The sequence below is a fragment of the Mesoterricola sediminis genome, from assembly GCF_030295425.1.
GTDB lineage: Bacteria > Acidobacteriota > Holophagae > Holophagales > Holophagaceae > Mesoterricola > Mesoterricola sediminis.
Genome location: NZ_AP027081.1, coordinates 4,360,001 through 4,414,771, shown reverse-complemented (window position 1 = coordinate 4,414,771; position 54,771 = coordinate 4,360,001). Strand labels below are relative to the sequence as shown.

At 70.8% G+C, this 54,771-nt stretch carries 54 protein-coding genes (2 of these 54 only partly in view); 14 read left to right on the top strand and 40 right to left on the bottom strand.

The features are described from left to right. The 5 genes in view from R2J75_RS19255 to R2J75_RS19235 are tightly spaced (at most 27 nt apart) and all read right to left on the bottom strand, a layout consistent with a single transcriptional unit that may run on beyond the window. A protein-coding gene (locus tag R2J75_RS19255; RefSeq protein ID WP_316410816.1) for a tetratricopeptide repeat protein crosses the window boundary here: on the bottom strand, window positions 1-728 show its 5' end (the start). It extends 1,159 nt beyond the left edge of the window; 728 of the gene's 1,887 nt are visible here — the first part of the coding sequence; it begins with the start codon at window positions 726-728; its stop codon lies beyond the left edge, outside the window. Between the two features lie 3 nt (window positions 729-731). Further along, window positions 732-1,307: an FHA domain-containing protein gene (locus R2J75_RS19250; RefSeq protein ID WP_243346695.1), complete on the bottom strand. Its 576-nt coding sequence runs from the start codon at window positions 1,305-1,307 to the stop codon at window positions 732-734. Between the two features lie 27 nt (window positions 1,308-1,334). After that, the gene (locus tag R2J75_RS19245) at window positions 1,335-2,015 is read right to left on the bottom strand and encodes a LolA family protein (protein ID WP_243333366.1); all 681 of its coding nucleotides are present in this window, start codon (window positions 2,013-2,015) and stop codon (window positions 1,335-1,337) included. After that, complete coding sequence (locus R2J75_RS19240; RefSeq protein ID WP_243333367.1) at window positions 2,015-3,073, bottom strand: hypothetical protein; 1,059 nt, start codon at window positions 3,071-3,073, stop codon at window positions 2,015-2,017. Before R2J75_RS19240 ends, R2J75_RS19245 begins: the two co-directional genes overlap by 1 nt. Before the next feature lie 15 nt (window positions 3,074-3,088). Further along, a complete protein-coding gene (locus R2J75_RS19235; protein ID WP_243333370.1) occupies window positions 3,089-3,868 on the bottom strand; it encodes an MBL fold metallo-hydrolase in 780 nt (259 codons plus the stop codon). Between the two features lie 64 nt (window positions 3,869-3,932). Between R2J75_RS19235 and R2J75_RS19230 the strand changes: the two genes are divergently transcribed. The 4 genes from R2J75_RS19230 to R2J75_RS19215 all read left to right on the top strand — a co-directional run bounded on the left by R2J75_RS19230 (window position 3,933) and on the right by R2J75_RS19215 (window position 7,513). After that, the gene (locus tag R2J75_RS19230) at window positions 3,933-4,832 is read left to right on the top strand and encodes a MurR/RpiR family transcriptional regulator (protein ID WP_243333372.1); all 900 of its coding nucleotides are present in this window, start codon (window positions 3,933-3,935) and stop codon (window positions 4,830-4,832) included. A 4-nt stretch (window positions 4,833-4,836) separates the two neighbouring features. Further along, window positions 4,837-5,346 carry a molybdopterin-guanine dinucleotide biosynthesis protein B gene (gene mobB, locus R2J75_RS19225; RefSeq protein WP_243333374.1) on the top strand — a complete coding sequence of 170 codons (510 nt, stop codon included), beginning with the start codon at window positions 4,837-4,839 and terminating at the stop codon, window positions 5,344-5,346. 115 nt (window positions 5,347-5,461) lie between these two features. Then, the gene (nrfH, locus tag R2J75_RS19220) at window positions 5,462-5,968 is read left to right on the top strand and encodes a cytochrome c nitrite reductase small subunit (RefSeq protein ID WP_243333377.1); all 507 of its coding nucleotides are present in this window, start codon (window positions 5,462-5,464) and stop codon (window positions 5,966-5,968) included. A 33-nt stretch (window positions 5,969-6,001) separates the two neighbouring features. Next, a complete protein-coding gene (locus R2J75_RS19215; protein WP_243333378.1) occupies window positions 6,002-7,513 on the top strand; it encodes an ammonia-forming cytochrome c nitrite reductase subunit c552 in 1,512 nt (503 codons plus the stop codon). Between the two features lie 86 nt (window positions 7,514-7,599). Here the strand turns inward: R2J75_RS19215 and R2J75_RS19210 are convergent, their stop codons facing one another. The 23 genes from R2J75_RS19210 to fsa all read right to left on the bottom strand — a co-directional run bounded on the left by R2J75_RS19210 (window position 7,600) and on the right by fsa (window position 35,184). Next, window positions 7,600-8,676, bottom strand: coding sequence for an XdhC family protein (locus R2J75_RS19210; protein ID WP_243333380.1), 1,077 nt, complete (start codon window positions 8,674-8,676; stop codon window positions 7,600-7,602). A gap of 7 nt (window positions 8,677-8,683) precedes the next feature. Beyond that, window positions 8,684-10,015 carry a putative aminohydrolase SsnA gene (gene ssnA / locus R2J75_RS19205; RefSeq protein WP_243333382.1) on the bottom strand — a complete coding sequence of 444 codons (1,332 nt, stop codon included), beginning with the start codon at window positions 10,013-10,015 and terminating at the stop codon, window positions 8,684-8,686. Window positions 10,016-10,162: 147 nt separating this feature from the next. After that, a complete protein-coding gene (locus R2J75_RS19200) occupies window positions 10,163-11,620 on the bottom strand; it encodes a pyridoxal-phosphate dependent enzyme (protein ID WP_243333384.1) in 1,458 nt (485 codons plus the stop codon). A 15-nt stretch (window positions 11,621-11,635) separates the two neighbouring features. After that, a complete protein-coding gene (ygeW, locus tag R2J75_RS19195) occupies window positions 11,636-12,847 on the bottom strand; it encodes a knotted carbamoyltransferase YgeW (RefSeq protein WP_243346694.1) in 1,212 nt (403 codons plus the stop codon). A 16-nt stretch (window positions 12,848-12,863) separates the two neighbouring features. Beyond that, window positions 12,864-14,225, bottom strand: coding sequence for a dihydroorotase (locus R2J75_RS19190; protein WP_243333387.1), 1,362 nt, complete (start codon window positions 14,223-14,225; stop codon window positions 12,864-12,866). Further along, complete coding sequence (thrC, locus tag R2J75_RS19185; protein ID WP_243333390.1) at window positions 14,222-15,436, bottom strand: threonine synthase; 1,215 nt, start codon at window positions 15,434-15,436, stop codon at window positions 14,222-14,224. The genes R2J75_RS19190 and thrC overlap by 4 nt, the downstream gene beginning before the upstream one ends. Window positions 15,437-15,488: 52 nt before the next feature. Beyond that, window positions 15,489-16,382 carry a hypothetical protein gene (locus R2J75_RS19180; protein ID WP_243333392.1) on the bottom strand — a complete coding sequence of 298 codons (894 nt, stop codon included), beginning with the start codon at window positions 16,380-16,382 and terminating at the stop codon, window positions 15,489-15,491. 100 nt (window positions 16,383-16,482) lie between these two features. After that, window positions 16,483-17,880, bottom strand: coding sequence for a nucleobase:cation symporter-2 family protein (locus R2J75_RS19175; protein WP_243333398.1), 1,398 nt, complete (start codon window positions 17,878-17,880; stop codon window positions 16,483-16,485). A gap of 131 nt (window positions 17,881-18,011) precedes the next feature. After that, the gene (gene ygfK, locus R2J75_RS19170) at window positions 18,012-21,293 is read right to left on the bottom strand and encodes a putative selenate reductase subunit YgfK (protein WP_316410815.1); all 3,282 of its coding nucleotides are present in this window, start codon (window positions 21,291-21,293) and stop codon (window positions 18,012-18,014) included. A 39-nt stretch (window positions 21,294-21,332) separates the two neighbouring features. Continuing rightward, window positions 21,333-22,883, bottom strand: coding sequence for a M20/M25/M40 family metallo-hydrolase (locus R2J75_RS19165; RefSeq protein WP_243333400.1), 1,551 nt, complete (start codon window positions 22,881-22,883; stop codon window positions 21,333-21,335). 215 nt (window positions 22,884-23,098) lie between these two features. Then, a complete protein-coding gene (locus R2J75_RS19160) occupies window positions 23,099-23,893 on the bottom strand; it encodes a CPBP family glutamic-type intramembrane protease (protein WP_243333402.1) in 795 nt (264 codons plus the stop codon). Window positions 23,894-23,942: 49 nt separating this feature from the next. Further along, on the bottom strand, window positions 23,943-25,481 hold the full coding sequence (locus R2J75_RS19155) for an acyl-CoA carboxylase subunit beta (protein WP_243333403.1): 1,539 nt from the start codon (window positions 25,479-25,481) through the stop codon (window positions 23,943-23,945). Continuing rightward, on the bottom strand, window positions 25,481-25,717 hold the full coding sequence (locus tag R2J75_RS19150) for a hypothetical protein (RefSeq protein ID WP_243333404.1): 237 nt from the start codon (window positions 25,715-25,717) through the stop codon (window positions 25,481-25,483). The genes R2J75_RS19155 and R2J75_RS19150 overlap by 1 nt, the downstream gene beginning before the upstream one ends. An 81-nt stretch (window positions 25,718-25,798) precedes the next feature. After that, entirely contained in the window at window positions 25,799-26,281 is a 483-nt protein-coding gene (locus tag R2J75_RS19145) for a DinB family protein (protein ID WP_316410814.1), read from the bottom strand. Between the two features lie 61 nt (window positions 26,282-26,342). Beyond that, entirely contained in the window at window positions 26,343-26,936 is a 594-nt protein-coding gene (gene yedF, locus R2J75_RS19140) for a sulfurtransferase-like selenium metabolism protein YedF (protein WP_243333409.1), read from the bottom strand. Continuing rightward, a complete protein-coding gene (locus R2J75_RS19135) occupies window positions 26,920-27,165 on the bottom strand; it encodes a DUF3343 domain-containing protein (RefSeq protein WP_243333411.1) in 246 nt (81 codons plus the stop codon). The genes yedF and R2J75_RS19135 overlap by 17 nt, the downstream gene beginning before the upstream one ends. A 2-nt stretch (window positions 27,166-27,167) precedes the next feature. After that, window positions 27,168-28,187: a selenide, water dikinase SelD gene (gene selD, locus R2J75_RS19130; protein ID WP_316410813.1), complete on the bottom strand. Its 1,020-nt coding sequence runs from the start codon at window positions 28,185-28,187 to the stop codon at window positions 27,168-27,170. Next, entirely contained in the window at window positions 28,184-29,302 is a 1,119-nt protein-coding gene (locus tag R2J75_RS19125; RefSeq protein ID WP_243346687.1) for an aminotransferase class V-fold PLP-dependent enzyme, read from the bottom strand. The genes selD and R2J75_RS19125 overlap by 4 nt, the downstream gene beginning before the upstream one ends. Then, a complete protein-coding gene (gene yqeB / locus R2J75_RS19120) occupies window positions 29,299-30,096 on the bottom strand; it encodes a selenium-dependent molybdenum cofactor biosynthesis protein YqeB (RefSeq protein ID WP_316410812.1) in 798 nt (265 codons plus the stop codon). Before yqeB ends, R2J75_RS19125 begins: the two co-directional genes overlap by 4 nt. Continuing rightward, window positions 30,093-30,848 (bottom strand): selenium cofactor biosynthesis protein YqeC, encoded by a 756-nt coding sequence (gene yqeC / locus R2J75_RS19115; RefSeq protein ID WP_243333418.1) that lies wholly within the window; start codon window positions 30,846-30,848, stop codon window positions 30,093-30,095. The genes yqeB and yqeC overlap by 4 nt, the downstream gene beginning before the upstream one ends. Then, the gene (locus tag R2J75_RS19110) at window positions 30,845-31,885 is read right to left on the bottom strand and encodes an XdhC family protein (RefSeq protein ID WP_243333420.1); all 1,041 of its coding nucleotides are present in this window, start codon (window positions 31,883-31,885) and stop codon (window positions 30,845-30,847) included. The genes yqeC and R2J75_RS19110 overlap by 4 nt, the downstream gene beginning before the upstream one ends. Beyond that, window positions 31,882-34,446, bottom strand: coding sequence for a selenium-dependent xanthine dehydrogenase (xdh, locus tag R2J75_RS19105; RefSeq protein WP_316410811.1), 2,565 nt, complete (start codon window positions 34,444-34,446; stop codon window positions 31,882-31,884). The genes R2J75_RS19110 and xdh overlap by 4 nt, the downstream gene beginning before the upstream one ends. A 90-nt stretch (window positions 34,447-34,536) precedes the next feature. Continuing rightward, window positions 34,537-35,184, bottom strand: a complete 648-nt coding sequence (gene fsa, locus R2J75_RS19100; protein ID WP_243333433.1) for a fructose-6-phosphate aldolase — start codon at window positions 35,182-35,184, stop codon at window positions 34,537-34,539. A gap of 161 nt (window positions 35,185-35,345) precedes the next feature. On the opposite strand from fsa, the gene thyX reads away from it, so the two are divergent. The 3 genes from thyX to R2J75_RS19085 all read left to right on the top strand — a co-directional run bounded on the left by thyX (window position 35,346) and on the right by R2J75_RS19085 (window position 39,117). Then, window positions 35,346-37,265 (top strand): FAD-dependent thymidylate synthase, encoded by a 1,920-nt coding sequence (thyX, locus tag R2J75_RS19095; protein WP_316410810.1) that lies wholly within the window; start codon window positions 35,346-35,348, stop codon window positions 37,263-37,265. Beyond that, window positions 37,262-38,470 carry an aminotransferase class V-fold PLP-dependent enzyme gene (locus R2J75_RS19090; protein WP_316410809.1) on the top strand — a complete coding sequence of 403 codons (1,209 nt, stop codon included), beginning with the start codon at window positions 37,262-37,264 and terminating at the stop codon, window positions 38,468-38,470. The genes thyX and R2J75_RS19090 overlap by 4 nt, the downstream gene beginning before the upstream one ends. A 134-nt stretch (window positions 38,471-38,604) precedes the next feature. Then, window positions 38,605-39,117, top strand: a complete 513-nt coding sequence (locus tag R2J75_RS19085) for a DUF192 domain-containing protein (RefSeq protein ID WP_243333444.1) — start codon at window positions 38,605-38,607, stop codon at window positions 39,115-39,117. A 21-nt stretch (window positions 39,118-39,138) separates the two neighbouring features. Here R2J75_RS19085 and R2J75_RS19080 read toward each other — a convergent pair whose 3' ends face one another. The 3 genes from R2J75_RS19080 to pssA form a co-directional block, all read right to left on the bottom strand. Beyond that, complete coding sequence (locus R2J75_RS19080; protein WP_316410808.1) at window positions 39,139-39,516, bottom strand: GxxExxY protein; 378 nt, start codon at window positions 39,514-39,516, stop codon at window positions 39,139-39,141. 136 nt (window positions 39,517-39,652) lie between these two features. After that, window positions 39,653-40,406 (bottom strand): IS5 family transposase gene (locus R2J75_RS19075; RefSeq protein ID WP_394365864.1). Its coding sequence is split into 2 segments (ribosomal slippage): window positions 39,653-40,070 and window positions 40,069-40,406, totalling 756 coding nucleotides; the frame shifts between segments, so codons are not numbered across the junction. An 88-nt stretch (window positions 40,407-40,494) separates the two neighbouring features. Next, window positions 40,495-41,343: a CDP-diacylglycerol--serine O-phosphatidyltransferase gene (pssA, locus tag R2J75_RS19070; RefSeq protein ID WP_243335755.1), complete on the bottom strand. Its 849-nt coding sequence runs from the start codon at window positions 41,341-41,343 to the stop codon at window positions 40,495-40,497. Window positions 41,344-41,417: 74 nt separating this feature from the next. Here pssA and R2J75_RS19065 point away from each other — a divergent pair, with 74 nt between their 5' ends. From R2J75_RS19065 to mnmG, 3 genes are read left to right on the top strand one after another with little or no spacing between them, the layout of a single operon-like run. Next, a complete protein-coding gene (locus tag R2J75_RS19065) occupies window positions 41,418-41,804 on the top strand; it encodes a hypothetical protein (RefSeq protein WP_243335757.1) in 387 nt (128 codons plus the stop codon). After that, window positions 41,797-42,006 carry a YtxH domain-containing protein gene (locus R2J75_RS19060; protein ID WP_316410807.1) on the top strand — a complete coding sequence of 70 codons (210 nt, stop codon included), beginning with the start codon at window positions 41,797-41,799 and terminating at the stop codon, window positions 42,004-42,006. Before R2J75_RS19065 ends, R2J75_RS19060 begins: the two co-directional genes overlap by 8 nt. Before the next feature lie 30 nt (window positions 42,007-42,036). Continuing rightward, entirely contained in the window at window positions 42,037-43,914 is a 1,878-nt protein-coding gene (gene mnmG / locus R2J75_RS19055; RefSeq protein WP_243335762.1) for a tRNA uridine-5-carboxymethylaminomethyl(34) synthesis enzyme MnmG, read from the top strand. 6 nt (window positions 43,915-43,920) lie between these two features. Here mnmG and galU read toward each other — a convergent pair whose 3' ends face one another. From galU to R2J75_RS19040, 3 genes are read right to left on the bottom strand one after another with little or no spacing between them, the layout of a single operon-like run. Then, window positions 43,921-44,799, bottom strand: a complete 879-nt coding sequence (galU, locus tag R2J75_RS19050) for a UTP--glucose-1-phosphate uridylyltransferase GalU (protein ID WP_243347522.1) — start codon at window positions 44,797-44,799, stop codon at window positions 43,921-43,923. Between the two features lie 6 nt (window positions 44,800-44,805). Continuing rightward, the gene (locus R2J75_RS19045; RefSeq protein ID WP_243335766.1) at window positions 44,806-46,404 is read right to left on the bottom strand and encodes a sensor histidine kinase; all 1,599 of its coding nucleotides are present in this window, start codon (window positions 46,402-46,404) and stop codon (window positions 44,806-44,808) included. Then, on the bottom strand, window positions 46,401-47,306 hold the full coding sequence (locus R2J75_RS19040; RefSeq protein WP_316410806.1) for a CHAD domain-containing protein: 906 nt from the start codon (window positions 47,304-47,306) through the stop codon (window positions 46,401-46,403). Before R2J75_RS19040 ends, R2J75_RS19045 begins: the two co-directional genes overlap by 4 nt. Before the next feature lie 95 nt (window positions 47,307-47,401). Here R2J75_RS19040 and uvrA point away from each other — a divergent pair, with 95 nt between their 5' ends. After that, a complete protein-coding gene (gene uvrA / locus R2J75_RS19035; protein WP_243335769.1) occupies window positions 47,402-50,233 on the top strand; it encodes an excinuclease ABC subunit UvrA in 2,832 nt (943 codons plus the stop codon). Between the two features lie 67 nt (window positions 50,234-50,300). On the opposite strand, the gene R2J75_RS19030 is transcribed toward uvrA, so the two are convergent. From R2J75_RS19030 to R2J75_RS19010, 5 genes are read right to left on the bottom strand one after another with little or no spacing between them, the layout of a single operon-like run. Continuing rightward, entirely contained in the window at window positions 50,301-50,486 is a 186-nt protein-coding gene (locus R2J75_RS19030) for a hypothetical protein (RefSeq protein WP_243335771.1), read from the bottom strand. Between the two features lie 20 nt (window positions 50,487-50,506). Next, entirely contained in the window at window positions 50,507-50,689 is a 183-nt protein-coding gene (locus R2J75_RS19025; RefSeq protein WP_243335773.1) for a putative motility protein, read from the bottom strand. A 20-nt stretch (window positions 50,690-50,709) separates the two neighbouring features. After that, the gene (gene csrA / locus R2J75_RS19020) at window positions 50,710-50,979 is read right to left on the bottom strand and encodes a carbon storage regulator CsrA (protein WP_243335775.1); all 270 of its coding nucleotides are present in this window, start codon (window positions 50,977-50,979) and stop codon (window positions 50,710-50,712) included. 14 nt (window positions 50,980-50,993) lie between these two features. Next, window positions 50,994-51,776 (bottom strand): flagellar assembly protein FliW, encoded by a 783-nt coding sequence (gene fliW, locus R2J75_RS19015; protein ID WP_243335777.1) that lies wholly within the window; start codon window positions 51,774-51,776, stop codon window positions 50,994-50,996. A 45-nt stretch (window positions 51,777-51,821) separates the two neighbouring features. Next, complete coding sequence (locus R2J75_RS19010) at window positions 51,822-52,709, bottom strand: ribonuclease D (protein WP_243335780.1); 888 nt, start codon at window positions 52,707-52,709, stop codon at window positions 51,822-51,824. Between the two features lie 54 nt (window positions 52,710-52,763). On the opposite strand from R2J75_RS19010, the gene R2J75_RS19005 reads away from it, so the two are divergent. Further along, entirely contained in the window at window positions 52,764-53,033 is a 270-nt protein-coding gene (locus tag R2J75_RS19005; RefSeq protein WP_243335782.1) for a TMEM165/GDT1 family protein, read from the top strand. Here the strand turns inward: R2J75_RS19005 and R2J75_RS19000 are convergent. Then, window positions 53,030-53,743, bottom strand: a complete 714-nt coding sequence (locus R2J75_RS19000; protein WP_243335785.1) for an RsmE family RNA methyltransferase — start codon at window positions 53,741-53,743, stop codon at window positions 53,030-53,032. The two genes, R2J75_RS19005 and R2J75_RS19000, sit on opposite strands and share 4 nt — an antisense overlap. 38 nt (window positions 53,744-53,781) lie before the next feature. Between R2J75_RS19000 and R2J75_RS18995 the strand changes: the two genes are divergently transcribed. Continuing rightward, window positions 53,782-54,732, top strand: a complete 951-nt coding sequence (locus tag R2J75_RS18995; protein ID WP_243335786.1) for a TerC family protein — start codon at window positions 53,782-53,784, stop codon at window positions 54,730-54,732. Next, window positions 54,729-54,771, top strand: the beginning of a protein-coding gene (locus R2J75_RS18990; RefSeq protein WP_243335788.1) for a bifunctional riboflavin kinase/FAD synthetase. 914 nt of this gene lie beyond the right edge of the window; the window shows 43 of its 957 coding nt (coding positions 1-43); its start codon is at window positions 54,729-54,731; the stop codon falls past the right edge of the window. The genes R2J75_RS18995 and R2J75_RS18990 overlap by 4 nt, the downstream gene beginning before the upstream one ends.

Below are 54,771 nucleotides of genomic sequence, written 5' to 3'. Positions count from 1 at the left end.
CCCTCCCGCACGAGGCGCTCGGCCTCGTCCGCGCCGGTCCGGGAGCCGGCCTCCGGCGCCGGGGAGGCCGAAGGACCCTCGGCGGCCCCGGCCAGGGGGGGGAGGCCCAGGTCCCGGCGGGCCCCGTTGATGTAGGTGCGGACGAGGGCGTTGCCGGGATCGGCCTCCAGGGCCCGCTCCCACTTGGCGAGGGCGTCCTCGGTCTGGCCCATGTCGTAGAGGGTGCAGCCGTCCCGGACCAGGCGGTCCGCGTCCGGCGCCTCGGCGGGGGCCTCGGGGGGGGCGGCCCGGAGCTCCAGCTCCCGGCGCGCGCCGTCGATGTAGCCGCGGGCCAGGGCGTTTTCCGGATCCTGCTTGAGGGCGAGCTCCCAGGTGGCGATGGCGCGCTCGGGCTTGCCGGCGTCGTACAGGGCGCAGCCCGCCTCCAGGAGGCTGTTCACCTCCGTGGGCGGGGGGGTGTGGGTCTGGCGGTCGGGGGCACCCGGCTCAGGGGCGCCCGGCCTAGGGGCGCCCGGCACAGGGGCGCCCGGCAAAGGGGGCGCCTCCAGGCCGTCCTGGGTCGCCCGGGCGTCGAAGTGGGCCTTGACCCGGTAGAGGCCGGAGCGGGCGGCCTGGCAGGTGGGGTCCTTCTTCAGGATGGCCTGCCAGATCTGGCCGGCCTTCACGACGTCACCGGCCTGGAAGAGCGCCTCCGCCTGGGTCAGGTAGGGATCGTAGGGACTGCCCATGGCTCAGTCCAGGCCGAGGGCGTTGGTGTCCCGGACCAGGAGCATGAAGGTGCTCCGGCCGCAGGAGAATTCCTGGCGATCGGAGAGCTTGACGGGCTCGGTGATGGGGGTGGTGTCCAGGAAGGTGCCGTTGGTGCTTCCCAGGTCGGAGAGCCAGACCGTGCCGTCCGGATGGATTTCCACCCGGGCGTGCCGGCGGGAGATCTCCGGGTCGTTGATGACCACGTCCCCCTCCTCCCGCCCGATGACCGTGATGGGCCCCTCCAGCACTTTCACGGTGGAGGCCAGGGGCCCGGTGAGGAAGGCGAGGCTGTAGCGCATGCCCGGCGGCATGCCGTCGTGCTTCAGGTTGGCCAGGGAGAGCATGGCGTCCCGTCCCTTGCGCCGGCTCGTTTCGGTGGCCTTGGGCGGCGGCGGGGGCGGCGGCGGCGCGAGGGGCGCCGGGGCCGCCAGGGCGGGGTTCCGGACCTCGAAGGTGTGGCCGCACTTGGGGCATCGGAAGCGCTTGGAAGGGGCTCCCATGAACCGCTCGTCCCCGTACTGGAAGCGGGATTCGCAGGATGGACAGGTGACGATCATGCGTGCCTCGTTGCAGCCGCCTTCATTCTACTTCCTTCTGGTTGCAAAAAAGCTGAACTCGTTGCGGACCGGGACGCCGGCCGGGACCTTGAAGCCGGTGACCTGGGCGGGGACGGGCTGGTTGAGGCCGAGGGGGCCCAGTTCCAGGAGCCAGCTGTCGCCGCTGCGCTCCACCCAGTTCATCTGCCGGGGCAGCCAGGTCTCCCGGTCCACCCAGATCTGGAGGACCTGCATGCGCTTCTTGACGGAGAGGCTCCGGGGCTCGAGGGTCAGGAGCCAGGTGCCCGCGGGCTCCCGGGTCTCGCCGACGCTGATGCGGAAGTAGTCCGACAGGTAGCTGAGGCGCTGGCCCAGGCCCAGGAAGCGGCGGTTGGTGTTCTTGATGAGGCCGATCTTCATGACCTCCGCCGCCCCTTCCCCGGGGCTGTAGGAGACGAGGGCCTTGGGGGTGATGTGGATGACCAGGTCCTCGGGCGGGGCGAAGGCGAAGTGGACGAAGTCCGACTCCTGGAGCCAGAGGGTCCCCTTGGTCACGGTGGGCGTCTTCAGGAGGGCCCGCCGGATGGTGAGGGTGAACGGGGCCTGGAGGGTGGAGACCTTGGCCTGGGCGGCGTCGAAGCGCTCCACCACTTCCTTGAGGGGGGGCTGGGCGGACATGGCCAGGGCGGCGAGGGCCGCCAGGGCGGCCGCGCGGAACCGGGTGACCATCAGTTCACCATCGCGGCGAGGCCCTTGAGGGGCCGGTCGGGGCCCGCCTGGAACCCGAAGGAGAGCAGGAGGGAAGGCATGCGGAGGTCCAGGGTGCCGCCGACGCGGGTGACGGAGGCGTCCCCGATCTCCCGGCGCTCGCCGCCCACCCGGAAGGTGACCGAGGCGCTGACCTGGTAGCGGAGGGAGGCGGCGGCGGTCCGCTGCTTCTGGGGGAAGGGCATGCGGGCCGTGCGGTTGAGGTCGCTTTCCAGGGTCAGCAGCGTGCTGGGGCCCAGGTCGAGCTGGAGGGCCGCCCGGAACTGGGGCTTCATGTCCACGTCCCACAGGCGCTTGCGGTTGAGCTGGTCCACCATCACCCCCAGGCGGAGGCCCTCGGCCAGGTCCCGGGTGAACCCGGCGTCCAGGGCCCAGTTGGTGGCCTTCACCGAGGCGGGGTTGGCGGACATGACCAGGTCGTCGGCGCGGAGGGTGTAGGGGAAGGTCCCCCCCTGGGCCAGCAGGGGGGCGATGCCGCCCAGCTGCCACTGCTCGGCCCGGAAACTGAAACCGGCCGCGGTGCCCCCGGCGAGGGAGCCGCCGCCGACGTGGATGCGGTTCACGATGGCGCGCCGCCCGTCCAGGACGGTGGTGTTGGCCGCGAGGCCGGCGCCCAGGTTGGTCAGGTCCACGGCGGCGAAGCTGCTGCGGAACTCCTCCCGGGTGAAGCCGAAGCCGGCCGCGTCCCGGGCCATGGCGAGGCCGTAGGCGCGGGTGCGCAGGGCCCAGGGGTTGTCGGCCAGGCGCCGGAGGGCCCCGTCCACCACCGTGGGATCGGTGGCCAGGGTGTCCCCGAGGATGGCCTTGTTGTCCGAGGCCCGCTGGTCCCCGTCGACCCACGAGAGGTGCCAGCCCGGGGCCGCCCGGTCGTACCGGGCCGGGTTGCCCAGGGGGCTCAGGCCGTCCGAGAAGACCCGGGAGCCGCCGAAGGCGGTCCCGTCGTTGAAGAGGGGGGTCTGGGCCGCCAGGGGAAGGGAAAGGGCCACGAAGGCCAGACGGGAGGGCTTCAGGAGGTTCATGGATCCATCCTCGTCCTAAACGGCGGGGTCCGCAACCTGGAGGGGAACGGTTTGGCTGGCCACCAGGAGGCGGGTGCCGCTGCCCGCCAGGACCGCCTCGGCGGCGAGCCGGGCCAGGTCCGGCAGGTTGTTGTGTTCACTCAGATGGGCGAGCACCACCGTGCGCAGGGCGGGGGCGTTCACCCGGGCCAGCAGGTCGGCCATGGCCTCGTTGCTGAGGTGGCCGACGCGGCTGAGGATCCGGGCCTTCAGGGCGGGGGGGTAGTCCCCCTCCCGGAGCATCACCACGTCGTGGTTGGCCTCCAGGACGAGCAGGTCCAGGTCCCGGCAGTGGTCCTCCACCAGGGCCGTGGGGTGCCCCAGGTCCGTCACCACGGCGGCCCGCAGGCCGTCCGCGGAGACCCGGTAGGCCACCGAATCGGCCGCGTCGTGGGGGGTCGTGAAGGGGAGCACCTCGAAACCGTTCCATCGCTCGGGCGAACCGGCGCGCAGGGGGATCCGGCGGCTGGGGGGGATCTCCACCCCCGTCGCGGCCTCCACGGCCGCCAAGGTGTCCGGCGTGCCCATGAACAGCCAGGGGGTCCGTCTCAGGAGGACGGGCACCGCCCCGATGTGGTCCGAGTGCTCGTGGGTGAGGGCCACGGCCACCTCGGCCCCCTCCTCCAGCCCCACCGCGGCCATGCGCAGGCGGATCTGCTTGAGGGAGATGCCGGCGTCCACCAGGAGGGTCGACCCGGGGCGGGAGAAGACATGGCAGTTCCCCTTGGAGCCGGAGGCGAGGGCGGCGTACATCATGGGGACAGGATACCCGGCGCCGGGCCCCTGCCCCCCGCCCCTGGTGCTACACTTTTCATCACCCATGAACGCCCAAACGTCCGATACCCCCATCCAGGCGCGCCTCGCGGAGGCGTACCGCGACCTTCCGGACGCCATGCGCCGCATCGCGGACGTGCTCATGTCCGATCACCTCCTGGGCGCCCTCTGGGGCATCGAGTCCATGGCGCACCGGGCGAACGTGAGCGTCGGAACCGTCGTCCGGTTCGCCAAGCGCCTGGACTACAAGGGCTTCAGCGAGTTCCGCGACGCCCTCCGCGCGGCCTGCCACGCCCGCAGCGGCGACACGGACCTGGAGATGATGGAGGCCCCCACCGACGTCTTCGGCACCCTGGCCGAAGTGACCCGGCGGGACGGGGAGAACCTCAACCGGCTCATCCAGATGGTGGACCACGGCACCCTCGAGGAGGCGGTGGCCCTCATCACCCAGTCCCGCCACCGGGTGATCCTGGGCCGGGGCGTCTCCCACGTGATGAGCCTGATCCTGGCCTTCTACCTCACCCAGGCCGGCCTGCCCTGCATCGGGGCCATCCCCTCCGACTTCTCCAACCAGGTCGCCAACCTGGGGGAACACGACCTGCTGATCGTCCTCAGCTTCGCGCCCTACAGCCGCGAGACGGTGGACGCCGCCGTCTTCGCCAAGGAGTCCGGGGTGCCGGTCCTCGCCTTCTCCGAGCGCGCGGATTCGCCCCTGGCGCCCTACGCGGACATCCACATCCCCGTGCCCAGCGAGGACCTGCTCTTCAGCTGCAGCATGACAACGTTCGCGGCGCTGGCCCATGCCTTCGCCATCGTCGCGGCCAGCCAGGACCACACCGGCACCCTGCACCGCCTCAAGGCGGCGGACAAGGTGGCCCAGCCCCTCTTCGTGGACCACTGGCTGCCCATGCGCCCCGGCGCGGTGAAAGGTGGACGGAAGGGGTGAGGCCATGCGGATCATGGGCATCGTGGGCTGGAGCGGCAGCGGCAAGACGAGCCTGGTGACCGCCCTCCTCCCGGTCCTGCGCCGCCGCGGGCTCCAGGTCTCCACCATGAAGCACACCCACCACCGGTTCGACCTGGACACCGAGGGCAAGGACTCCTGGAAGCACCGGGAGGCCGGGGCCTCCGAGGTGCTCGTCGTGGCCGCCCACCGGTGGGTCCTCATGCACGAGAACCGGGAGGCGCCCGAACCCTCCATCGAATCGCTCATCGAGCGCATGACGCCCGTGGACCTGCTCCTGATCGAGGGCTTCAAGACCCATCCCCACCCCAAGATCGAGGTGCACCGGCGGTCCGAAGGGAAGCCCCTGCTGGTCGGCGGCGACCCCCACATCGTGGCCGTGGCGTCGGACGAGGCCCTCCCGGACCTGCCGGTGCCCCGCCTGGACCTGGACGATCCGGAGGCCGTGGCGGACTTCATCCTCGCCTGGAACCCCGGGCAACCAATTTATAAATAAACAGTTAGATTCTTTTCGAGAAAAGTTTCACGTCTTGATTTCCGTCAAGGAAGATTCTAGGCTTCGCGTGCAGCCTAGTTGCATAGCCGTATTTAGGACGGATTCGGAGGAAGCCATGGCAGGAGGACTTGGCGGTCGGCAGGTGAAGCCCCGCGGCGCGCTCTGGGCCCTGGGCATCGCCATCCCGATCCTCGTCGGCGCGTTCCTGGGTTCGGGGCTCTTCACCTTCGTCTCGGCCCACGGCACCTCGTACCTCTCCAACGACCCCGCCGTCTGCGTGAACTGCCACGTGATGCGCGAGCAGTACGAGGGCTGGCTGCACAGCTCCCACCACGCCGCCGCGGTCTGCAACGACTGCCACCTGCCCCACGAGAGCGCCATCGGCAAGCTCTACGTGAAGGCCAGCAACGGCTACCACCACAGCCGCGCCTTCACCCTCATGGACTTCCACGATCCGATCCAGATCAAGCCCGGCAACGCGGAGGTGCTGGAAGCCAACTGCATCCGCTGCCACGCCGCGCTCGTCAACGACATCACCGCCCACGGGGGGCTTTCCGCGGAGCCCCGCGGGGGCCTCTACGGCTGCGTGAAATGCCACCCCGGCGTGGGCCACGGACGCTAGCCCCAGATCCCAGATCCCTTCTCGAGGCCACCCATGAACGATCCCAAGCCCCCCCTCCACACCCGCCCGGTGTTCCGCCTAGGCCTCATCGCCGCGGCCGCGGCGGTCGGGACGATCCTCGTCCTGGCCCTGAACGCGAGCGTCACCCGCCACAAGATGGAGGCCCTCCAGACTTCCGTGCGCCTCGTCGACCTGGACGAGAAGACGCTGGACCCCGCGCTCTGGGGCAAGAACTTCCCCCGCCAGTACGACGGCTACCTCCGCACCTCGGAGCGCTACGGCACCAAGTACGGCGGCGGCGGCAGCGAGGCCCTCCCGCCCGAAAAGATCGTGGAGGACCCGCGCCTGCCGGTGATCTTCGACGGCTACGCCTTCGCCATCGACTACCGCAACCGGCGGGGCCACGCCTTCATGCTGGACGACCAGCGCGCCACCAAGCGCGTCACCGAGCGTCCCCAGAGCGGCGCCTGCCTCCATTGCCACGGCGCCACGACCATCCCCTACCGCGAGGCGGGCCTCAAGGCCGGCGCGGCGGGCTCCCTGGACGATCCCTTCCTCAGCGAGAAGGGCCAGGCCCAGCTCATGGCCGGCTTCGAGGCCGTGTGCAAGCTGCCCTACGCCGAGGCCACCAAGCTCGTGAAGCACCCCGTCGTCTGCGCCGACTGCCACGATCCCAAGACCATGCAGCTCCGCGTGACCAAGCCCGGCTTCCTGCGCGGCATCGTCGCCCTGGCCAAGTCCGATTCCCCCGTGCCGCACCTGCCCTCCGTGGAGAAGTGGCGCAAGGGCGACCGCAAGGAGGCCTACGACCCGAACCGGGACGCCACCCGGCAGGAGATGCGGTCCTTCGTGTGCGGCCAGTGCCACGTCGAGTACTACTGCGGCCCCAAGACCACCCTCTTCTTCCCCTGGGACCGCGGCCTCAAGGTCGAGGAGATCGAGGCCACCTACGACAACTACAAGTTCGCCGACGGCCACCGGTTCTTCGACTGGAAGCACGCCCGGACCGGCGCCGAGGTCCTCAAGGCCCAGCACCCCGAATTCGAGATCTGGAGCCAGGGCGTCCATGCCCGTTCCGGCGTCTCCTGCGCGGACTGCCACATGCCCTACCAGCGCGAGGGCGCCCTCAAGATCAGCGACCACCGGGTGGCCAGCCCCCTCCTCAACGTGAACCGCGCCTGCCAGACCTGCCACCGCTTCCCCGAGGGCGAGCTGAAGGCCCGCGTGGAGGCCATCCAGGACCGCACCCACACCCTCATGCTGCGGGCCGAGGACGCCGTCGTCGCCCTCATCAACGACCTCCAGAAGGCCCGGGCCGAAGGCTATGACGAGGCCCAGCTCAAGGACGTCTTCGAGTACCAGCGCAAGGCGCAGTGGCGCTCCGACTTCATCAACGCCGAGAACTCCATGGGCTTCCACGCCCCGCAGGAGGTGGCCCGCATCCTGGGCGAGGCCATCGACTTCGCCCGCCAGGGCCAGCTGGCCCTCCGCGAGCTGAAGGACAAGGTCAGGCCGGCGCCGGTGAAGGTGGCCGCCCGGAAGTAGGCGCTCCGGATCGCCCCGTCGGGGCTGCGGGACGGTGCATGCGGCGCGCGGGATGCGCGCCTCATGCACCGTCTTCCTGTCCGGCCTCACCCGTGGATGGGCAGCTTCCGGTCCCGCAGGGGGCCGCCCTTCCGGCCCGACAGCACGGCCTGGGCCTCGGCGATCATGGAGAGGGCGATGGCCTCGGGGGATTCCGCGCCCAGGTCCAGGCCCGCCGGGAAGTGGAGGGCGGCCAGGCCGGAGGCGGGCAGGGGCCCCCGCTCCGCCTCCAGCTCCTGGAGGAGGCGCTCCGAGCGCCGGCGGTTGCCCTGGAGCCCCAGGTAGCCCAGCGGCGCGCGGAGGAGGGCGTCCAGGGCGGCCTTGTCCTCCTCGAAGACGTGGCTCACCACCAGGGCCCCGGTGCGGGCGTCGAAGGGGACGCGGGCCAGGACGTCCCCCGCCCGGCCCACGAGGATGCGGTCCGCCTCCGGGAAGCGGGCCGCGGTGGCGAGGGCGGGCCGGTGATCCGCCAGGCCCAGGTACCAGCCCAGGTTCCGGGCGATCCGGAAGAGGGGCCGGGCGTGGTCCCCGGCGCCCACGATCCAGAGGGCGGTGGGGGGGAGCACCGGTTCCAGGAGGGCCCGGACCCCCTCGGCCTCGAAGTCGGCGGGCTCCCCCGACGCCTCCACGGCCCGCAGGGCCTCCGCCAGGGCGGCCGGGGCCTGGGTCTCGTCCTCCGTCAGGATGAACCGGTCCCCGGGGCCGGCGAAGGCGCCGGCCTCCGCGGCCCAGACCGTGGCCAGGGCGCCCCGGCCGCGGGTCTCCATGAGGTCCAGGCACCAGGTCATCCACCAGGGGAGGCGGCCCGGCTCCAGGGGTTCCATCAGCACGTCCGCGCGGCCCTGGCAGCCCATGCCCGTGCCCCAGACCAGGTCCAGGTCACTGCCCATGTCGTAGGTGGCCAGGGCGGGGACGCCGGCCGCCAGGACCCGCTCGACGCGCTCCAGGACATCCGTCTCCAGGCAGCCGGCGCTGATGCCGCCGGCGCGGACCCCTCCGGGGGCGTGCACCATGCGGGCCCCGGGCTTGCGGTACGAGCTGCCCCGGGCCCGGACGAGGGTCGACAGCGCCGCCGGCCCCTCCAGGGACCGGATGGCGGCGGCGAGCTCCCGCAGGCCTTTCACGGGCGCCTCAGAACCGGTCCCAGAGCGCGTCGGCCAGCTCCCGGCTGCGGGCCGCGAGCCGCGCCTCGTCCAGGCCGTTCACCAGGACCTTGCGCTCCATGAGGATCCGGCCTCCGCACACCGTGGTGTCCACCGCGGCCTGGGAGAGGCCGAAGATCAGGTGGCCAAGGACGGTGTTCCCGTCCAGGCGCGTGGGGGGATGGTAGTCGACGAGGATGACGTCCGCGGCCGCGCCCTCCTCCAGGGTGCCCAGGGGGAAGCCCCAGAGGCGGGTGGCCAGCTCGGGGTTCCGCGCGAAGAGGGTGCCCGCGATCTCCATGAAGGCGCAGGAGGGGTTGTCCTGGCGCAGGTGCTGGGCCCACAAGGCGACCCGGATCTCCTCGAGCATGCCGACCGTCATCGCGTCGGTGCCCAGGCCGACCCGCACGCCCCGGGCGCACATGCCGAGGACGTCGGCGATGCCCACGGCGTTGTTGAGGTTGGACTGGGGATTGTGGGCCACGAAGGTGCCGGCGGCGGCCAGCAGCTCCTGGTCGGCGGGGGTGGCGTGGACGCAGTGGGCGGCGATGGAGTCCGGCCCGAGGAGGCCGTGGGCGTGGAGCCGCGCGACGGGCGTGAGGCCGTGGCGCTCCAGGTTGGCGGCCACGTCGGAGGCGGCCTCGGCCACGTGCACGTGGAAGCCCGTGCCCACCTCCCGGCCCAGGGCCGCGGCGCGGTCCAGGGTGGCGTCCTCGAGGGTGAAGGCGGCGTGGAGGCCGAACAGGGCGCGGAGCTGGGGATCGCGCTCGGACGCGCAGCGGCGCGCGAAGGCGGCGTTCTCCTGCAGGCCCTCCTCGGAAATGGCGGCCCCGTCCCGGTCCGACACCTCGTAGCAGAGGCAGGCGCGGACGCCGGCGCGCTTCACGGCGGCGGCGATGCGGTCCAGGGAACCCGTGACGGCGAAGGGGCTCGCGTGGTGGTCCACCAGGGTCGTGGTGCCCTTGCGGACGGCGTCGGCCAGGATGACCTCGGCGCTGACCTCCACGTCGTCCAGGCCCAGCTTGCGGTCCAGCCGCCACCACAGGTTGTCCAGGACCTCCTGGAAGTTCCGGCTGGGGGCGGCCTTGCCCAGCCCCCGGACCAGGGTGGAGTAGAAGTGCATGTGGGCGTTCACGAGGCCGGGCATGACCACCTGGCCCGTCGCGTCGAGCACCTTGTCGAAGGGCCCGGCGATGGCGCCCTTGGGCGCGAGGGTGCGGATGACACCGTCTTCGATGAGCAGGGCCTGGCCTTCGAGCACCCGGCAGGGGGAGCCGAACGTGAGGATCGTGCCGTTCTCGATGAGGATGCGGTTGGGCATGGAATTTCCCTGGAATTGGATTCTAGGACAAAGGCCCGCCCGGCGGGGGCGGGAAGGGACCGGGGCCGCGCCCGCCGGGAACACCCGCGCCTCCGCGTCCCTCCCGGGAGATGGACGCGGAGGCGCGGTGGAGGGCGGGGGCGCCCGTCAGGCCCGGCTCACTTCCTCGTTGAACTTCACGATGAGCTTGTCGAACTCGGCGGCCTCCTCCGTGAAGAGCTGGCGCCAGTACTCGGGATCCCACTGGGCGCAGATCTCCTCGTAGGTCTTCCCCTGCTGCTCGACCCACGTGTAGTACTTGAGGTTGTGCACGGCCTTGCGCTCGGGGAAGGTGAGTTCCTTGAAGTGGTCCACGGCCTGGCGCTCGAGGCTGCCGGTGTGGCTGCGGGCCGCGTCCATGGCCGTGAAGGCGCCATGCTCGGCCGTCTGCTCCTCCAGGCGGCTGCGGTACATGTCGCAGCTGTCCGTGAAGATGGTGAAGACCACGTCGTTCTCGTCCAGCTCCCAGTACTTGGCGGCCTTGATGGCGGCCAGCATGTTGCAGATGCCGCTGATGCCCAGGAGGGGCAGCTGCTTCAGCACGGCCTCGGACACCCCCAGGGAGGCGAGGTAGGCCTGGCCCTCGGGCTCGTTGAAGAGCCGGAGGATGCGCATGCAGTCCTCGTCGTCGATGGCGGCGATGGCGTCCGTGTTGCGCACGTTGTGGACCCAGGGCACGTGCTTGTCGCCGATGCCCTCGATGCGGTGGTCGCCGAAGCCGTTCATGAGCAGGGTGGGGCACTGGAGGGCCTCGGTGGCGATGACCTTGGCGCCGGGGTGGTGCGCCTTCAGGTAGTCGCCCGCGGCGATCGTCCCGGCGCTGCCGGTGGCGCTGGCGTAGGCGGCGAGGCGGGTCTTCGGGGTGCGGATGGCGTTGAAGACCTCCTCGATGGCCGGGCCCGTCACGTTGTAGTGCCAGACCGGGTTTCCGAACTCCTCGAACTGGTTGAAGATCATGTGCTTGGGGTCGGCCTTGAGCTCCCAGCACTTGTCGTAGATCTCCTTCACGTTGCTCTCGCAGCCGGGGGTCGCGATCACTTCAGAGCCGATCTCGGCGAGCCAGGTGAAGCGCTCCTTGCTCATGTTCTCGGGCAGGATGGCCACCGCGGTGCAGCCGAGGACGGCCGAGTCGAAGGCGCCGCCGCGGCAGTAGTTGCCGGTGGAGGGCCAGACGGCCTTGTGGCGGTCGGGGTCGAACTCGCCGCTGACGAGGCGGGGCACGAGGCAGGCGAAGGCGGCGCCGACCTTGTGGGCGCCGGTGGGGAAGTACTTGCCGACCATGCCGATGATCCGGGCCTTGACCCCCGTGATCACCGAGGGGATCTCCAGGTGGTTGGGGCCGCCGAAGAGGCCGGTGGCGTGGTCGTTCTTCCAGGTGATGCGGAAGAGGTTCGCGGGATCGACGTCCCAGAGGCCGACGGTCTTCAGCCGGGCCTTCACGGCCTCGGGGGCGGTGCCGGGGTGCCGCATCTGCTCGAAGGTGGGGATGATGATCCCCCGGTCCTTGCAGCGCTTGGCGGTGCGCTTGACCACTTCTTCGTTGTAGGTCTTGATGATCCTGGACATGGGTTCTCCTTCGGCCTACAGGCTCAGGCTCTGGGCGCGGCGGACGATCTGCTCGAGCTTGGCGCCGGGATCCTTGATGCGGGTGAGGAACATCAGGGCGCTGATCACGAAGGGCTTGTAGCTCGCCTCATGGTAGGTGGGGATGCGGTACTGCTCGAAGACCTCGGCGGAGACCTCGCCGGCCTTGCAGCTGACGTCGGTGATGTCCGCGGGCAGGCAGTGCATGTAGAGGGCCTTCTTGCCGCTGGTGCGGTCCATCATGGCCCGGGTGCACTCCCAGTTCTGGTAGCGGGCGTTGTTGGCGAGGCACTCCTTCTCCAGCTCGCGGAGCCCTTCCTTGTCGGCGTTCTTCAGCATCTCGGTGCGGCGCTCCATGACCTGGAACGGGGCCCAGCTCTTGGGGTAGACGATGTCGGCGCCGTCGAAGGCCTCTTCCATGCTGTTGCTGACGGAGAACCTGCCGCCGGCGGCCTGGGCCTGGCGGCCGGCCATGTCGACCACGTCCTGGATCAGGCCGTAGCCCTCGGGGTGGGCCAGCCGCACGTCCATGCCGAAGCGGGTCATGAGGCCGATGATGCCCTGGGGGACGGAGAGGGGCTTGCCGTAGCTGGGGCTGTAGGCCCAGGTCATGGCGATCTTCTTGCCCTTGAGGTTCTCGAGGCTGCCGAAGTGCTGGCGGAGCCAGGCGAGGTCGGCCAGGGACTGGGTCGGGTGGTCCACGTCGCACTGCAGGTTGACGATGCTGGGGCGGCGGTGGAGCACGCCCTGGCTGGTGCCGTCCGTCAGGGCGTCGCCCACCTCCTTCATGTAGGTGTGGCCCTCGCCCAGGAACATGTCGTCCCGGATGCCGATGACCTCGGTCAGGAAGCTGATCATGTTCGCGGTCTCGCGGACGGTCTCGCCGTGCGCGATCTGGCTCTTGGTCTCGTCCAGGTCGGAGAGGCCCAGGCCCATGGCGTTGGCGGCGCTGGCGAAGCTGAAGCGGGTGCGGGTGGAGTTGTCGCGGAAGATGGAGATCGCCAGGCCCGTGTCGAAGCAGCGGTAGGACTGGCCCGCCTTGTGGAGCTGCTTGAGGGTGTCCGCGAGGGTGACGACCGCGCGGATGGTCTCCTCGGGGTGGTCCCAGGTGAGGAGGAAGTCCTTGTGGAAGAGGTCGGTCTTGAGGGCCTGGAAGGCCTTCAGGTTCTCGGTGATGGTCGCGCGCTGGGTCTCGATGCCTGCGGTCATGGGATCCTCCTCTGGATCAGGATTGGGGAAGGGTTTCGGGGTCGGGTTGAAGGGGCAGTCCGGCCGGGGCGCCGGGGTCCAGGAGCGCGCCGTCCTGCACGACCGGGACGCCCCGGAGCAGGACATGGCGGAAGCGGAGGCGGGTGGTCTCGCGGGGGAAGGCCTCGGGGGTCGGGACGTCCGCGGAGCGGACGGGGCGCTCGGGGCCCGAGGGATCCAGCACGACGACATCCCCGTCCAGGCCGGGAAGGAGGGCGCCCTTGCGGTGGGCGACCCCTGCCCGGCGGGCGGGATGGGCGGCGAGGTGCGCCGCCAGGCCCAGGGCGGAGCGGTCCGGATCATCCTCCCAGATCTTCCAGGTGATGTGGGGCAAGGCCCCCAGGCCGGCGAGGCCGTTGGGGACCTGGCGGATGTCGCTGCCGTCCCAGGCGTCCTTGTCCTCGGGCCGGAAGGGGCAGTGGTCCGTGGCGACCATGTCGAAGACGCCGTCCCGGGCGAGGGCGCGGAAGGCCTCCCGGTCCCCGCGCAGGGGCGGCGAGCAGAGCCAGCGGTGGCCGTCGGGGCGCGCCAGCCAGCCCTCGTCCAGGACCAGGTACTGGGGGCAGGTCTCGCAGGTGAGGTCCGCGCGGGACCGGGCCTCGGCGATGAGCCGGGCCGCCCCCACGGTGGACACGTGGACGACGTGGGCCGGCGCGCCCGTCGCCGCGGCGAGGTCCGCGACCCGGCGCACCGCCTCGATCTCGGCGGCCTCGGGACGCATGCGGGGATGGGAGGAGGCCCGGGAGAGGTCCAGCCCGGCGCGGTCCACGGCCGCGATGAGGGCGTCGTCCTCGCAGTGGACGAGGAAGGTGGCGCCCTTGGGGCCCAGGCGGCGGAAGAGGGTCTCCAGGACCTCGTAGCTGGCGTAGAGTCCGGCCGGCTTGTACGTGGTGTAGAGCTTCAGGGTCCGGTAGCCCGCGGCCACGAGGACCTCCAGGGAGGCCAGGTCCGCCCCGGAGAAGGTGGTGGGCGTCAGGTGCCAGAGCACGTCGGCGTAGGACCTCCCGGCCGCCTTGGCGCGGGCCTCGGCCATGGCCGAGCGGAGGGTGCCCCCGGGGCCCTGGGTCACGAAGGTGCAGAGGGTGGTGATGCCGTTCTCCACCGCGGTGCGGGTCGCCGTGGCGTAGGTGTCGGCCAGGTAGTGCCGTCCGATGCGGTCGTCCACGTGGGTGTGGAAGTCCATGAAGCCGGGCAGGACGTAGCAGCCGGAGGCGTCCAGCTCCCGGTCGGCGGGCCCGGTCCCGCCCACGGCGGCGACCCGGCCGTCCACGAGGAGGAGGTCGGCGTCGACGAGGCGGTCGCCCATGGCCACGCGGCCGTTGCGGATGACGGTCTTCACAGGGAGAGGGCCTCCAGGACCGGCTCCACCGCCGGCGGGATGCTGATGCGGGAGAGGGGGGCCTCCACGTCCTTGAGGCCGTTCCCCGTGGCCAGGATGACCGCGGAAGCGTCCGCCGGCAGGGCGCGGGAGGAGGCCTGGAGCTTGAGGAGCCCGGCGAAGGCCGTGGCGCCCGCGGGTTCCGTGAAGATGCCCGAGCGGGAGGCGAGGGTCGCCTGCGCGGACAGGATCTCCTCGTCGGTGACCGTGAGGGTGAGGCCGCCGCTCTCGAGGATGGCGCGCCGTGCGCCGTGGGCGTTGCTGGGGCAGGTCACGGAGATGGAGTCGGCCCGGGTGGTGGGGTTGGCCGCGTCGGAGTATACGCCCGTTTCCACGTACCGGTGGATCGCGTCCGAGGTGTCGGCCTGGACCCCGATGAGGCGGGGGAGGCGGTCGATGAGGCCCGCGCGGTTGAGGTCCAGGAAGGCCTTGGCCACGCCGCCCAGGATCACCCCGTCGCCCACGGACACGAAGATGGCGTCGGGCACCCGGAAGCCCGCCTGGGCCCAGATCTCGAGCCCGGCGGTCTTCTTCCCCTCGAGGGTGAGGGGATGGTAGGCCGTGTTCCGGTTGAGCCCGCCGCGCTTCGCCGTGTAGTCCAGGGAGAGCCGGAAAGCGTCGTCGTAGGTGCCCTTGACGGGCACCACCGTCGCCCCGTAGAGGACCATCTGGACCAGCTTGGCCTTGGGGGCCTTCTCCGGGACGAAGATGAGGGCCTTCTGGCCCGTGGAGGCGCAGACGGCGGCCAGGGCCGAGGCGGCGTTGCCCGTGGAGGCGGCCACGATCAGGTCGATGCCCAGGCGGGCGGCCTCGGCGGCCACCAGGAAGGAGGCCCGGTCCTTGAGGCTGCCGCTGGGGTTCAGCCCGTCGTTCTTGACCCAGAGGGTGCCGAGGCCCAGCTCGGCGGCCGTCCGGTCAAGCCGGGCCATGGGCGTGTTGCCCACGGGCAGGGGGGGATGGTAGCGGTCCTCCACGGCGCAGAAGAGCCCCCAGTCGGGGCGCCCGGGCTGGAAGCGGCCGTGGATGGCCGGGTAGTCGAAGACGGCCTCCAGCACCCCCGTCAGGGGGATGCCGGGACGGTAGGATTCCCCGCACGTCGGGCACAGGTAGCGGACCTCGTCGCGGGAATACGTGCGCCCGCAGTCCGTGCACCGGTAAACGAATGGCGTCATGGGGATCCTCGGATGGGAGGGCGCGGGGCGGGGCCCCGCGCCCGGGTTCAGGTCAGAAGTGGTATTCGATGGCCACCTGGAAGGTGGAGGTCCGCGGGTTGACGACGCGGCCGGCGGGGGTCTCGGCCCAGGTCGCGTAGGTGGGGTTGCGGAACTTGTTGTTCCAGTACTGGTAGCCGGGGCCCAGCTGCCACGTGCCGGCCTTGGCGCGGAAGACGGGGCTGATGTCGAACATCCAGGTGGTGTCGATCAGGGTCTCGGGGGCGGTGGGGACGCCGGAGCCGTCGATGCCCTTGGCCGTGGTGTAGGTGCCGAAGCCCTTGAAGGTGGTGTTCACGGCGCCGAGGGGGATCTTGATGCCCCACGCCGCGGCGACGCGGAAGGCGGGATCGAAGGAGACGTCGTTCCAGCCGCCGATGGACTTGGAGTAGCTGCCGAACGCGTTGTGGTTCTTCTCCTTGTAGTACAGGGCGCTGAGGGTCAGGAAGCCGGGGACCTTGAAGGAGAAGGTGGGGCCCGCGACGACCTTGAAGACGGACGGCGCGAAGGTCGTGTTCTTGGAGTTGTAGTCGAAGCCGGCCGTGAACTCGATGTCGGTGACGGGGCCGAACTCCAGCTTGGTGTTGAAGACCTTGGAGAGGCTGAGGTTGTGCCGGTAGGCGACGTAGACCTCCTGGGCGCCGCCGGAGCTCGCGCCGGGCTCGGCCGAGTTCATCGGATCGTTCTTGTCCGACTTCAGCATGTCCACGTTGAAGAAGTTGCTGCCGTAGGTGTAGCCGGACACGTGGTTGAGGAAGATGATGCTCTTGGCGATCTTCTTGTCGATCCCGGGCTCCTGGAAGTCGTTGCCCGTCCGGAAGCCGATGCAGGTATCGCTCCAGATGGCGGCGGACGCGGGGGAGGCCAGGGCCGCGAGGGCCAGGGCGGCGAGGGTGAGCTTCTTCATGCAACTTCTCCTTTCTGGATGGCCCGGTCCTGTGAGGGAGGCCATGGGTGGGGGGGGAACTGCAGGATTGCTGACTCGATTGTCGCCTATTCCGGGCGGTTCAGGCTTCGCTGCCGTGCGTCGCGCCGGCGGAGTCCTGCCGGGCCTCATCGCCGCGCTTGAGCTGGTTGAAGTAGAGGTTGAGGACGATGGCCGTGAGGGAGGCCAGGAGGATGCCGCTGCCCAGGAGGGGCTCCATGGACTTGGGCATGCGCTGGAAGAACTTGTCCGCGACCAGGGGGATCATGCCGAAGCCGATGCTGATCGCCACGATGTAGAGGTTCTGGCGGTTCCGCTGGAAGTCCACGCCCCCGAGGATCCGGATGCCGGTGGCGGCGACCATGCCGAACATCACGATCCCGGCGCCGCCCAGGACGAAGAGGGGGACGGAAGCGACGACGAAGGCGAGCTTGGGGACCAGGCCCAGGGCGAGGAGGATCCCGCCGCCCATGACGCAGACGAAGCGGCTGCGGACGCCGGTCACGCCCACGAGCCCCACGTTCTGCGAGAACGAGGTGTAGGGGAAGGTGTTGAAGATGCCGCCGATGAGGGTGCCCAGGCCGTCCACCCGGAGGCCGTCCGACAGCTGCTTCTGGCTGAGGGGCTTGCCGGTGATCTCCGAGAGGGCCAGGAACATGCCCAGGCTCTCCACCATCACCACGATCATGACCAGGCACATGGTGAGGACGGCGCCCGTGCGGAAGGTGGGCATGCCGAACTGGAAGGGGCGGACGACGGCGAACCAGGGCTGGGCCGCGAGGCCGGTGAAATTCACCTTGTGGAGGCCGATGGCGATGGCCATGCCGAGGATGATCCCCAGCAGGACCGCGATGTTGGCGAAGAAGCCCTTCACGAAGCGGATGATGAGGAGGATGGCCGCCAGGACGATGCCGGCCACGGCCAGGTGGACCGGGGCGCCGTAGGCGGGATTCGGCACCATGAGGCCCGACGCGGCGTCGCGCATCATGGGGCCCGGGGCGCCGGCGGCCCAGTTGATGCCGATGCGCATGAGCGAGATGCCGATGATGGAGATGATGCTGCCCGTCACCACCGGCGGGAAGAGCGGCAGCAGCCAGCTGATGACCGGCGCCACGAGGATGCCGAAGATGCCGGCCGCGATGACCGCGCCGAAGATGCCCGTGATGCCGATGGTGGGGTCGGCGGCCATGACGACCATGGGGCTCACGGCCGCGAAGGTCACGCCCATCATCACCGGGAGGCGGATGCCGAAGCGCCAGATCCCCAGGGCCTGGATGAGGGTGACGATGCCGCAGGCGAAGAGGTCCGCGTTGATCAGCAGGGCCAGCTGCTCCTTGGGGAGCTTGAGGGCCCCGCCCACGATCAGCGGGACGGCGACGGCGCCGGCGTACATGACCAGCACATGCTGGATCCCCAGCAGGGAGAGCTTGCCCAGGGGCAGAACCTCGTCCACGGGATGGATCCCTTGCGTGGTGCTCATATCACCTCCGGTCATTCAGCCCTTGGGGGGCGGCAGGGGAGTGGGAAGGAGAAACGTCTGAGTTTCCTTGGATTCTATAATTGAGGACCCGGGCGTCAATAAAAAATTTTCACATCCAGGAAAATTTTTATTTATTGCCCGGGCAGTTCGGGTTGGGCGTAGAGCAGCGCGAGCATCTGGCCGCATTCCGCCAGGTCCGCCTGCTGGCCTTCGGCGAGGGGCCCCACGGCTTCGACCTCGATCAGCTCCCACCCCGGCGCCTTGAAGCGGGCGTGGAGCAGGGGCGAGCGGTAGTCGGCGAGGCCCTGGGCCACCGTGAGGGTGTGTTCGACGCCGCCCAGACGGGCATGGAGCCTGACACCGCCGTCCAGGGGCTCGAACCTGAAGGCGTCGGCCGGGGATTCCCGGTAGCCCGCCGCGTCGATCCAGAACTGGGGCTTGTCGCGGTAGGGGGCCCCGGCGGCGGGGCAGAAGGTGTCGCAGTTGCCGCACGCGTTGCAGAAGTCCCCGATGTTGCAGGTCTGGACCGGCTGGGCGACCTCGAAGACCCAGGAACCCTCGGCGACGAGGCGGCCCTCCCGCGCGACCAGGCTGGGCAGGCGCAGGCTGAAGGGCTCGACGGCGTAGGCCACGTTGGCGCGGTTGGGGCACACGGTGACGCAGAGGCTGCAGAGATCGTCGCAGTCCAGGCAGCGGCTGGCCTCGAGGGCGGCGGCCTCGGCGCCGAAGGCCTGGATGACCTCCGCGAAGCCCTCCCGCTCCGTCACGGGCAGGACGGGCACGGTCTGCGGCCGGGTGACGCGGCTCTTCTTCTCCATGGCCCGGGCCGCAGGATTGCCCTTGTCCAGGGCGGGCTCGGGGGCGGGGACGAGGCCGTGGCGGCGGCCGATGGCCTCGGCTGCGGCGCGGCCGTCGGCGATGGCCTGGATGACGGAGGCGGGACCGTGGACGGCGTCGCCGCCCGCGAAGAGGCCGGGGACGCTGGTCTCCCGGGTGCGGGGGTCGGCCTCGAGGGAGCCGTCCCGGCGCCGCCGGACATCGAGGCCCTCCAGGAAGTCCAGCACGGGCTCCTGGCTGATGGCGGGAATGATCGTGTCGGCGGGGAGGGTGACGAAGGCGCCCTCCACGGGCACGGGCCGGGGCCGGCCGGAGGCGTCCCGCTCGCCCAGCGCCATGCGCTGGCAGACGAGGCCGGTGGCCCGGCCGTCCCGCGTCTCGACCTCGACGGGGGCGAGGAGGTCCCGCAGGCCGATGCCTTCGAGGACGCAGTCCTCCACCTCGGCGGGATCGGCGGGCATCTGGGCCCGGGTGCGCCGGTAGACGAGGTCCACCGCGCCCTCGCCGGCAAGGCGGCGGGCGCTGCGGGCGGCGTCCATGGCGGAGTTGCCGCCGCCGATGACGAGCACGTTGCGGCCCAGGTCCAGGGACGCGCCCGACCGGACCTTGTCCAGGAAGACCAGGGCGTCCATGACGCCGGCGGCGTCCTCGCCGGGGATGCCCAGGCGCTTCCCGCGCTGGGCGCCGACGCCGAGGAACACGTAGGGGAAGTCGCGGCGCAGGCCGGCCAGGGTGAGGTCCCGGCCCAGGGCCTGCCCGAAGCGGATCTCCACGCCCAGGGCGCGCAGCCGGTCCAGGTCCGCCTCCAGGGTCTCGCGGGTCAGGCGGTAGCCGGGGATGACCCCGCTCACCATGCCCCCGGGCTCGGAGCGGGCTTCGAACACGACGGGCCTGAAGCCCATCCGGGCGAGGAAGTAGGCCGCGGAGAGCCCGGCGGGGCCGGCCCCGACGACGGCGACCTGGATCCCGTTGGAGGGTCCGGGCTGGGGCTTCTCCGGGGTCGCGTTCTCGAAGGCGAAGCGCTTGATCTCGCGGATCGCCAGGGGGGAGTCGTAGAAGTTGCGGACGCAGCGCTCCGTGCACACGTGGTCGCAGACGCTGCCGGTGACGCCGGGCTGCGGGTTGGTGCGGAGGATGACCTCCATGGCCTCCCCGGGCCGGCCGTGGGCCACGAGCCACATGTAGTCGGGGATGTTCTGGTGAGTGGGGCAGGCGTCGGCGCAGGGCGCCGCGACGCAGTCGAAGGACCCCAGGGGGCGGTCCCCCTTGAAGACCAGGGGCCTGGCCCGGCGCGTGTAGGCGTCGTCCCCGGCCGCGCGGATGGCGTGGCGGGCCAGATTGAAGCGGGGGCCGTGGCCGCCCGAGACCGCCTGGGCGAAGGCGTCCAGGTCCCGGGCGCCGGTGGAGGCCATGGCCTCCTCCAGGTTGACCAGGTACTGCTGGAGCCGCGCGTAGCCGCCGGGCTTGAGCAGGTCCGTGCACACGGTGACGGGCCCGAGGCCGTCGGCGACGAGGTCGGGGAAGTTGCTGGCGTTGGCGCCGCCGCAGAAGCTGATGGGCACCTGCCCGTCGAGCTCCTCGGTCACCAGGTGGGCCAGGGTCAGGGTGAGCGGGTGGAGGCTCCGGCCCGACATGTACATCATCTTCTCCGCGGCGGGGAAGACGGGCCGGTGGTTCACCACCTCGAGGGTGTTGCTGAGCTTGAGACCGAAGGCGTTGGGACGGCCCTCGGCGGTGCGGGCCAGGCTGCGGACCATGGCCATGGCGTCGTCGAACTTGGGGTCGTGGCCGAAGGCCTCGTCGGGCACCTCGATGTCGAAGCCCAGGGTGTCGTTGAGGATCCCGCGCAGGCGCTCGGGGCCGAGCAGGGTGGGGTTCAGCTTCACCCAGGTGTCCACGCCCAGGTCCTTGATCAGGAAGGCCGCGATCCGCTCGATCTCGACGGGCGGGCACCCGTGCATGGTGGACAGGGTGATGTGGTTGGAGAGCTGGCGGGGGATGGCCAGGTCGCGCACGGCGGGATAGGCCTTGGCGACCCGCTCCACGGCGGCGTCGAGGGCCGGCCCCGCGTCCCGCATGCGGGCGATGAAGGCCTGCACCCGGTCGCTCTGGATGCCTTCCAGGTTGTAGCCGACGCTCATGGCGAAGTGGGTGCCCGGCTCGACCCCCAGGCGGTGGGCGAGGGCGTGGACGAGGACCCAGGCGTTCAGGTACTCCTCGAAGCTCTGCTCCAGCTTGAGTTCCTGGCTCCACTCGCAGTTGTAGGTCTCGTCGGCGCTGTCGATGCAGGGCCGGCTGATGGTGAGCTCGTCCAGGATCTGGACGGTCTTCAGTTCGATGAACCGGGCGCCGCACAGCCAGCTGGCCACGATGTTCTGGGCCAGCTGGGTGTGGGGACCCGCGGCCACCCCCAGGGGGGCGGCCACGGTGTGCCCGAGGACGCGCGCCGCCATCCGGGGGGTCGGCAGCTGGATGTTGGCCTTGGGAATCCCGAGGACGGTCTCGCGGGCGTCGAGGTCCCGGAAGATCCAGGACGCGAGCCGTTCGAGGTCGATGGGGCGGAACGCTTTTTCCATGTGAAACCTGTCTGCCTTGGGATTCCGGGGCCGGGGCCGCTACTTGGCCGCGTAGACGGTGGGGAAGCGGGCGAGGAAGGCCGCGGCGTGCTGCAGCTCGCGCTCGTCGATGCACTCCCCGATCTTGTGGGTGTTCTGCTCGATGCCGGGGCCGAAGCCGATCATGGCGGGGTGCTTGTACACCTCGTTCACCACCCAGTTCTTGCGGGCCGCGCCGGGGATGGCCGCGTCCTTGGGGACGGGGAAGCCCACGCCGTCGGTGGAGAAGACCCAGCGGTCGACGCGGGGCGCCTTGGTGATGCAGCCGCCGGTGCCGATCTGGCCGTCCACGTGGGGGGTGATGACCTTCTCGTAGGCCTCCACGGCGGCCTGGACCGCGGGGTGCTCCTCGGGGGTGAGCCAGCCCAGGTAGACCTGGGGGTTGTTGAGGACGTAGCCCTTCCAGCTGGCCTCGGTGTAGGTGGGGATGGAGACGTCCACCTGGAGGCCCGCGGCGCGCGCGGCCGCGACGGCGTCCAGCGCCTCCACGTCGGCGCAGGACTGCTCGGGGGTCTCGCCGATGGTCAGGCGGCGGTCGAAGCGGAACGTGAACTTCTCGGGGACGGCGCAGTCGCTGGGCGTGTCGAGGCGGGCCCAGCTGGCGGTGCGGGTGCCGTGGCCGAGGAACTTGTCGTCCTTGAAGCCGATGCGCTTGTCGTACTTCTCCGCGGCCTCCTTGACGATGGCGCCGCCGAACTCCAGGGGGTTCTTGCCCTCCCAGGGCATGGAGCCGTGGCAGGACTTGCCGGTGACGGTGACCTCGATCTGCATGCGGCCGCGCTGGCCGCGGTAGATGCCGAGGGCGCCGTTCTTGGAGCAGCCGGTGCCGTCGGTGAGGATCACGACGTCCGGGACCAGCTCGGGGGCGGCGGTGGGGAAGACCTTCCGGACGAGGTACATCGGGCCGGCGCCGTCGTTGTCCTCCTCGCAGGCCGTGCCGTAGGAGCGCACGATGACGCCCTTCAGCGCGCCCTCGCCCTCGAGCTCCAGGAGGATCTTGGTGGCGATGGCGGCGGCGACGACGCCGCCCAGCTGGTCCGCGGAGCCGCGGCCGAAGATGAGGCGGTTCCATTCGCTTTCGGGAGGCAGGTAGCCCAGCTCCTTCTTCAGGAAGGCCTTGTTGACCTTCCCGGCGTCGATGAGGCCGTCGAAGCAGTCGACGCCGCCCACCTTCTCGCGCCACTGGGCGCGCAGGGGCTTCACGGTGTCGGTGTGGCCGTCGATGAAGATCACCTTCTTGTCGGCGGGGGCGATGCCGTCGTTGGGATCGTCCACCCACCAGACCAGGTTGCCGAACTCGTCGAAGAAGGCGTCCTCGTCCCGGCGCACGGCCTTGATCGCCACGATCTTCTTCCGGAGGTAGTCCAGGCGGGGGAACTCGTGGTTGGAGGTGCCGCAGGCCGGGTCACCGCCCTGGTCGGCGGGCTTGTCGACGTAATCGGCGGGGATGCGGATGGCTTCCTTGAGCATCTCGGCGGCCAGCGGGAGATACTTCTCCGCCAGTTCGGCGATGCGCGCGTCGAGCGAGGTCAAGACGCCTGAGTTGGACATGGGTCCTCCGGAGGGAATGGAGCGGTTGGGCGGCGCACCTGCCGGCCTTCCGGCGTGGATGAGGAAAGCCCGGACGGCGGGCCTGGCGGGTCCCGCGGCGCCCGCAGGCCGGGCTCGGGGTGGGATTTCAAACGAAGCTGGCGCGGACAACCATCATGGTGAGATAAAAGGACCCCGGGATCAATAAAAAATTTTCATTCAAGAAAAATTTTTGACTATGACGCAAGCGCCTGGTTGCAGACGGCTTTTCGGGCACGCGCCACCAGGACACAAGCTGCCAAACAGGCAATGGTGCAGAGCACGCTCCCCTCCAGGCCGAAGCCCCCTCCGGTGAGCCAGGCGGGCTTGGGCTGGAGGCGGGGCAGGAGCAGGCCGGCCGCGTCCTGGCCGCTCACGGCGAAGCCGAGCAGGGGCCCCTGGGCCCAGTTCCAGCCCAGGTGGATGCCGATGGGCATGGCCAGGCTGCCGGTGCGCAGGTAGGCCAGGCCCAGGAGGAGCCCGGCCAGGCCGATGTTCACCAGGGGCAGCCAGGTCGCGCCGGGGGCCAGGTTGGGGTTGGCCCGGTGATCCAGGGCGAAGAGGGCGCTGAGCAGGAGGAGGGCCGGCCATCGTCCCAGCCGGCGGAGCACCCGCTGGAAGCTGTAGCCGCGGTAGGTCAGTTCCTCGTTGATGCCCGGCACGAGGAGGAAGAGGAGGCCCCCCGCGACCGCGCCGGGGCTGGCCCCGGCGTTGAAGGCGGGCCGGCAGCCCCCCGCCGCCCAGAGCAGGAGGGCCGACGCGCCGATGACCCCCGCCCCGATGCCCAGGCCCGCGCCCAGGGACCGGAACCAGGGCCGCCCGAGGGCCAGACCCAGGGAGGCCAGCTTCCGGCCCTCCAGGGCGAGGAAGAGGCGCGACAGGAGCAGCAGGAGGACGAGCAGGACGAGGGGCCAGGCCGGCCGGAAACCGGGGACCAGGAGCACGGCCAGGCCGAAGGCGAGACGCGCCGACGCCTGGAACAGCAGGGCCATCCCGAGATCCGGGAGGAGGCTCCGCTGCCCAGGCGCCTGGGGATCCATGCTACAGGGGGATGTTGCCGTGCTTCTTGGGCGGCATCGATTCCCGCTTGCCCTCGAGCAGGTTCAGGGCCCGCAGGAGCTTCTTGCGGGTCTCGCGGGGCATGATCACCTCGTCCACGTAGCCGAGGCCCGCGGCCACGTAGGGGTTCGCGAACTTGTCGTTGTAGTCGGCCACGATCTCGGCGCGCTTGGCGACCGGGTCTTCCGCCTTCGCGATCTCCTTGGCGTAGAGGACGTTGGCGGCGCCGTCCGCACCCATCACGGCGATCTCGGCCGTGGGGTAGGCGAAGTTGAAGTCGGCGCGGATGTGCTTGGAGGCCATCACGATGTAGGCGCCGCCGTAGGCCTTGCGGGTGATGATGGTCAGCTTGGGGACGGTGGCCTCGCAGAAGGCGTAGAGGAGCTTGGCGCCGTTCTTGATCAGGCCGCCGTGCTCCTGGTTCACGCCCGGCAGGAAGCCCGGCACGTCCTCGAAGACGATGAGGGGGATGTTGAAGGCGTCGCAGAAGCGCACGAACCGGGCGCCCTTCTCGCTGGAGGCGATGTCCAGCACGCCCGCGAGGTGCGCGGGCTGGTTGGCCACGATGCCCACGCTGCGGCCCTCGAGGCGCGCGAAGCCGACGACGATGTTGCCCGCGTAGGCCTCCATGACCTCGAAGAAGTGCTCGTCGTCCACCACGCCCTTGATGATCTGGCGGACGTCGTAGGGCTTGCTGGGGTCCTCGGGGATGATGGCGTCCAGGGCCGGGTTCTCCAGCGGCATCTCCATGAGCGGGGCCCGGCGGGGGGCCTCCTGGAGGTTGTTGGACGGCAGGAAGCTGAGGAGCTCCCGGGTGTGGGCCATGGCGGCCAGGTCGGAGGGCACCACGAAGTGGGCCACGCCGGACTTGTAGCCGTGGGCCGAGGCCCCGCCCAGCTCCTCCTTGGTCACGTCCTCGTGGGTGACCGCCTTGATGACCTCGGGGCCGGTCACGAACATGTAGCTGGTGTTCCGCACCATCGTGATGAAGTCCGTGATGGCCGGGCTGTACACCGCGCCGCCGGCGCAGGGGCCCATGATCAGGGAGATCTGGGGGATGACGCCCGAGGCCATGGTGTTGCGGAGGAAGATCTCCGCGTAGCCGGCCAGGGAGTTGACGCCCTCCTGGATGCGGGCGCCGCCCGAATCGTTGAAGCCGATCACCGGGCAGCCCACTTTGAGGGCCATGTCCATGATCTTGCAGATCTTCCGGGCATGGGTCAGGGAGAGGGAGCCGCCGATGACGGTGAAGTCCTGGGCGAAGAGGGCCACGGGACGGCCATCCACCCGGCCGAAGCCGGTCACCACGCCGTCGCCGGGCATGGGCTCGGTGCCGGGGGTGGGGTTGAGGGCCAGGGCGTCCACCTCCTCGAAGGACCCTTCGTCCAGGAAGGCGGAAACGCGCTCGCGGGCGGTCAGCTTGCCGCCCTGGTGCTGCTTGTCGATGCGCGCGGCGCCGCCGCCCTTCATGGCCTCGGCGTAGCGCGATTGGAGGGTGTTGAACTTCTCCTGCAGGGACATCAATGCTCCTTGATCGGCTCAGGGGCGGAGAGGACGGATGCCTTGCGGAGGGGCACCACCGGCGCCTCCTGGTCGACCGACAGGTCGTCAGCGGCCTCCCAGCCCCCCGCGCCCCGTGGATCCTGGACCAGGATCACGGCCGGATGCAGCCGGAGGTCGGCGGGATCCGGGGCGGGAACGCCGGCGGGGCCGGCGGGGACGGCGGCGAGCAGCAAGGAAAGGCTGGGCCCGAGCATCGTTCCAACTCCAAAACACAAACCTGTCATTGTAACTTTCAGCAGCGTCCCCGGCCAATGTCTAATTGCTGCGAGCGCGTCTCAGGAGCAGGCCTGGAAGGCCTTGAGGGTCCGGTCGATCTGGCCCAGGTGGGTGGCGAGGTGGCCGTCGTAGATGGAGAGCCACTGTTCCAGGGTCACGTCGCCCCGCTGGGGGTGGCGCATGCACTGGGTCCAGGCGGCCTCGGGCAGGGCGCGAAGCTGGCGGGCGATCATTTCCCGGAGCAGGCGGAACAGGTCCAGGGCCTCCTCCACGGGCTGGGACCCCTCGTCCAGGGAGGCGGCCCAGGCGTCCTGGTCGTAGGCCTGCACGGGGTTGCCGGGCTCCGCGATGATGGTTCGCGCGCGGACGTAGGCGTGGATCTCGCTCTCGGCCAGGTGCAGCACGATGGAGCGGATGCTCCACTTGCCGGGCCCGGGGGAGAAGTCGAGGGCGGCGGCGGGCACGGCCTCCAGGGCCGCCGCGAGGCGCCGGGGACCGGTGGCGAAGGACATGAGCAGGGCGGCGCGGGCCTCGGGGTTCATGGGCACCTCCGCGTCCCTTGTACACCCGGAGGGACGGGGAGGAAAGGCGGGAGGGCCGGGCTCAGACCCGGACCGCCGGCCCCTGCAGGAGGTGGCCCGCGATCTCGTACATGTTGGTCACCCGGCCCACGGCGGGCGTGAGCTTGTAGAAGTCCAGGCAGGTGCCGCAGGCCAGGACCTCCACCCCCAGCTCCTCCAGGCGCCGGAGGCTGGCCAGGCTCTCGGAGCCATCCACGGCCAGCTTGACCCCGGCGTTCATGAGGATCACCCGGGCCGGGGGGAGCTCCGCCTCGGTGAGGGTGTAGAGGAACCCGCGCATGAGGAGCCGCCCCAGGGTCTCGTCGCCCTGGCCCACCGCGTCGGAGGCCACCAGGACCGTGGCCCCGCCGGCGGACGGCGCCGGGGCCGGCGCGGGGGCCTCCCCGGGGGCCCCGGCGGGGGTGAGGCGGATTCGGACCCAGCCGTCCTCCTCCGTGACCTCGGCGCCGACCTGGGCCCAGGCGGCGAACTTGAGGAGGTTCTCCCGGGCCGCCCCCGCGTCGGCGAGCACCTCCAGGGGGACCCGGCCGCGTTCCGCCAGGGCCTTCCGGACGAGGATCACCGGCTGGGGGCAGGCCAGGCCGCGGGTGTCGAGGGTCTCAGGGGCAGGGCTCATAGCGCCTCCGGGGATGGCCGGGACCGGGTTCGAGGACGCGCCAGAGGCGCTCCGGGCCCTGGGCGAGCAGGGGGGCCTCCGCCGACGCCTGGGCGAGCAGGCAGAACCCGCAGCTGCTGCGGATCTGGCGGGGGACGGGGATGAGTTCCACCTCCAGGCCCGCCGCCCTCAGGCGCGCCTCGGCGGCCAGGACGGCGTGGGTGGAGGGGAAGGTGGCCAGCAGGTCCATGGTCAGGCCAGGCGCACCGAGCCGGGTTCGCCCCCGGCTTCGCCCACGGCCCAGGCGGTGACGCCCGCGGCGCGCAGGGCGGCCAGGGCGTCGCCGGCCGCGGCCTCCGGCACCGCCGCCAGGAGGCCGCCGCTGGTCTGGGGGTCGAAGACCAGGTCCAGCAGGCCCTCCGGCGCCGTTCCCGCCAGGACGTGGCCGCGGCCCTCCCGGTTGCGGTAGGTGCCTTCGGGGACCAGCCCCATGGCGGCGTACTCGGCCACCCCGGGCAGGAAGGGCAGGGCGTCCGCATGGAGCACGACGCCGCAGCGGGGGCCCGCGGCCATCTCGGCGGCGTGGCCCGCCAGGCCGAAGCCCGTCACGTCGGTGCAGGCCTTCACGGGGAAGGCCGCGAGCACCTCGGCCGCCGCGCGGTTGAGGGTGGCCATGGACGCCTGGGAGGCCTCCACCGCCTCCGGCGAGGCGAGGCCGGCCCGCACGGCCATGTTCACGAGGCCCGTGCCCAGGGGCTTGGTGAGGAGGAGGGCGCAGCCCGGCTCGAGGGTGTTGTTCCGCCAGGCCCGGTCCGGATCCACGAGGCCCGTCACCGCGTAGCCCAGCTTCGGCTCCGCGTCCTCCACGCTGTGGCCGCCGAGGAGGGCGCACCCCGCCTCCACGAGGGCCTCCAGGCCGCCCTCCAGCATGGCCCGGAGCGGCTCCAGGCCCAGGGCCTTCAGGGGGTGGCACACCAGGGCGAGGGCGGTGACGGGCCGGCCCCCCATGGCGTAGACGTCGGACAGGGCGTTGGCCGCGGCGATGCGCCCGAAGAGGCGGGGATCGTCCACGATGGGCGGGAAGAAGTCCACGGTCTGGACGAGGGCGAGGCCCGGCGCGAGGCGGAACACCCCCGCGTCCTCCCCCCCGGCGAAGTCCGCCACCAGCCCGGGGTAGGCGGGCTGGGAGAGGCCGCAGAGGGCCTTGTCCAGGACGCCGGGGCCCAGCTTGGCCCCGCAGCCGGAAAATCGGGTGTGCTCGGTCAGCTTCATGCCAGGATCTCCGCCAGGGCCGCCAGGGCCGTTTCCAGGTCCGCGGGGGTCGTGAACCGCCCCGGGGAGAAGCGGAGGGTCCCCCCCGCCCCGAAGGTGCCCAGGCTCCGGTGCGCCGCCGGCGCGCAATGGAGGCCGGCCCGGGCGCAAATGCCCCGGCGGTCCAGGGCCAGGGCCACCTCGCCCAGGTCCCGGTCCGGCAGGGCCACGGAGACGACCGGGGCCCGGGGCGCCCGGGGCCCGGGGCCCACGAGGGCCGCCCCGGGCAGGGCCGCGAGGCCCTCCGCCAGCTGCGCGGCCAAGGCGCCTTCCGGGCCCGGCCCGGCTTCGGCCAGGTAGGTCACGGCCCGGGCGAGCCCGGCCAGGCCCGGCACATTGGGGGTGCCGGCCTCGTAGCGGTCGGGCAGCATCTCCGGCTGGGTCTCCAGCTCCGAGGCGCTCCCCGTGCCCCCCCGGAGGAGGGGCGGGGGCAGGACCCCGGGGCCGAGCGCCAGGCCGCCGGTGCCGCCGGGCCCCAGCAGGCCCTTGTGCCCCGGGAAGGCCAGGTAGGCGCAGCCGGTGGGCAGGGGCAGGTGCCCCGCCGCTTGGCTGGCATCCACGCAGAGGGGGACCCCGTGCCGGGCGCAGGCCGCGGCCACCTCCTCCACCGGTGGCAGGGCCCCCGTGACGTTGCTGGCGGCGGTGAGGACGAAAAGATCCGGACGGGCCTCCAGCGCCCCGGCCAGGGCGCCGGGATCCGGCCGGCCGCACGCGTCGAAGGGCACGACGAGCACCCGCGCGCCCAGGGTCGCCTCCAGGTGGCGCACGGGCCGCATCACCGCGTTGTGCTCGAGGGAGGAGACGGCGACCGTCCCGCCCGGGGGCACGGCGCCCAGGATGGCCAGGTTCAGGGCCTCCGTGGCGTTCTTGGTGAAGACGAGGCGGGCGGGGTCCGGCAGGCCCAGGAGCCGGGCGCAGGCCGTGCGCGCCCCGAAGACCGTGCGGGCGGCTTCCAGGGCCGGCCCGTGGGTGGCCCGGCCAGGGCTGCCCGCTCCCGAGGCCAGGCAGGCCGCCACCGCCTCCGGCACGCCCGGGGCCTTGGGGTGGCTGGTGGCGGCGTTGTCCAGGTAGATCACGGCGCCCCCAGCCTGAGCAGGGCCTCCAGCACCCCGCCCGCGATGGCCCGGGCCTTGTCGGAGATGGTGAAGCAGTGGGCGCGCACGCAGCGGGGATCCACGTCGGCGATCTTGAGCCCCCGGTGCGCTGGGTAGCCGGGGCGGATGAGGCCCCGGACCACCCCGTCGAGGGCGGAGGCCACCGGCTCGCCGCCGACCGTGAGGAGGGGGTCCCCCGCCCGGACCGTATCGCCGATGGCGCAGCAGGTTTCCACCCGGCCGTCCCGGGGCGCGTGCAGCACCCGCGTGGCGCCCTGGCCGGCGATCAGGCCGGGGATCCCGGTGTTGGGCTCCGCCTGGCCGGTGAGGAGCACCCGGCCCAGGTCGTGCCCGCGGTTGGTCTCCACCACCGCGTGGGCGTCCACCCCGGCCGTGAAGCCGGGGCCGAGGGCCACCACCAAGGGGGCCATGGCGAGGCGGGTCCCGAGGTTGCGCTTGGCGAGGATGGCGTCCACCAGGGCCGCGGGCCGCAGGGAATCCAGGCAGGCCAGGTCCGGGTCCACGAGCACGGGGACGGGGTCCCCCGGCGCCCAGGCCGCGGGCACCGCCGCGCAGCGCACGGCCCGGACCCCCTCCACCTCCGCCTCCCCCGCGTAGACGGCCTCGGACAGGGCCACGGTGCGGCGGATGGCGCTGGGCGCCGGGGTCTCGACGGCGACGACGCGGTAGCCGGCGTGGACCAGGCGCACGATGACCCCGGTGGCCAAGTCGCCCGCACCCCGCACCAGGACCAGGTCGCCGGGAATGCGTGTCATGGAACCTCCTCCAGCCAGACGATACCGCCATCCCCGGCTTCCAGCGACCCTAGGAGGACGGGGAGGGGGGCGAGGGCCCGGGCCCAGCGGCCCCCGGGCGGCGCGGCGCACCGGTCGGCCTGGTTCAGCACCAGCACCCGGTCCGGTCCCGCGCCCTTGAACAGGCCCTCCGGGTGGCGGACGAGGTTCGCCAGGTGGGTCGCCGTGATCGGGGCGCCGGGGGCGCACCCCGTCACGGCCGCGAAGCGGTCCGGGCGATGGACGGTCCCGGCGTCCAGGGGCCGGCCCAGGCAGCTGAGGCCCACCAGGCCCACCACGAGGCAGGGCCCCTCGGGCAGGCGGGGTTCGTGGGGGGCGGGGGCCTTGACCGGGAGGCGGCGGGAGCCGTCGGCCTCCACGAGCACCACGTCCCAGGCGGTCCGCAGGCGGGGGATCCAGGCGGGATGGACCCCGGCCACCTTGCGCGCCTCCCGGCCCGGGCCGGTGACCAGCAGCGCGGGGCGCCCCCCGGGGCGGGGCAGGGGGCCGCCGCCGCCGGCCTCCGCCAGTTCCGGCCGGACGAGGACGTCGTAGGGCAGGGGCCCGGGGCCCGGCTCGGCCAGGTGGGTCGTGGTGGTCATCAGGACGCTCCGCCCCGCCGCGCCCAGGGCCAGGCCCAGGGTCAGCATGGCCGTGGTCTTGCCGCCCCCGCCCACGAAGGCCACGGAGCCGCCCGCGGGGATCCGGGGCAGGAGGGCCCCGGCCAGGTTCACGGCTTCCCGCGGCGGGCCCTGCGCGCGGCCTGGATGGGCTCCAGGGCCGGGGCCCGGCGGCGGACGGCGATGAGTTCGCCCGCGATGGCCACCGCGAGCTCCTCCGGCGTCTCCGCCTCGATGTCGAGGCCGATGGGGGCGCACAGGGCGGCGATCCGGGCCGGGTCCAGGCCGTCGGCGAGGGCCTGGTCCAGCACGAGCCGCACCTTCCGGACGCTGCCCATGAAGCCGGCGTAGCGCCAGGGGCGCTTCAGCAGCGCGCGCACGCACTCCAGGTCGGAGAGATGCCCCCGGGACACCACGACCGCGTAGGTCGAGGCGTCGAAGGGGAAGGCCTCCACGATCTCCGTGAAGGTGCCGTGGGCCGCCGCCACGCCCGGGGGCAGGCGGTCCGCCTCCAGGAAGGCGCTCCGGTCGTCGCCCAGGGTCACGTCGAAGCAGAGCCCGGGGGCCAGCGCCGCCAGGGCGCGCCCCACGTGGCCCGCGCCCAGGATCAGGAGCTTCTCCCTGGGGAGCAGGGGCAGGAGATGCAGGTCCCCGCCGGCATCCGCCGCGGGGTGGCCGCACTCCAGGGCGCGCTGGGCCAGGTCCGGGTCCGCGCCGGGGTCGCCCCCGTGGATCCAGGTCCCGTCGGCGGCCATCACGTGCGTGGTGCCCGCGCCGATCCGGGTGGCCAGGAGCGCGCGCTCCCCCCGGGCGAGCCGGTCCAGGGCCGCCGCGAAGGGGGCGGGGTCCGAGGCGGGCTGGACCAGGATGCGGCTGGTGCCGCCGCAGACCATGTCGGGGCCCTGGGCGTCCTGGCCCTGCATGTCGATCTCCACCAGGCGGGGCCGGCCCTCGGCGGCGGCGGCCGCGGCCTCGGCCAGCACCCGGGCCTCGCCCCGGCCGCCGCCCACGGAGCCCGCGACGAGGCCTCCGGGACCCGCGATCATCATGGATCCCGCGTGCCGGGGCGCCGAGCCCTGGACCCGCACCACGGTGCTGAGGGAGCGGCCCGGGCCGCCCTCGGCGAGGATCCGGACCAGTTCCTGGCTCATCCCTTCTTCCGGCTGTAGGGGGTCCCGGCCAGGGGCAGGTCCGTGCGGAACCCGCCGTCCCGAAGGAGGTAGGCGCAGGCGACCGCCGGGGCCGTGGGGATCGTGGTGATCTCGCCCAGGCCCTTGGCTCCGTAGGCCAGGTCCGAGGGGTTCTTCTCGACGATGACCGGCTCGATGGGCGGCACCTGGGCGGCCTTGAAGAGGCCGAGGGTGCCGTACTTCACCTGGGGCTCGCCGTCCTTCAGGGGGAAGTCCTCCGTCAGGGCGTAGCCCAGGCCCATGACCACGCCGCCCTCGATCTGGGCCTCCACCTGGGCCGGGTTCACGGCCCGGCCCACGTCGTGGGCCGCGACGACCTTCTCCAGCCGGCCCTCGGCGTCCAGGAGCACCACCTGGGTGGCGAAGGAGTAGGCGACATGGCTGACCGGGTTGGGCTTGTCGGACCCGAAGGGATCCGTGACGCCCGAATACTCCCGGTAGTACTCGCGGCCCTCCAGGTCGGCGAGGGTGGCCGTGGCCAGGTCCCGCTTCAGGTCCTCGGCCGCGAGGCGGGCGGCCTCGCCGTTGAACACGGTCTGGCGGCTGGCGGTGGTGGTCCCGCCGTTGGGGGAGGTGCTCGTGTCGGGCACCGCCACCTCGATCTGGCCCCAGCCCAGGCCCGAGGCGTCGGCCACGTACTGCATGAGCACGGAGGCCAGGCCCTGGCCGATGCAGGCGGCGCTGGTGTAGATGACGGCCTTGCCGCCCTTCACGCGGATGCGCACCCGGCCCACGTCCGAGAGCCCGACGCCGATGCCGGCGTTCTTCATGGCGCTGGCGACCCCGGCGTCGGGGCGCGCCTCGCAGAGGTCCTTCACGGCCAGGAGGGTCTCCTTGAAGGCCGTGCCCGCGTCGCAGATCTGCCCGTTGGGGAGGACGTCGCCGGGCTCGACCGCGTTCAGCCAGCGGATCTGCCAGGGGGTGAGGCCCACCTTCCCGGCGAGCTCGTTGATGCAGCTCTCCATGGCGAAGCAGGACTGGGTCACGCCGAAGCCGCGGAAGGCGCCCCCCGGCGGGTTGTTGGTGTAGACCCCGGTGCCCACGATGTCGATGTTGGGGATCCGGTAGGGGCCCGCCGCGTGGGTGCAGGCGCGCTGGAGCACGGGGCCGCCGAGGCTCGCGTAGGCGCCGGTGTCCTCCAGGAGCTCCGCCTTCACGGCCGTGATGCGCCCTTCGGCGTCCGCGGCCACCGTGTAGGCCATCTCGAACGCGTGCCGCTTGGGGTGGACCTTGATGGACTCCTGGCGGGCCAGGGTCACCTTGACGGGCCTGCCCGTGGCGTTGGCCAGGAGGGCGGCGTGGTGCTGGACGATCAGGTCCTCCTTGCCGCCGAAGCCGCCGCCCACGTAGGCGCTGACGACCTTGACCTTCTCGGGCGGGACGCCCAGGACGCCGACGATGCCCTTGTGGTCGTCGTAGATGCTCTGGGTGCCCGTGTACAACGTCATGGTCCCGTCCTCGCCGGGCACGGCCAGGGCGCTCTCGGGCTCCATGAAGGCGTGCTCCGTCTCGGGCGTGGTGAAGGTGTGGCGGATGACGTGGGCGGCCTCCGCGATGGCCTTCTCCGGGTCGCCGCGGCGCAGGACCGTCCGCGCCAGGAGGTTGCCCTTGGGGTGCAGCCGGGGCGCGTCGTCCAGCAGGGCCTTCCGGGGATCCACGAGGGGCGGGAGGACCTCGCAGTCCAGCTTGATCTTCTTGACCGCCTCGCGGGCGATGGCCCGGCTCTCGGCCGCCACCAGGGCGAGGGCGTCGCCCACGTAGCGGGTCTCCTCGCCCACGGCGATCATGGCGGGCCAGTCGTGGATGATGTGGCCCTGGTGGCGATCGCCGGGCACGTCCGCGGCCGTGATCACCTTGACGACCCCCGGCATGGCCAGCGCCTCCGAGGCGTCGATGCCCAGCACCTTGACCCGGGCCTTGGGGGGCCGGAGCACGGCGCCGTGCAGCATGCCCGGCACCTTCATGTCGTCCACGTACTTGCCCTCGCCCAGGGCCTTCTCCCGGGCGTCGGTGCGGCAGATGCGCTCGCCCACGGCCAGCTGCGTCTCCTCCCCGGAGGGGACCGGCGCGCCCTCGCGGAGCATGCGCCCGGCGTCCAGGACGGCCTTCTCGATCTTCACGTAGCCGGTGCAGCGGCAGACGTTCAGGCCCAGCGCCTTGGAGATCTCCTCGGGGCGCGGGTCCGGATTGGCGTCGAGGATGGCCTTCGTGCTGATGACCATGCCCGGCATGCAGAAGCCGCACTGCACGGCCCCGGCGTTGGCGTACGACCAGGAGAAGACGTCCTTCTCCCGGTCGGTGAGGCCTTCGACGGTGACCACCTTGCGGCCTTCCAGCTTGGCGGTGTTGAAGAGGCAGGCCCGCGAGGCCTTGCCGTCCAGGAGGACCATGCAGGCGCCGCAGGCCCCCTCGGAGCAGCCGTTCTTCACCGACGTGATGTCCAGCTCCTCCCGGAGGAAATCCAGGAGGTTCATATCACGGGACGTCTCTACTGTCCGGCCGTTGACCTGGAACGTGGCCATCGTGACACCTTTCAAATGGGGGCAACCGGCAGACAGGTTACCGCATCATTGAAATAATTTGTCGGTCAACGGAAAAAATTTTCAGGCCCTTCAGCGGCCGCTCTTTTTCCAGTCGGCCATGAACTGCTCGATGCCCCGGTCGGTGAGGGGGTGGGCCAGCATCTGGTCGAAGACCTTGGTGGGGATGGTCGCGACGTGGGCGCCGGCCAGGGCGGACTCGGTCACGTGGCGGGGGCCGCGGATGGAGGCGGAGAGCACCTGGGTGTCCAGGTCGTAGTTGCCGAAGATCTGGACGAGGTCCTCGATGAGCTCCATGCCGATGGCGTTGATGTCGTCCAGGCGGCCCACGAAGGGGGACACGTAGGTGGCGCCGGCCTTCGCGGCCAGGAGGCCCTGGGTGGCGGAGAAGCAGAGGGTGACGTTGGTCTTGATGCCCTCGGCGTGGAAGGCGTGGGTGGCCTTGAGGCCCTCGGCGGTCAGGGGCACCTTGACCACGACGTTCTTGTGGATCTTGGCCAGCTTGCGGCCCTCGGCGATCATGCCCGGGGCGTCCAGGGCGATCACCTCGGCGGAGATGGGGCCGTCCACGATGGCGCAGATCTCCTCGATGATGGTCTCGAAGGGCTTGCCGGATTCCTTGGCGATCAGGCTCGGGTTCGTGGTGACCCCGTCGAGGATCCCCCACTCGTTGATCCGCTTGATTTCGGCCACGTTGGCGGTGTCGATGAAGAATTTCATAGCGTCTCCATGGGCGGCAGGGGCGCGCGGACCGGGCGACTCCGGACGGGGGGCCCGTCGTCCGCGCGGGGCTGCCTGCCAAGCCCTTCCATCATCGCAGGTCGGCGCCGGGGCCGGAAGCGGACGATGACCCGGGTTACAATGGCCCGACCGGAGATCCCATGCCCCTGCTGGAACAGACCGTCCTGGACCGAGGATTCGTGAAGCTGGTGGACCACATGGGGTCCGACCTGAGCGTGGTCAACGCCGCCCGGGTCAGCTTCGGCAAGCGAAAGGAGACGTTCGATGAGGCGGACGAAAAGCTCATCGACTACCTGGCCGCCCACGACCACACCTCCCCCTTCCGCCACACCTCCATGACCTTCCACGTGAAGGCCCCCATCTTCGTCTTCCGGCAATGGATGAAACACCGCATCGCCTGCTTGACCGGCGATGCCGTCGTGACCTTCGTGAACACGAATGGGGTCGCCAACCCGAGGTTGCGGAAGACCATGGATGAACTGTGGACGGCCTGGTCCGCGGGGCAGGGTAATGGAACGGCGCCGGACGAGGCACGGGTGGCCCTGGTCCGGGACATGGCCAGGCAAGGGATTTCGGACCGGGAAATCCAGCGCCAGACGGGTGTCGACCGCGCCACCGTCAGGAAGATCCGCCAGGGCACCTTCAGCACGAAGGGTTCAGCGAGAAGCCGGATCCGGAACATGAACCTCAGGGTTCTCAACGAGCGCGATAACACCTTCGAGACCGGACACATCGCCGGGATCGTCGAACGGGGGCCCCAGCCCGTTTACCGGCTGACCCTCGCGGACGGCAAACAGCTCACCATGACGACCAATCATCGCGTCCTGACCTCCCAAGGGTGGATGCGGATGGGAGAGGCCACGGGACTGGAGCACCCGGAAGGGGAGGAACCCCGGATGACGAGGCCATGCTCGCTGATGGTCAACGGGGTCGAAGCGCACCGCGACGCGCATTGGCTGCGGGAGCAGCGGAGCCTGGGCCGGGGCCTCGCCGAGATGGCGGAATTGGCGGGCTGTTCCCCCCACACCATCCGGAAATGGCTGAAGGTCCATGACCTTTCCTTCTCGCCCGAGGAGACGCGGTTCGGTCGCGGCCATGAATCCTGGAACCGGGGTCGGAGCTATTCCTCTGGTCCAATGGACCTTACCGAGGCCCAGCGGGCCAAGAGAAGACTCCACCGCTCGGGAAAGGCCTCCAACTGGTGGCGCGGGGGACTTTCAAGCGAACGGGAGAAGATCGGAGCCTGGACGGCGCGCCAGGCCAAGGTCCTCCACGCGAACAACGGCGGAATTTGCCAGGCCTGCGGGGAAAGGTCCGAGGCCCTCCATGCCCATCACATCATCCCCGTCTGGATGGATCCATCGCGGGCTTTTGATGCTGGGAACCTGGCATCGGTCTGTTCGACCTGCCATCGGACGATCCATCGGAACCGGGACGCGGAGGTGGCCTTTGCCCGCACATGCGTGGGGACCCTGCCCCCCGAACTGGAACAGAAGCCCAGGAGAACGGGAGATCATCGTCTTCTGGCCCACCCGGTAGCTGTTTCGACGGTGGCCTTCCTGGGGGTCCAGCCCACCTATGACCTGTGCGTCGAAGGCCCCTGGCATAATTTCGTGGCCAACGGGATCGTCGTCCATAACAGCGAATTCAACGAGATCAGCGGCCGGTACGTAGAGTTCCCCGAGGACGAATTCTTCGTCCCCGAAACCTTCCGCCGCCAGGCCAAGGTCAACAAACAGGGGTCGGAGGGGCGGGTGGATGGTCCCGACGGGGACCAAGCCCACGAGGTCTTCCTGGCCACCTGCCGCAACGCCGTCGCCCAGTACAAGCAGCTGATCGCCCTGGGGGTCTGCCGGGAGCAGGCCCGCTGCGTCCTGCCCCTGGGCCTCTACTCCGAGGTCTACTGGACCGTGAGCCTCCAGGCCGCCGCCCACTTCATCCGCCTCCGCACCGACAGCCACGCCCAGTGGGAGATCCAGCAGTACGCCCACGCCGTGCGCGGGATCGTCGAAGGCGTCTATCCCCGGTCCCTCCAGGCCCTGCTCCGGGTCCGGCCGTGACTCTGCCGCCCCTCAACCCCGCCCTCCTCCACCTGGACCCCGACCACCTCTGGCTCATGCACTGCTCGGAGGGGCCCGTCCCGCGGTCCGTGGTCCGGGCCGTGCGCGCCCACCTCCACAAGGAGCTCTGGCCCTGGGAATGCCAGTGGCGGGAGGACTTCCTGGGGATCCCCGACGCCCTGCGGGCGGAAGCCGCGCGGCTCGTGGGCGGGGAAGCCTCCGACATCACCCTCACCCCCTCCACCTCCTCCGGCCTGGTCACCGTCGCCCAGGCCCTGCGCTGGAGCCGGGGGGACGAGGTCGTCGCCCCCCTGGGCGAGTTCCCCAGCAACATCTGGCCCTGGAAGGCCCTCGAGGCCCGGGGCGTGCGCTTCCGGGAGGTGCCGCTGTGGGAGGGGCACCGGGCCGGGGAGGAGGCCTGGGCCACCCGTCCCCCCACCGCCGGGGATCGGCCCGAGGACCGGCTGATCGCGGCCCTGGGCCCCTCCACCCGTGTCCTGGCTGTGTCCTGGGTCCGCTTCCAGGACGGCCTCGTCCTGGACCTGCCCACCCTGGCCGCCGCCTGTCGTGGCCGAGGCGTCCACCTGGTGGTGGACGGCATCCAGGGCGCCGGCACCGCCGTGCCGGACCTGACGGGGGTCGCCGCCTTCGCCGCGGGCGGCCACAAGGGCCTGCTGGGCCCCCAGGGCATGGGCTTCCTCTGGACCGACCCCGCCTTCCGGGAGCAGCTGGTGCCCACGGGCTCCTGGCTCTCCGTGGAAGGGGGCACCGAGTTCGACCGCCCCTCCACCGACCACCGCCGGGCCTGGCTCCAGGACGGGCGCCGCATGGAGCCCGGGACCCTCAGCCTCATCAGCTGCGCGGGGGCCCTGGAATCCTTCCGCACCGTGAACGGGGCCGGCGTGCCCGAGATCCAGGCCCATGTGCGGCGCCTCCAGGTCCGCCTCCTGGACGCCCTCGGGGACGTTCCCGCCTGGCGGGCCGAGTCGCTGCGCCTTCGGGACCTGCTGGAGGCGGGGCGCGTCGGCTCCTTCCTCTCCCTGCACCACGGGGACCGGGGCCCCGAAGGCCTGGGCGAGGTCCTGGCCCTGGGCATGCGCCGGGGCATCTACGTTTCGGTGCGGGAGGGCTACCTGCGCCTCGCCTTCCACGGCTGGCACGAGGTCGCCGACCTGGCCCGGATCGTGGACTGGCTGGCGGGCTGAACCCGACCGCCCGGGCCCGTTCAACGCGGGGCGGGCCGGCGGGGTCCAAGGGGGGCGGGCCCCGGGCCCGCCACAATTCCGGCTGGGATGAAGGGCCGGTTCCTTTAGGATGAAAGTCGACGTCTGGAGCGCCCATGACCCCTCTCCTCCTCAGCCTCCTCCTCGCCGCGACCGGGACCCCGGATGGGGGGACCGTCGTCGCCAAAGGCAAGGCCTTCCTCGCCGAGGTGGCCAGCAATCCGAGGGAGCAGGCAAGGGGCCTCATGTTCCGGGACCGGCTCGCCCCGGACCGCTGCATGATCTTCATCTACCCCGAGGACGGGTACCACAGCATCTGGATGAAGAACTGCCGCATCTCCCTCGACGTGGTCTGGATCACCGCCGACGGGACCGTGGTGGAGACCGCCGACAACGTGCCCCCCTGCTCCCCCATGAAGGGCGATGACTGCCCCAGCTACGGCGGCACCGTTCCCGCCCGCCACTTCGTGGAGTTCCCCGCCGGCACCTTGAAGCGCCTGGGCCTGAAGAAGGGCGACCGCATCGGGTGGAACCTCCGTCTGGCCGATGGTACGGCCGTCGAAGGCGGCGCCAAGGTCCCCGCCGAGGGCGCCAAGGCCAGGCCCGCGAAGAAGCGCACCCGGAAGTAGCCCGAACCTAGGGTGTGTTCGTCATCTAGGATAGTAATGGCTAATACCCATCCGTGCCGGAGCATGGAGGAGCTGGAATAGTGAGTCTGTGCTGCAGTGCCTGATGGCGCCGCGCATTCGCAGCATCCTATTGGAACGCGGAGGCGCGGAGGATCTCGCTGAGGCTCGCGGAGAAAGGATCAAGCCCACAAGCCCCCTCCACTCGATATCCAGGAAAACCTCCCGCTTCACCTTATGGCCGGCCAGTCTCAGGGAGTGCGCCAGACAGACCTTGTAGGGATCTTCCAGGAGTCCGTGCCCCAGAGCCTTCTGGATCTCGATGGCCTCCCCGATGATGGCCTGGGTGATCTCCTTGTGCGGATGATCCTCCCCGTCGACCTCTCCCCAATGCCTTCCCATCACGCCTCCCGTTGGGACGTGTCATTGGGAGGTGGCAGGTTCCAGGAGCGCTTTCCTCCGCGACCCTCTGCGAGATCCTCCGCGCCTCCGCGTTTCATAGGATCAATGAGGATCCGGAACGCTTGTCACCCTCCGCTCATAGCCTCAGCCAGATCACGATGCAGGCCAAAGCCACCTGGGCTGAGAAACTTCGCGCCGTTTTGTCGAACCTGGTGGCCAGCGCCCTGAACTGTTTGAGCTTGGCGAACCCATGCTCGATGGCATGGCGGGCCTTGTATAGGTGTGAGTCCCAGGCCGCCGGATTCTTGCGCCGGGGATGAGGTGGGATGACGGCTGTCGCACCCATGGCCTCGATCGCCTTCCTTACCGGGTTCCCATCGTAGGCCCGATCTCCGAACACGTACTCTGCCTGCCAACCGCACAGCAATCCTTCAGCAGACCGGCTTTCATGGGCTTGCCCCGGAGTGACCAGGAAATCCAAAGGATTACCGTGGGCATCGCAGATCAAATGGATCTTGGTCGAGCATCCACCCCGAGATCGTCCGAGCGCCTGGTTCCAGAGCCCCCCTTTTGCCTGCTGAATGTTGATGAGCGCGAAGGATGGTGCCATCCGGCATGACCCACTCCAGGTCGGCTTCCTTGCGCAGGAACTCCAGGATCCTTTGCCACACGCCGCGCTTGGTCCAGGCCTCAAATCGCGCGTACACGCTTGTCCAAGGTCCAAATTCCTCCGGCAGGTCCCTCCACGGCGCCCCAGTCCTGTGCCTCCACAGGATCGCCTCCACCATGGGACGGTTGGGGTGACGGGATCGCCCCATCCCTCCACGCTCTGGCGGAAGGAGCGGTTCAAGCTTTGCCCACATGGCATCGGTCAGGAAACGTCTCGGCATCGTTACCCCAGGAAAATTCGTGGTGTACGAGCCTTTACGTATGAGTACAAGTTAACTATTTATCCAATCTATAGATTCCGAACACAGCCTAGCTGGCTTCGGGGCCGTCCTCGGCCCGCCGGTGCTCCCGGAGGGGGGGCTCGACGCCTCGCCAGCCGAAGCGCCAGGCGAGGTTCATGAGCAGGGACCCGGTGATGAAGGCCGCGAAGAAGACGACGAAGAACCGCTCCCGGAGCAGGGGGATGGAGGCCAGCACCAGCAGCACCGTGAGGGTGGCGAGGCGGGCCCCGTTGCGGGTCTGGCTCCGCTTCTTGAAGCTGGGGAACCGCACGGTGGACACCATCAGCAGGCCCACCAGGAAGAGTTCCGCCGCGAAGGCGTAGGCCACCCAGGCCTCGGCGGGGCTGTGGGGCCAGCAGAGGATGACCGCGGCCACGCAGGCGGCGCCGGCGGGAATGGGCATGCCCACGAAGAACCGGGAGTCCACGCTGCCCACCTGGACATTGAACCGGGCCAGGCGCAGGGCCCCGCAGGCCACGAAAAAGAAGCTCGCCCCCCAGCCCACGGCCCGGAGGGTCGGGTCCGTCAGGCCCAGCTGGAAGAAGCCGTAGCGGTAGGCCAGGATGGCCGGCGCCATGCCGAAGCTGAGGACGTCCGCCAGGGAGTCCAGCTGGACCCCGAACTCGGTGGCCGTGTTCGTGGCCCGGGCGATGCGGCCGTCGAGGCCGTCGAAGACGCCCGCCGCCAGGAGGAGGCCGGCGCTCCACAGGAAGTAGACGCCCGGATGGCCCCCGGCGGCGTTGATGGACATCACGACGCTGGAGAAGCCGCACAGGACTGACAGGAGGGTGACGGCTGAAGGCAGGGCGAACTTGGAACGGGCCACGACCCGCCGTCGGCGTTCCCGGCGCTCCTCGGGGTTCATCCGCTGTCTCATGGGGCGATTGTCCCATAAAACTGGCTCCCGGGTGGGCGGCTACCTACATTGGGGTGGCTTTTCCGGAGGCAGACATGGACCATGCCCTGCAGATCGTGCTGACCGTCGTGATCACGGTGGTGGCCGCCTTCCTGGTGTCACTGATCCTCCAGCTCCAAAAGACCGCCCAGGCGGTCCAGGCGCTGGCGGAGAGTCTCCGGGTGGATGCCCGCCAGATCACCGAGGACGTCCATCAGGTCCGGTTGCAGGTGGACCGGACCGCGGCCCTGGTGGAACGCACCCTCGAGGGGCCGGCTACCGCCGGCTTGATGGCCAGCTCGGCTCTTCGCGGCGTCATGGGCCTGTTCGGGCGCGGGGCCGGATCCCTGGTCGAAGGCCTCGTGACAGCGCTCCGGATTGGCCTAGATTTCATCAGGCGGCGCCGGCGCGCTGCCCATCGCAAGGAGAAAAACGATGAGTGACTCACGCGACTTCCCCGGTTCAGGCCTGATGCTCTTCATCCTCGGCGCGGCCGTGGTCGCCCTGACCACCCCCAAGTCGGGGCCCGAGCTCCGCTCGGACCTCAAGGACCTGGGCATCCGGGTGCGGGACCGGGCCCGGCGGCTGGGCCAGGACCTGTGCGCCACCGCCGATGAGATGGCGGACGGGGTGACCCGGGGCTGATTTCCTTTAGACTGCCTCCGAGGGGTTTTCATGCGGCTGGTGGTCATCGGTGGCGGACATGCGGGCATTGAGGCGGCGCACATCGCCGCGCGCATGGGCGTTCCCACCACCCTGCTCACCATGAATCTGGACCAGATCGGCCAGATGAGCTGCAACCCCAGCATCGGAGGCGTGGGCAAGGGCCACATGGTGCGGGAGCTGGATGCCCTCGGCGGCCTGATGGGTCGTTTGGCCGATCGATCCGGCATCCACTTCCGCATCCTCAATGGCAGCCGGGGCATGGCGGTCCGAGGACCGCGCGCCCAGGCGGATCGGGTCAAGTACCGCATCGCGGCCCGCAACGCCCTGGAGGCCACGCCCGGCCTTCGCCTGGTCCAGGGGATGGCCGCTTGTTTCCGCTGGGAGGGCGGGCGCCTGGAGGGGGTGGAGCTCCAGGACGGCTCCTTCCTCCCCTGCGACGCCGCCGTGCTGACGTCGGGCACCTTCCTCAACGGCCGCATCCTCATCGGCGCCCGCAAGGTGGACGCGGGCCGGGCCGGGGAGCCCCCCTCGACCCAGCTGGCGGACCAGCTGCGGGCCCTGGGTCTCCGCTGCCGGCGCCTCAAGACCGGGACCAGCCCCCGCATCAACCGCGCCACCATCGACTTCAGCCGGCTCGAGGCCCAGGCCGGGGACCCGGATCCGCGGCCCTTCAGCTTCTACGGGGAGGGCATCCACCTGCCCCAGGTGCCCTGCCACATCGTGCACACCACCCCCGAGACGGAGCGGGCCGTGCGGGAGAACCTGGACCGGTCCTCCATGTACGGGGGCCACGTGGAGGGCGTGGGGCCCCGGTACTGCCCGTCCATCGAGGACAAGTTCGTCAAGTTCCCCGACAAGACCTCCCACCAGATCTTCGTGGAGCCGGATTCCCTGGAGACCCAGGAGATCTACCTGGCCGGCCTCTCCACCTCCATGCCCGTGGACGTGCAGGAGCGCATGGTCCGGAGCCTCCCCGGGTTCGAGGCCGCGGAGATCCTCCGCCCCGGCTACGCCATCGAGTACGACAGCTTCGATCCCCTCCAGCTCACCCGGGGCCTGGCCGTGGACGGCCTGCCAGGCCTTTGGTTCGCCGGCCAGATCAACGGCACCACCGGGTACGAGGAGGCCGCCGGCCAGGGCCTGATGGCGGGCATCAATGCCGCCCGCTGGCTCCGGGGCCAGGCGCCGGTGATCCTGGGCCGGGACCAGGCCTACATCGGGGTGATGATCGACGACCTCGTCACCAAGGGCACGGATGAGCCCTACCGCATGCTCACGGCCCGGGCCGAGCACCGCCTGGGCCTGGCCTGCGACGTCGCCGACACCCGCCTCCTGCCGGTGGCCCGGGAGGTGGGGGCCCTGGCCCCGGCGGAGCTGGCCCGGGCGGAGGCCAAGGCCGGGCGCCGCGCGCGGCTCCACGACCAGTGCCGGGAGGCCTGGGTGACGCCGACCTCCCCCTTCGGGCCGGTGGCCGCGGCCGCCGGCCTGAGCCTGGCCGCGGGCCTGAGCCTCTTCGACCTCCTCAAGCGCCAGCAGATCACGCCGGACCTGGCCGACGCGGCCCTGGCCCTCCTCGAGGGCTGGGACGCGCCCCAGCCCGGCTGGGAACCCGCCGCCGAGCGGGACCTCCTCCTCTTCGAGGCGCGCTACCAGGACTTCCACGCCCGGGAGGCCCGTATCCTGGCCGGCCAGCGCGCCTGGGACCACGTGCGCATCCCCGTCGACTTCCGGGTGGAGCACCTGCCCGGCCTGAGCAACGAGGTGAAGGAGAAGCTCCAGCGCCACCGGCCCGAGACCCTCGGGCAGGCCTCCCGCATCCCGGGCATCACCCCGGCCGCGGTGACCCTCCTCCACCTCCTGATCGAGCGCGGGGCTCCGGAGGCCTGAGGGGCCTCAGTCCCGGGACGCCGCCAGGGCCTTCAGGTAGGCCAGGAAGGGCCCGCCCAGGTCCTCGCGCTTGAGGGCGAACTCCACGTTGGCCCGCAGGTAGTCCAGCTTGTCCCCGGTGTCGTAGCGCAGGGCCGGGATGGGGGCGGCCACGAGGCGGCCCTCGGCGGCCATCTTCATCAGGGCGTCGGTGAGCTGGTACTCCCCGCCCACGCCGGGCTCGAGCTTCGCCAGGTGATCGAAGACCTCGGGCAGCACCACGTAGCGCCCGACCACGGCCCAGCGGCTGGGGGCCTTGTCCGGCGAGGGCTTCTCCACGATGCGGTCCACGTCCCACCAGGTCCCGCCGCCGGCGGGCCTAGGGTTCACGATCCCGTAGCGGCTCACGTGGGCCTCGGGCACCTCCTGCACGCCGACCACGGACTTGCCCGTGGCCTCGTAGGCGGCGATGAGGGCGCCGAGGGCCGGGTCCTTCTCGTCGAAGACGTCGTCCCCCAGCAGGAGCGCGAAGGGCTCGTCGCCCACGGCGTGGCGCGCGCAGAGCACCGCGTGGCCCAGGCCCAGGGGCTCGCCCTGGCGCACGTAGGAGAACTGGCCCATGTGGGTGATCCCCTGGACCAGCTTCAGGTCCTGCGTCTTGCCCCGGCGGGAGAGGGTCTCCTCGAGCTCGTAGGCCACATCGAAATGGTTCTCGATGGCCTGTTTGCCCCGGCCCGTGATGAGGACGACGTTCTCGATGCCCTGGTGGATGGCCTCCTCGACCACGTACTGGATCACGGGCTTGTCCACCAGGGGCAGCATCTCCTTGGGCTGGGCCTTGGTGGCGGGGAGGAAGCGGGTGCCGAGGCCCGCGACGGGGATGACAGCTTTCCGAATCTTTTTCATGAGGCATTATGCCATGGCGGGCAAGGGGAACCGGATGGTTGTGCCTTCGCCCTCCCGGCTTTCCAGGGTGATCTCGCCGCCGTGCGCCCGCACGATTTCCCGGCAGATGGCCAGGCCCAGGCCGGTGCCCTTGCCCTCGGGCTTGGTCGTGAACATGGGCTTGAAGACCTTGGCCAGGAGCTCCTCCGGAATGCCCGTGCCGGTGTCGGAGAGGCTGATGAGCCACCGGGGCCCCTCCGGATCCGCCTTCACCGCGAGGGCGAGGCGCCCGCCCTCGGGCATCGCGTCGACGGCGTTGTTCACCAGGTTGAGGAAGAGCTGCTCCATCTGCCTGCGGTCCACGCTGAGCACGCAGCCCTCGGGCGCCTCGGTCTCGAAGGTCACGTTGTGGGCCGCCAGCGTGGGGTTCCACAGGCGCTGGAGGTCGGCCAGGAGCGGCCCGAAGGGCACGGCCTCCGTGTGGAGGCGGGGGCGGCGGGTGACGCTCATCATCCGCCGCACGATGTCCCCCACCCGCTCGATCTGGGCCCGGATGACGGCCACGCGCTCATTGGTCTTCTCGTCGAGCCCGGGCTGGGCCTCCAGGAGCTGGAGGTGGCTGTTCACGAGGTTGAGGGGCGTGCCCACCTCGTGGGCGAAGGCCGCGGTGAGCTGGCCGGCGATGGCCAGGCGCTCCTGCTGTCCCAGCTCCTCCCGGAGGAGCGCGTTGCCCTCCATCAGCTGCTCCAGTTCGCGGTTCTTGGCCTGGAGCGCCGACAGCGCCTCCTCGATGCGGAACTGGAGGGTGGCGTTGAAGCCCCGGATCTCCTCGATGAGGGCCTCCCGCTCCTGTCCCGCCCGCTCGAGCTGGGCGGCCATCTGGTTGAAGCGATCGGCGATGATGCCCAGCTCGTCCGTGGATCGCACGTCGGTGCGGGCGCTGGGATCCCCCGCCTGGAGGCGGCTCATGGCGTCGGTGATGCTCCGGATGGGCTCCGTGACCACCGTGGCCAGGATCACCCAGAGGAGGATGAACTCCCCGAGGAGGACGAGGGGAAGGCGCACGTAGGTGTTCTTGAGGTTGTGCTCCCAGACCGTCTCCCAGTGCTCCAGGTCGCAGTAGGTCCGGATCAGGCCCAGGGGAGGGCGTCCCTTCACGGGGTTGCGGATGGGCAGGTAGAACTTCCAGGCCCGGGTCCCCGTGTTCAGGTTGACCATCTCCGCCTGGGGCTTGCCGCGCATGTAGCTGCCGATCTCCTTGCCCCACTCCACCGCATCGTCGTCGCCCGAGGACGTCACCAGGGAGACGGTGTCCCCCTCCTCCCGCTTGAAGACGTCGATGCGGAAGATGCTCCGGTCCGGCCCGGCCAGCCCCTCCAGGAGCTCCTCGATCTTGCGCTTGTCCTTGAAGTCGTGGAAATCCTTGTCCCAGCGCTGGAGGATCTCCGTCTCGACCACGGAGGACGTCTCGAAGGCCAGGTTGCGGGTGTAGTTCTCCAGCTCCCGGCGGCTGTTCCGGGTGATGGAATAGGCCACGGCGATGGTGAGCAGGCTGGTCACGAGGGCCGTGACCGTGAAGAGCTTGGCGTGGAGGCTGCGGAACCAGGCCATCGGGGCGAAGGTCAAGGGGTCTCCTCCTCGGGAAGGCCCAGGCCCAGGCGCAGGCCGGACCGGAGCGGCCGGGACGGGGCGGCGGCCGCCGCGGTCCGGAACCGGTGGAACGCGGCCAGGCGGGCGTCACCCGCGCAGGCCAGGAGCTCGACGAGGCCCTGGGCGAGGATCCGGCGCCCGCGGCCCTCGAGGCCCGCCAGGAGGCGCTGGAGCCCGGACTCGAGGGTGGCCAGGTCGTGGTGCTCCCCCAGGGCGGCCTGCAGGTCCTTCAGGCCCGCCAGGGCCGGGGCGGGGGGCTCCGGCCAGGCGCCGGCGAGGGCCTCCAGGGCGTAGCGGAGGCGCTTGAGGCGGATCCGGGCCCGGTGGAGGGCCTCCGGGTCCTCCAGCTCCAGGAGCCCGGGGAGGAGGGCGAAGGCCTCGTCGAAGCGGGGGCCGAGGGCGGCCCAGACGTCGTCGGCGAGGCGACTCGGCCGGAAGGGCTCCGGCAGGCTCGGCACCTCCAGGAGCTCGGGCAGGCGACGGAGGCCCCGCAGGGGCAGGTCGGCGGCCAGGTGAGCTCTCCGCTTCCTCCGTTGGCGGTCCAGGCCTTCGAGGGCATGCTCCAGGGCCGCCCCGGGGGTCACCCCGGGCAGGCGCCAGGCCAAGTCCTCCAGGAAGGCGGTGTGGACATCCAGCTCCCGGAGCGTCCCCAGGGCGCGGGTCAGGCGGCGCAGGGCGCGCCGGTGGCGCTGGAGGCCGGGGTAGCAGTCCGGCCGGACCAGGTCCAGGACGGCCCGGACCCGCCGCGAGGCGACCCGGGCGTCGTGGAGGGCCCCCGGGTCCCCGGCCCAGGCGGGGCCGCCCAGGATCTCCATGAGACGCCCCAGCCGCGCCTCGAGGGCGCGGTGGAGCAGGACGCTCATGTCCAGGCCGTGCATCCGACCATTCTATGTCCGGGTCCGCCCGGGGCGGAAAAGCAGGTCCCCTTGGCCGCATGCGAAAATTTGGCGTAAGATCGGAATTCGAGGTGAGGATGGACAGCATCACGATCAAGGGCGCCCGGGTCCACAACCTGAAGAACGTCGACCTGACCCTTCCCCGGAACCGGCTCGTCGTCATCACGGGCCTGTCGGGCAGCGGCAAGTCGAGCCTGGCCTTCGACACGCTCTACGCCGAAGGGCAGCGCCGCTACGTCGAGAGCCTGTCTTCGTACGCCCGCATGTTCCTGGACCAGATGGAAAAGCCCGACGTCGACAGCATCGAGGGGCTCTCCCCGGCCATCTCCATCGAGCAGAAGACCACCAGCCGCAACCCCCGGTCCACCGTGGCCACCGTCACGGAGATCTACGACTACCTCCGCCTGCTCTTCGCGCGGGTGGGCAAGCCCATGTGCATGGCCTGCGGCCGGCCCATCTCCAGCCAGACCGTGCAGGAGATGGCCGACCAGATCCTGGCCCGTCCCGAGGGCACCCGGATCCAGGTCATGGCCCCGGTCGTCCGGGCCCGCAAGGGCGAGTTCAAGAAGCTCCTGGCCGACCTCATGAAGCGGGGCTACATCCGGGCCCGGGTCAACGGCGAGATGCTGGACCTCACCGACGGCCTGCCCGACCTGGACAAGCAGAAGAAGCACACCATCGAGGTGGTCATCGACCGCCTCAAGAACGCCGAGGGCATCAGCTCCCGCCTGGCGGACAGCCTCGAGATCGCCTGCGGCCTCGCCGAAGGGTCCGCCCTCGTGGACCTGGGCGGCGAGGAGCGCCTCTTCTCCAGCAAGCTGGCCTGCAACCATGTGACGTGCGCCCGGTTCGGCCAGGGCCTGCCCGACCTGGAGCCCCGCTCCTTCTCCTTCAACTCCCCCTTCGGCGCCTGCCCCGCCTGCGACGGCCTGGGCTTCAAGCGCCAGTTCGCCGAGGAGCTCATCGTCCCCAACCCCGACCTGAGCATCGCCCAGGGCTGCTTCACGGCCAGCGGCTGGAAGACGGCGGGCGAGGACGGTTGGCGCGGCCAGTTCCTGGCCCAGCTCTCCAAGGCCATGGGGTTCAAGCTCGACACCCCCTGGAAGAAGCTGAGCGCCGACGTGCGGCGGGTGCTCCTCCACGGCCTCGACCGGAAGATGAAGTTCGTCTACCAGAACAAGGGGAACCGCTACGAGTTCATGCACGAGTTCGAGGGGGTGATCGGCAACCTGGAGCGCCGCTACCGGGAGACCACGAGCGAGGAGATCCGGGCCGAGATGGAGGAGTCCATGCGGGTCATCCCCTGCGAGACCTGCGAGGGCACCCGCCTCAAGCCCGAGATCCTGTCCGTCTTCGTCCAGGGCAAGCACATCGCCGGCGTCTGCGCCCAGAGCGTGCGCGAGGCCCGGGCCTGGTTCGACGCCCTCGCCCTGGAGGGCACCGAGGCCGTCATCGCCGGCAAGGTGCTCAAGGAGATCAAGGAGCGCCTGGGCTTCCTGGACGACGTCGGCCTGGGCTACCTGACCCTGGACCGCTCCGCGGCCACCCTCAGCGGCGGCGAGGGCCAGCGCATCCGCCTGGCCACCCAGATCGGGTCCAAGCTCCAGGGCGTCATGTACGTGCTCGACGAGCCCAGCATCGGCCTCCACCAGCGGGACAACCAGAAGCTCCTGGCCACCCTCAAGGAGATGCGGGACCTGGGCAACAGCGTGTTCGTGGTCGAGCACGACCTGGACACCATCCTCGCCGCGGACCACGTGGTGGACCTGGGGCCCGGGGCCGGCGAGCACGGGGGCCGCGTGGTGGCCCAGGGCACCCCCCAGGAGATCGCCCGCAGCGCCACCTCGGTCACCGGGGCCTTCCTCTGCGGCAAGGAGCACATCCCCGTCCCGCGGAAGCGCCGCAAGGCCGCCCGGGGCGTCATCCAGGTGCTCGGCGCCCAGGAGAACAACCTCCAGAAGGTGGACGCGGCCTTCCCCATCGGCCTGTTCACTTGCGTGACCGGCGTTTCCGGCTCCGGCAAGAGCACCCTCGTCAACGAGATCCTCTACAAGGCCCTGGCCAACCAGCTCCACCAGGGCGTCCACGTCGTGGGCCGGCACAAGGCCATCAAGGGCCTGGAGCTCATCGACAAGGTCATCGACATCGACCAGGCCCCCATCGGGCGCACGCCCCGTTCGAACCCGGCCACGTACACCGGGCTCTTCACGCCCCTGCGGGAACTCTTCAGCCAGCTCCCCGAAAGCCGGGCCCGGGGGTACACGCCGGGGCGCTTCAGCTTCAACGTCAAGGGCGGCCGGTGCGAGAAATGCGAGGGCGACGGCCTGATCCGCATCGAGATGCACTTCCTCCCCGACGTCTACGTCACCTGCGAGCAGTGCAAGGGCAAGCGCTACAACCGGGAGACCCTGGAGATCCACTACAAGGGCAAGAGCATCTCCGACATCCTGGCCATGACCGTGGAGGAGGCCCTGGGCATCTTCGAGCCCGTCCCGACCCTCGCCAACAAGCTCCAGACGCTGGTGGACGTGGGCCTGGGCTACATCCGCCTGGGCCAGAGCGCCACCACCCTCTCCGGCGGAGAGGCCCAGCGGGTCAAGCTGGCCCGGGAGCTGTCCAAGCGGCAGACGGGCAAGACCCTCTACATCCTGGACGAGCCGACCACGGGCCTCCACCTCAAGGACATCCAGAAGCTCCTGGAGGTGATCCACCGCCTCATGGAGGCCGGGAACACCGTCGTGGTCATCGAGCACAACCTGGACGTCATCAAGACCGCCGACTGGATCCTGGACATGGGGCCCGAGGGCGGCGGCGAGGGCGGGCGCATCATCGCCACGGGCACCCCCGAGGAGGTGGCCCGGGACAAGGGCAGCGTCACGGGCCGCTTCCTGAAGCCCTACCTCAAGTAGACGCAAGGAAAGCCGCCGGAATCCGCCCCTGGGGCGGTCCGGCGGCTTTCCTCGTTACCGGGGCCGTTCAGGCCGTGGTGTCCACCTTCGAGCCCAGGTGGGGCGGGTTGGCAGGCTGTTTGCGCGCTTCCGCCTGGGTCTGGAGGCGCTGCTGGGCCTGGGCCCGCTGCTGGGCCTCCGCCCGCTGAGGGGTGGAGGTCTGCTCGGTCTTCTGAACCTTCGCTTGAGACGCGGCTGCCGATTCGACTTTCATGGTGCTCTCCTCTCCGGGTTTCAGGCGGTGGTGTCCACGTTCTGGCCGATCCCGCCCGCGGCGTCCAGCATGCGGACCAGGGCCTCGCCCTCGGCGCGGGTGACGTCCAGGGCCTTCCGGGCCACGCCGACGCTGTAGGCGCCGGCCACCGGGGCCATGGCGGCGGCGAGGACGGATTCGGTGGAAAGGGATGCGGTCTCCAAGGCGGACTCCTACCCCTGGCTTATCGGTCCTGGTCCGGCCTGGCTTTAGCCAGGCGGGACCGCAGCAGGGCCGCGGCGTCCTGGAGGCTCAGGCCGCCTTCCTTGGCCTGGGTGGTCGCGGCGCGGTTCTGGGCGGCGATGTCGTCGAAGACCTCGCGCCGGTGGACCTGGACGTCCTTGGGGGCCTTGATGCCCAGGCGCACCCCTTCCTTCGTGAGGCCGACGACGAACACCTCGATGTTCCCATTGATGATGAGCGACTGATTGAGCTTTCGGGTGATGACCAGCATGGTCCCCTTTCCGGCTAGTTGTCGCCGATCACGGGATATTTCAAGGGGAACTTCTCGCTGCTGAGCACGATCTGCCGGCCCTGGCGGGTCCGGAGGTTCACGAGGATGGGGCCGGCCAGGTTGGCTGTCATGAGCCGGGGATCCTCGGGCACGACCACGAGGGCCAGGACGAGGGCGTCGGAGGGCTGCTCGATCGCCAGGGCCTCCGCCTCCTCCTCGTTCAGGGGCACCTGGTAGTCCGGCTTGATGGCCGCCACATCGATGCACACGAAGTGGATGTCCTCCCGGTCCAGGGGGTGGAGGAACTTCAAGGGATAGGCGTCGGAGGGTTCCAGCAGCTGGAACCGGTGCAGGTCCGGGAAGCCCACCAGGCCGTCCTGGAAGGTGAGCACGTCCTGTTCCGGGGGGAGGAGGACCGGATATTCCAGGGGGAAGGCGCGCGTGTCCAGCCGGACCTGGCACCCCACCCGGGTGCGGGTGTTGATGACGAGCGGACCGGCGAGGTTGGCCGTCATCCGCCGGGGGTCCTGCGCCGGCACCACGACCATGGCGAGGACCAGGGCCTCGCTGGGGGACGTCAGGCCCAGGAGGCGGCTTTCGTCGTCGCCCAGGGGCACATCGTAGTCCAGCTTGACCGTGGCGGCGTCCATGCAGGTGAAGGAAATCTCGGGACGCTCGACGGCCTGGAGGAACTTGAGCGGATAGCCCCCCTCCGGCTCCAGGAGGCGGAAGTCCCGGAGGTCGGGGAAGCCCGGCAGCGCGCTGGGGAAATGAACGATCAGTCCTTCCTGGCTCATCCTAGGCTCCTGCTGCGTGCTGGATGCAGTGTCTCACGGGGACGGTCAGTTCCCGCTGAAGATCTCCCAGAGGGCGTCGAGGCGGTTCCGCCGGAACCGGGGATTGGGGATGCACCGCTCGAGGGCCTCCCGGGTGCGGGGGGGGTGCTCCAGGCGCGCCAGGATCCAGCGGTTGCCCAGCTCCATGACGGCCGCCACATCCCCCTGGTTGCCCCACACGTTGCGCAGGTGGGTGAGCTTCCGGGCCCGCTCCACGGCCGCTTCGCCGAGGCCCATCTGCCGGATCTTGTCCACGACGGGGTGATCCGTGGGGGGGCGGTACGTGCGCACCCGCTGGAGGGTCCGGCGCATCTCGCCGGGCAGCTGGGCCAGGCGGGGCCCGATCTCGGGATCGTCCCGGCGCGCCTCGGCCTCGGCCGCGAGCGCGCGGAGCAGGGGCAGCAGCAGCGCCGCGTCCCGGGCCGCATAGCTGACCTGGGCCGGCCGCAGGGGCCGGTACATCCAGTTGGAGTCCTGCTCCTCCTTGGGAATCTCCACGCCCAGCTTGAGCTTGGCCATGGTCTTGAGGCCGGGCTGGGGGTAGCCCAGGGTCCGGGCCAGGAGCATGGTGTCCATCACGGAGGCCGGCAGCACGTCGTAGATGCGCTTGAAGACGATGCCGTCCCCGGAGAAGTCGTGGACGATCCAGGGCACCTCGGCCATGGCCCGCAGGGTGGGGCGCATCAGGTCGGGGATCGCCAGGGGGTCCACGAGCCAGGCCCGGTCGTGGGTCGCGACCTGGAGGAGCGCGAGCACGCAGTGGTGGAAGCCGGTGAGGCTGCACTCGATGTCCACCGCCAGGATGTTGGCGGCGAACCAGTGGGGCAGGGCCTCCGCCAGGGTCGACGGGGAGTCGACGTAATCCGTGGGTAGATCGAATTGGGCGAGTGCCATGGTTCCTAGTGTGCCTGAAAACCGTCGCACTCTAGACTGTCACGGGAGCAGGCCATGGACAAATCCCTCTTCTGGGCGACTTTCGTCACAGTGTTCCTCGCGGAGCTCGGGGACAAGACGCAGCTCGCCGCCATGACGGCCACGGCCCGTTCCGGCGCGCTGGTGACGGTCTTCCTGGCGGCCAGCGCCGCCCTGGTGTGCGCCACCGCCATCGGGGTCCTGGTCGGGGGCGCCCTCTTCAAGGTGATCCCGGAATCCGTCGTGAAGTACGTCGCCGGGGCCGCCTTCGTGGCCGTGGGCCTCTGGGTGATCGTGAAAGGCTAGGGCCTCAGGAACCGGAGGGCGCCCAGGAGCGCGGTGGGGCAGGTGACGGCCCGGAGGACGCTGCCCCCGAGGGAGACGGGAATCCACCCCGCCGACTTCAGGGCGCCGATCTCCGCGTCCGAGATGCCGCCCTCCGGCCCGCTTGCGATCTCGATGGGGCCGGGGCCCAGGCCGGGGTTGGGCGTTCCCGCCGGGACCTCATAGGCGACCCAGCGCTGGGCCGGCGACGCGTCCAGGAGGGCGCGGAAGGGGACCGGGGGCGCCAGGACGGGGATCCGGTTGCGGTGGCTCTGCTCGCAGGCCCCCTGGATGATGCGCTGCCAGCGCTCCATGCGCGCCAGGGTCCGCCTGGGATCGTCCTCGCTGCGGCTCCACGCCACGAGCCGGATCTCGGCGGCCCCCAGTTCCACGACGGGCGGCAGCATGTCGTCCACGAGGGAGAGCTGGGCCGTGAGCGGGAGCCAGACGGTGATGGGGTCCGCCGCCTCCCGCGGCTCATCCAGGGGCCGCGCGAGCCTGATGGAGGCGGCGTCCCGGCCGGCCTCGGCCACGTCGCCGAGCCACGCCCCGGAGGGGAGCACCACCTCCACGGCGGCCCCGGGGCCCAGGCGGAGGGCGCGGAGGTGCCGGGCCTGGCCCGCGTCGAGGCGCACGAGGCCGCCCTCCGCGGCCGGCTCGGGGGTGGCGAGGAAAAAGCGGGGGAGGCTCATCCTTGAATCTTCCTCTAAACTGAGGCTCTGGAGGCAACTTGTTCCACGCGCTTCTCGACTCCGCACCCTGGTGGGCCTGGCTGGGATTCCACCTCATCGTTTTCGTCATGCTGGCGCTGGATCTGGGGATCTTCAACCGCAAGGAACATGAGCCGAGCATGCGGGAATCCGGGGCCTGGACCGCCGTGTGGATCCTCCTCGCCCTCGCCTTCAACGCGGCGGTGTGGAAATACATGGGCCCCGTGAAGGCCGGGGAGTACCTGGCGGGCTACCTCCTCGAGAAGTCCCTGAGCGTGGACAACCTCTTCGTCTTCGTCCTGGTCTTCGGCGCCTTCCAGGTGCCCCGGCGGAACCAGCACCGCGTCCTCTACTGGGGCGTGCTGGGGGCGCTCGTCATGCGTGCCGCGATGATCCTCGCCGGCACCGCCCTGCTCAGGCGCTTCGAATGGATGACCTTCGTGTTCGGCGGCTTCCTCCTCTACACGGGCATCAAGATGCTGCTGACCCAGGACGACGAGCCCGCCGATCCCAGGAACGGCGCCGCCGCCCGCGTCTTCAGGAAGGTGGTCCCCTACGATCCCGAGGGCGGCTTCTCCCACCTGGTCCACCGCCGGAACCACAGGTTCTACGCCACCCCGATGCTGCTGGTGCTCGTGGTGGTGGAGATCACCGACCTGGTCTTCGCGGTGGATTCGATCCCCGCGGTCCTGGCCGTCACCCGGGATCCCTTCATCGTCTACACCTCCAACGTGTTCGCGATCCTCGGCCTGCGGAGCCTCTACTTCCTGCTGGCGCGCATGATCGACAAGTTCCATCACCTGGGCACCGGCCTGGCCGTGATCCTCGCCCTCGTCGGCATCAAGATGTGCCTCTCCCACTGGGTGCACGTGGGCATCGGCGTCTCCCTCCTCGTCATCGCCGCCATCCTCGCCGGCTGCATCGCCGCCAGCCTCCTCTGGCCGCCCAAGGACAAGGAGGCGGGACAGTGAAGGTCTGGCACCACACCCTCGACGCCGCCCCCAGCGACG

What these genes read in the sequence shown, in the direction of transcription:
- R2J75_RS19230 (WP_243333372.1), top strand. Translation starts at nt 3,933, where the DNA reads ATGAACGCCCAAACGTCCGATACCCCCATCCAGGCGCGCCTCGCGGAG.
- mnmG (WP_243335762.1), top strand. Translation starts at nt 42,037, where the DNA reads ATGCGGCTGGTGGTCATCGGTGGCGGACATGCGGGCATTGAGGCGGCG.
- R2J75_RS19040 (WP_316410806.1), bottom strand. Translation starts at nt 47,306, where the DNA reads ATGCACGGCCTGGACATGAGCGTCCTGCTCCACCGCGCCCTCGAGGCG.
- R2J75_RS19085 (WP_243333444.1), top strand. Translation starts at nt 38,605, where the DNA reads ATGACCCCTCTCCTCCTCAGCCTCCTCCTCGCCGCGACCGGGACCCCG.
- yqeB (WP_316410812.1), bottom strand. Translation starts at nt 30,096, where the DNA reads ATGACACGCATTCCCGGCGACCTGGTCCTGGTGCGGGGTGCGGGCGAC.
- R2J75_RS19110 (WP_243333420.1), bottom strand. Translation starts at nt 31,885, where the DNA reads ATGAGCCAGGAACTGGTCCGGATCCTCGCCGAGGGCGGCCCGGGCCGC.
- mobB (WP_243333374.1), top strand. Translation starts at nt 4,837, where the DNA reads ATGCGGATCATGGGCATCGTGGGCTGGAGCGGCAGCGGCAAGACGAGC.
- ssnA (WP_243333382.1), bottom strand. Translation starts at nt 10,015, where the DNA reads ATGCCCAACCGCATCCTCATCGAGAACGGCACGATCCTCACGTTCGGC.
- nrfH (WP_243333377.1), top strand. Translation starts at nt 5,462, where the DNA reads ATGGCAGGAGGACTTGGCGGTCGGCAGGTGAAGCCCCGCGGCGCGCTC.
- R2J75_RS19160 (WP_243333402.1), bottom strand. Translation starts at nt 23,893, where the DNA reads ATGGCCCTGCTGTTCCAGGCGTCGGCGCGTCTCGCCTTCGGCCTGGCC.
- R2J75_RS19080 (WP_316410808.1), bottom strand. Translation starts at nt 39,516, where the DNA reads ATGGGAAGGCATTGGGGAGAGGTCGACGGGGAGGATCATCCGCACAAG.
- R2J75_RS19165 (WP_243333400.1), bottom strand. Translation starts at nt 22,883, where the DNA reads ATGTCCAACTCAGGCGTCTTGACCTCGCTCGACGCGCGCATCGCCGAA.
- xdh (WP_316410811.1), bottom strand. Translation starts at nt 34,446, where the DNA reads ATGGCCACGTTCCAGGTCAACGGCCGGACAGTAGAGACGTCCCGTGAT.
- fliW (WP_243335777.1), bottom strand. Translation starts at nt 51,776, where the DNA reads ATGAGCCAGGAAGGACTGATCGTTCATTTCCCCAGCGCGCTGCCGGGC.
- R2J75_RS19175 (WP_243333398.1), bottom strand. Translation starts at nt 17,880, where the DNA reads ATGAGCACCACGCAAGGGATCCATCCCGTGGACGAGGTTCTGCCCCTG.
- R2J75_RS19065 (WP_243335757.1), top strand. Translation starts at nt 41,418, where the DNA reads ATGGACCATGCCCTGCAGATCGTGCTGACCGTCGTGATCACGGTGGTG.
- R2J75_RS19180 (WP_243333392.1), bottom strand. Translation starts at nt 16,382, where the DNA reads ATGAAGAAGCTCACCCTCGCCGCCCTGGCCCTCGCGGCCCTGGCCTCC.
- pssA (WP_243335755.1), bottom strand. Translation starts at nt 41,343, where the DNA reads ATGAGACAGCGGATGAACCCCGAGGAGCGCCGGGAACGCCGACGGCGG.
- R2J75_RS19240 (WP_243333367.1), bottom strand. Translation starts at nt 3,073, where the DNA reads ATGAACCTCCTGAAGCCCTCCCGTCTGGCCTTCGTGGCCCTTTCCCTT.
- thyX (WP_316410810.1), top strand. Translation starts at nt 35,346, where the DNA reads ATGCCCCTGCTGGAACAGACCGTCCTGGACCGAGGATTCGTGAAGCTG.
- R2J75_RS19250 (WP_243346695.1), bottom strand. Translation starts at nt 1,307, where the DNA reads ATGATCGTCACCTGTCCATCCTGCGAATCCCGCTTCCAGTACGGGGAC.
- csrA (WP_243335775.1), bottom strand. Translation starts at nt 50,979, where the DNA reads ATGCTGGTCATCACCCGAAAGCTCAATCAGTCGCTCATCATCAATGGG.
- R2J75_RS19150 (WP_243333404.1), bottom strand. Translation starts at nt 25,717, where the DNA reads ATGCTCGGGCCCAGCCTTTCCTTGCTGCTCGCCGCCGTCCCCGCCGGC.
- R2J75_RS19060 (WP_316410807.1), top strand. Translation starts at nt 41,797, where the DNA reads ATGAGTGACTCACGCGACTTCCCCGGTTCAGGCCTGATGCTCTTCATC.
- yedF (WP_243333409.1), bottom strand. Translation starts at nt 26,936, where the DNA reads ATGAGCCCTGCCCCTGAGACCCTCGACACCCGCGGCCTGGCCTGCCCC.
- R2J75_RS19030 (WP_243335771.1), bottom strand. Translation starts at nt 50,486, where the DNA reads ATGAAAGTCGAATCGGCAGCCGCGTCTCAAGCGAAGGTTCAGAAGACC.
- thrC (WP_243333390.1), bottom strand. Translation starts at nt 15,436, where the DNA reads ATGACGCCATTCGTTTACCGGTGCACGGACTGCGGGCGCACGTATTCC.
- selD (WP_316410813.1), bottom strand. Translation starts at nt 28,187, where the DNA reads ATGAAGCTGACCGAGCACACCCGATTTTCCGGCTGCGGGGCCAAGCTG.
- R2J75_RS19245 (WP_243333366.1), bottom strand. Translation starts at nt 2,015, where the DNA reads ATGGTCACCCGGTTCCGCGCGGCCGCCCTGGCGGCCCTCGCCGCCCTG.
- ygeW (WP_243346694.1), bottom strand. Translation starts at nt 12,847, where the DNA reads ATGACCGCAGGCATCGAGACCCAGCGCGCGACCATCACCGAGAACCTG.
- R2J75_RS19235 (WP_243333370.1), bottom strand. Translation starts at nt 3,868, where the DNA reads ATGATGTACGCCGCCCTCGCCTCCGGCTCCAAGGGGAACTGCCATGTC.
- ygfK (WP_316410815.1), bottom strand. Translation starts at nt 21,293, where the DNA reads ATGGAAAAAGCGTTCCGCCCCATCGACCTCGAACGGCTCGCGTCCTGG.
- R2J75_RS19010 (WP_243335780.1), bottom strand. Translation starts at nt 52,709, where the DNA reads ATGGCACTCGCCCAATTCGATCTACCCACGGATTACGTCGACTCCCCG.
- R2J75_RS19000 (WP_243335785.1), bottom strand. Translation starts at nt 53,743, where the DNA reads ATGAGCCTCCCCCGCTTTTTCCTCGCCACCCCCGAGCCGGCCGCGGAG.
- uvrA (WP_243335769.1), top strand. Translation starts at nt 47,402, where the DNA reads ATGGACAGCATCACGATCAAGGGCGCCCGGGTCCACAACCTGAAGAAC.
- R2J75_RS19200 (WP_243333384.1), bottom strand. Translation starts at nt 11,620, where the DNA reads ATGTCCAGGATCATCAAGACCTACAACGAAGAAGTGGTCAAGCGCACC.
- galU (WP_243347522.1), bottom strand. Translation starts at nt 44,799, where the DNA reads ATGAAAAAGATTCGGAAAGCTGTCATCCCCGTCGCGGGCCTCGGCACC.
- R2J75_RS19215 (WP_243333378.1), top strand. Translation starts at nt 6,002, where the DNA reads ATGAACGATCCCAAGCCCCCCCTCCACACCCGCCCGGTGTTCCGCCTA.
- R2J75_RS19155 (WP_243333403.1), bottom strand. Translation starts at nt 25,481, where the DNA reads ATGTCCCTGCAGGAGAAGTTCAACACCCTCCAATCGCGCTACGCCGAG.
- R2J75_RS19145 (WP_316410814.1), bottom strand. Translation starts at nt 26,281, where the DNA reads ATGAACCCCGAGGCCCGCGCCGCCCTGCTCATGTCCTTCGCCACCGGT.
- R2J75_RS19135 (WP_243333411.1), bottom strand. Translation starts at nt 27,165, where the DNA reads ATGGACCTGCTGGCCACCTTCCCCTCCACCCACGCCGTCCTGGCCGCC.
- R2J75_RS19005 (WP_243335782.1), top strand. Translation starts at nt 52,764, where the DNA reads ATGGACAAATCCCTCTTCTGGGCGACTTTCGTCACAGTGTTCCTCGCG.
- fsa (WP_243333433.1), bottom strand. Translation starts at nt 35,184, where the DNA reads ATGAAATTCTTCATCGACACCGCCAACGTGGCCGAAATCAAGCGGATC.